Annotated in this window: 50 protein-coding genes, 1 tRNA gene and 3 rRNA genes (1 of these 54 cut by a window edge); 26 read left to right on the top strand and 28 right to left on the bottom strand. The window is 54.4% G+C overall.

All coding sequences use genetic code 11. The features are described from left to right. The first annotated feature begins 724 nt into the window (after positions 1–724). The 9 genes from rpmH to NWV12_RS22030 all read left to right on the top strand — a co-directional run bounded on the left by rpmH (position 725) and on the right by NWV12_RS22030 (position 8,244). On the top strand, positions 725–865 hold the full coding sequence (gene rpmH, locus NWV12_RS22070) for a 50S ribosomal protein L34 (RefSeq protein WP_000831330.1): 141 nt from the start codon (positions 725–727) through the stop codon (positions 863–865). Positions 866–881: 16 nt separating this feature from the next. After that, on the top strand, positions 882–1,241 hold the full coding sequence (gene rnpA / locus NWV12_RS22065; RefSeq protein ID WP_032640303.1) for a ribonuclease P protein component: 360 nt from the start codon (positions 882–884) through the stop codon (positions 1,239–1,241). Next, positions 1,205–1,462, top strand: a complete 258-nt coding sequence (yidD, locus tag NWV12_RS22060) for a membrane protein insertion efficiency factor YidD (protein ID WP_001307474.1) — start codon at positions 1,205–1,207, stop codon at positions 1,460–1,462. The genes rnpA and yidD overlap by 37 nt, the downstream gene beginning before the upstream one ends. A gap of 2 nt (positions 1,463–1,464) precedes the next feature. Next, on the top strand, positions 1,465–3,108 hold the full coding sequence (gene yidC, locus NWV12_RS22055; protein WP_033144356.1) for a membrane protein insertase YidC: 1,644 nt from the start codon (positions 1,465–1,467) through the stop codon (positions 3,106–3,108). A 72-nt stretch (positions 3,109–3,180) separates the two neighbouring features. Further along, entirely contained in the window at positions 3,181–4,545 is a 1,365-nt protein-coding gene (gene mnmE, locus NWV12_RS22050) for a tRNA uridine-5-carboxymethylaminomethyl(34) synthesis GTPase MnmE (protein WP_023333930.1), read from the top strand. Positions 4,546–4,656: 111 nt separating this feature from the next. After that, positions 4,657–5,832: an MFS transporter gene (locus tag NWV12_RS22045; RefSeq protein WP_048981399.1), complete on the top strand. Its 1,176-nt coding sequence runs from the start codon at positions 4,657–4,659 to the stop codon at positions 5,830–5,832. Continuing rightward, positions 5,801–6,772, top strand: a complete 972-nt coding sequence (gene yidZ, locus NWV12_RS22040; protein ID WP_047173131.1) for an HTH-type transcriptional regulator YidZ — start codon at positions 5,801–5,803, stop codon at positions 6,770–6,772. Before NWV12_RS22045 ends, yidZ begins: the two co-directional genes overlap by 32 nt. 122 nt (positions 6,773–6,894) lie before the next feature. Further along, positions 6,895–7,641 (top strand): 4'-phosphopantetheinyl transferase superfamily protein, encoded by a 747-nt coding sequence (locus NWV12_RS22035; RefSeq protein WP_048981398.1) that lies wholly within the window; start codon positions 6,895–6,897, stop codon positions 7,639–7,641. A gap of 36 nt (positions 7,642–7,677) precedes the next feature. Continuing rightward, positions 7,678–8,244 carry an NADPH-dependent FMN reductase gene (locus tag NWV12_RS22030; protein ID WP_023309798.1) on the top strand — a complete coding sequence of 189 codons (567 nt, stop codon included), beginning with the start codon at positions 7,678–7,680 and terminating at the stop codon, positions 8,242–8,244. Between the two features lie 92 nt (positions 8,245–8,336). Here NWV12_RS22030 and adeP read toward each other — a convergent pair whose 3' ends face one another. Continuing rightward, a complete protein-coding gene (adeP, locus tag NWV12_RS22025; RefSeq protein WP_023309797.1) occupies positions 8,337–9,674 on the bottom strand; it encodes an adenine permease AdeP in 1,338 nt (445 codons plus the stop codon). Positions 9,675–9,838: 164 nt separating this feature from the next. Here adeP and yieH point away from each other — a divergent pair, with 164 nt between their 5' ends. Next, positions 9,839–10,504 carry a 6-phosphogluconate phosphatase gene (gene yieH, locus NWV12_RS22020; RefSeq protein ID WP_045888256.1) on the top strand — a complete coding sequence of 222 codons (666 nt, stop codon included), beginning with the start codon at positions 9,839–9,841 and terminating at the stop codon, positions 10,502–10,504. A gap of 93 nt (positions 10,505–10,597) precedes the next feature. Here yieH and phoU read toward each other — a convergent pair whose 3' ends face one another. The 20 genes from phoU to asnC all read right to left on the bottom strand — a co-directional run bounded on the left by phoU (position 10,598) and on the right by asnC (position 30,705). Then, entirely contained in the window at positions 10,598–11,323 is a 726-nt protein-coding gene (gene phoU, locus NWV12_RS22015) for a phosphate signaling complex protein PhoU (RefSeq protein WP_008500182.1), read from the bottom strand. 26 nt (positions 11,324–11,349) lie between these two features. Continuing rightward, positions 11,350–12,123 (bottom strand): phosphate ABC transporter ATP-binding protein PstB, encoded by a 774-nt coding sequence (gene pstB, locus NWV12_RS22010; RefSeq protein ID WP_010426574.1) that lies wholly within the window; start codon positions 12,121–12,123, stop codon positions 11,350–11,352. A gap of 47 nt (positions 12,124–12,170) precedes the next feature. Then, a complete protein-coding gene (gene pstA, locus NWV12_RS22005; RefSeq protein ID WP_023309794.1) occupies positions 12,171–13,061 on the bottom strand; it encodes a phosphate ABC transporter permease PstA in 891 nt (296 codons plus the stop codon). Further along, positions 13,061–14,020: a phosphate ABC transporter permease PstC gene (gene pstC, locus NWV12_RS22000; RefSeq protein WP_024907883.1), complete on the bottom strand. Its 960-nt coding sequence runs from the start codon at positions 14,018–14,020 to the stop codon at positions 13,061–13,063. Before pstC ends, pstA begins: the two co-directional genes overlap by 1 nt. A 128-nt stretch (positions 14,021–14,148) precedes the next feature. After that, positions 14,149–15,189, bottom strand: coding sequence for a phosphate ABC transporter substrate-binding protein PstS (gene pstS, locus NWV12_RS21995; protein WP_008500186.1), 1,041 nt, complete (start codon positions 15,187–15,189; stop codon positions 14,149–14,151). A 321-nt stretch (positions 15,190–15,510) separates the two neighbouring features. Beyond that, entirely contained in the window at positions 15,511–17,340 is a 1,830-nt protein-coding gene (gene glmS, locus NWV12_RS21990) for a glutamine--fructose-6-phosphate transaminase (isomerizing) (protein ID WP_048981397.1), read from the bottom strand. Between the two features lie 362 nt (positions 17,341–17,702). After that, a complete protein-coding gene (gene glmU / locus NWV12_RS21985; protein WP_048981396.1) occupies positions 17,703–19,073 on the bottom strand; it encodes a bifunctional UDP-N-acetylglucosamine diphosphorylase/glucosamine-1-phosphate N-acetyltransferase GlmU in 1,371 nt (456 codons plus the stop codon). Positions 19,074–19,211: 138 nt separating this feature from the next. Beyond that, positions 19,212–19,631, bottom strand: a complete 420-nt coding sequence (locus tag NWV12_RS21980; RefSeq protein ID WP_006177560.1) for a F0F1 ATP synthase subunit epsilon — start codon at positions 19,629–19,631, stop codon at positions 19,212–19,214. 20 nt (positions 19,632–19,651) lie between these two features. Continuing rightward, positions 19,652–21,034 carry a F0F1 ATP synthase subunit beta gene (atpD, locus tag NWV12_RS21975; protein ID WP_006177559.1) on the bottom strand — a complete coding sequence of 461 codons (1,383 nt, stop codon included), beginning with the start codon at positions 21,032–21,034 and terminating at the stop codon, positions 19,652–19,654. 31 nt (positions 21,035–21,065) lie between these two features. Then, positions 21,066–21,929 carry a F0F1 ATP synthase subunit gamma gene (gene atpG, locus NWV12_RS21970; RefSeq protein ID WP_048981395.1) on the bottom strand — a complete coding sequence of 288 codons (864 nt, stop codon included), beginning with the start codon at positions 21,927–21,929 and terminating at the stop codon, positions 21,066–21,068. Between the two features lie 51 nt (positions 21,930–21,980). Continuing rightward, a complete protein-coding gene (atpA, locus tag NWV12_RS21965; RefSeq protein WP_006808751.1) occupies positions 21,981–23,522 on the bottom strand; it encodes a F0F1 ATP synthase subunit alpha in 1,542 nt (513 codons plus the stop codon). Between the two features lie 12 nt (positions 23,523–23,534). Next, the gene (atpH, locus tag NWV12_RS21960; protein WP_023309790.1) at positions 23,535–24,068 is read right to left on the bottom strand and encodes a F0F1 ATP synthase subunit delta; all 534 of its coding nucleotides are present in this window, start codon (positions 24,066–24,068) and stop codon (positions 23,535–23,537) included. A gap of 14 nt (positions 24,069–24,082) precedes the next feature. Then, complete coding sequence (gene atpF, locus NWV12_RS21955; protein WP_014072436.1) at positions 24,083–24,553, bottom strand: F0F1 ATP synthase subunit B; 471 nt, start codon at positions 24,551–24,553, stop codon at positions 24,083–24,085. A gap of 48 nt (positions 24,554–24,601) precedes the next feature. Further along, complete coding sequence (atpE, locus tag NWV12_RS21950) at positions 24,602–24,841, bottom strand: F0F1 ATP synthase subunit C (RefSeq protein ID WP_000429386.1); 240 nt, start codon at positions 24,839–24,841, stop codon at positions 24,602–24,604. A 49-nt stretch (positions 24,842–24,890) separates the two neighbouring features. Next, the gene (gene atpB, locus NWV12_RS21945; protein WP_023309789.1) at positions 24,891–25,706 is read right to left on the bottom strand and encodes a F0F1 ATP synthase subunit A; all 816 of its coding nucleotides are present in this window, start codon (positions 25,704–25,706) and stop codon (positions 24,891–24,893) included. Positions 25,707–25,714: 8 nt separating this feature from the next. Continuing rightward, entirely contained in the window at positions 25,715–26,095 is a 381-nt protein-coding gene (gene atpI, locus NWV12_RS21940; RefSeq protein WP_008500194.1) for a F0F1 ATP synthase subunit I, read from the bottom strand. Positions 26,096–26,711: 616 nt separating this feature from the next. Continuing rightward, complete coding sequence (rsmG, locus tag NWV12_RS21935; protein ID WP_048981394.1) at positions 26,712–27,335, bottom strand: 16S rRNA (guanine(527)-N(7))-methyltransferase RsmG; 624 nt, start codon at positions 27,333–27,335, stop codon at positions 26,712–26,714. Positions 27,336–27,442: 107 nt separating this feature from the next. Next, the gene (gene mnmG / locus NWV12_RS21930; protein ID WP_014072433.1) at positions 27,443–29,332 is read right to left on the bottom strand and encodes a tRNA uridine-5-carboxymethylaminomethyl(34) synthesis enzyme MnmG; all 1,890 of its coding nucleotides are present in this window, start codon (positions 29,330–29,332) and stop codon (positions 27,443–27,445) included. Positions 29,333–29,706: 374 nt separating this feature from the next. Continuing rightward, positions 29,707–30,156, bottom strand: a complete 450-nt coding sequence (mioC, locus tag NWV12_RS21925) for an FMN-binding protein MioC (RefSeq protein WP_023309786.1) — start codon at positions 30,154–30,156, stop codon at positions 29,707–29,709. A gap of 90 nt (positions 30,157–30,246) precedes the next feature. Beyond that, entirely contained in the window at positions 30,247–30,705 is a 459-nt protein-coding gene (gene asnC / locus NWV12_RS21920; RefSeq protein WP_023333916.1) for a transcriptional regulator AsnC, read from the bottom strand. A gap of 151 nt (positions 30,706–30,856) precedes the next feature. Here asnC and asnA point away from each other — a divergent pair, with 151 nt between their 5' ends. Further along, positions 30,857–31,849 carry an aspartate--ammonia ligase gene (asnA, locus tag NWV12_RS21915; protein WP_045888253.1) on the top strand — a complete coding sequence of 331 codons (993 nt, stop codon included), beginning with the start codon at positions 30,857–30,859 and terminating at the stop codon, positions 31,847–31,849. Here the strand turns inward: asnA and viaA are convergent, their stop codons facing one another. Together viaA and ravA are read right to left on the bottom strand one after the other, a co-directional pair. Next, a complete protein-coding gene (gene viaA, locus NWV12_RS21910; RefSeq protein WP_033144366.1) occupies positions 31,850–33,301 on the bottom strand; it encodes an ATPase RavA stimulator ViaA in 1,452 nt (483 codons plus the stop codon). Further along, positions 33,295–34,791, bottom strand: coding sequence for an ATPase RavA (gene ravA, locus NWV12_RS21905; protein ID WP_048981393.1), 1,497 nt, complete (start codon positions 34,789–34,791; stop codon positions 33,295–33,297). Before ravA ends, viaA begins: the two co-directional genes overlap by 7 nt. A gap of 222 nt (positions 34,792–35,013) precedes the next feature. Here ravA and kup point away from each other — a divergent pair, with 222 nt between their 5' ends. The 7 genes from kup to rbsR all read left to right on the top strand — a co-directional run bounded on the left by kup (position 35,014) and on the right by rbsR (position 42,932). After that, positions 35,014–36,882 carry a low affinity potassium transporter Kup gene (kup, locus tag NWV12_RS21900; protein ID WP_023309781.1) on the top strand — a complete coding sequence of 623 codons (1,869 nt, stop codon included), beginning with the start codon at positions 35,014–35,016 and terminating at the stop codon, positions 36,880–36,882. A gap of 197 nt (positions 36,883–37,079) precedes the next feature. Next, on the top strand, positions 37,080–37,499 hold the full coding sequence (rbsD, locus tag NWV12_RS21895) for a D-ribose pyranase (protein WP_003862392.1): 420 nt from the start codon (positions 37,080–37,082) through the stop codon (positions 37,497–37,499). Between the two features lie 7 nt (positions 37,500–37,506). Then, complete coding sequence (rbsA, locus tag NWV12_RS21890) at positions 37,507–39,012, top strand: ribose ABC transporter ATP-binding protein RbsA (protein WP_023309779.1); 1,506 nt, start codon at positions 37,507–37,509, stop codon at positions 39,010–39,012. 4 nt (positions 39,013–39,016) lie between these two features. After that, entirely contained in the window at positions 39,017–39,982 is a 966-nt protein-coding gene (gene rbsC, locus NWV12_RS21885; protein ID WP_006808742.1) for a ribose ABC transporter permease, read from the top strand. A gap of 27 nt (positions 39,983–40,009) precedes the next feature. Continuing rightward, positions 40,010–40,900, top strand: coding sequence for a ribose ABC transporter substrate-binding protein RbsB (rbsB, locus tag NWV12_RS21880; protein ID WP_010426610.1), 891 nt, complete (start codon positions 40,010–40,012; stop codon positions 40,898–40,900). A 106-nt stretch (positions 40,901–41,006) separates the two neighbouring features. Continuing rightward, entirely contained in the window at positions 41,007–41,936 is a 930-nt protein-coding gene (rbsK, locus tag NWV12_RS21875) for a ribokinase (protein ID WP_048981420.1), read from the top strand. Positions 41,937–41,939: 3 nt separating this feature from the next. Then, entirely contained in the window at positions 41,940–42,932 is a 993-nt protein-coding gene (gene rbsR, locus NWV12_RS21870) for a ribose operon transcriptional repressor RbsR (protein WP_072196604.1), read from the top strand. On the opposite strand, the gene mdtD is transcribed toward rbsR, so the two are convergent. Together mdtD and NWV12_RS21860 are read right to left on the bottom strand one after the other, a co-directional pair. Beyond that, positions 42,898–44,331, bottom strand: a complete 1,434-nt coding sequence (gene mdtD, locus NWV12_RS21865) for a multidrug transporter subunit MdtD (protein WP_033144368.1) — start codon at positions 44,329–44,331, stop codon at positions 42,898–42,900. The two genes, rbsR and mdtD, sit on opposite strands and share 35 nt — an antisense overlap. Continuing rightward, positions 44,328–45,035, bottom strand: coding sequence for a FadR/GntR family transcriptional regulator (locus NWV12_RS21860; RefSeq protein ID WP_033144369.1), 708 nt, complete (start codon positions 45,033–45,035; stop codon positions 44,328–44,330). The genes mdtD and NWV12_RS21860 overlap by 4 nt, the downstream gene beginning before the upstream one ends. 454 nt (positions 45,036–45,489) lie before the next feature. On the opposite strand from NWV12_RS21860, the gene NWV12_RS21855 reads away from it, so the two are divergent. From NWV12_RS21855 to rrf, 4 genes are all read left to right on the top strand, one after another. Beyond that, positions 45,490–47,031, top strand: a 16S ribosomal RNA gene (locus tag NWV12_RS21855). 85 nt (positions 47,032–47,116) lie between these two features. Beyond that, positions 47,117–47,192: transfer RNA gene (locus NWV12_RS21850), tRNA-Glu, on the top strand. A 183-nt stretch (positions 47,193–47,375) separates the two neighbouring features. Then, a 23S ribosomal RNA gene (locus tag NWV12_RS21845) occupies positions 47,376–50,281 on the top strand. A gap of 70 nt (positions 50,282–50,351) precedes the next feature. Continuing rightward, a 5S ribosomal RNA gene (rrf, locus tag NWV12_RS21840) occupies positions 50,352–50,467 on the top strand. The 16S, 23S and 5S rRNA genes sit together here with 1 tRNA gene alongside, the layout of an rRNA operon. 99 nt (positions 50,468–50,566) lie before the next feature. Here rrf and mobB read toward each other — a convergent pair. Next, on the bottom strand, positions 50,567–51,070 hold the full coding sequence (mobB, locus tag NWV12_RS21835) for a molybdopterin-guanine dinucleotide biosynthesis protein MobB (protein WP_048981042.1): 504 nt from the start codon (positions 51,068–51,070) through the stop codon (positions 50,567–50,569). Beyond that, entirely contained in the window at positions 51,067–51,651 is a 585-nt protein-coding gene (gene mobA, locus NWV12_RS21830; protein WP_048981040.1) for a molybdenum cofactor guanylyltransferase MobA, read from the bottom strand. Before mobA ends, mobB begins: the two co-directional genes overlap by 4 nt. 68 nt (positions 51,652–51,719) lie before the next feature. On the opposite strand from mobA, the gene NWV12_RS21825 reads away from it, so the two are divergent. The 3 genes from NWV12_RS21825 (at position 51,720) to dsbA (ending at position 53,702) form a co-directional block, all read left to right on the top strand. Next, positions 51,720–51,989, top strand: a complete 270-nt coding sequence (locus tag NWV12_RS21825) for a YihD family protein (protein WP_008501866.1) — start codon at positions 51,720–51,722, stop codon at positions 51,987–51,989. 75 nt (positions 51,990–52,064) lie between these two features. Then, positions 52,065–53,051 carry a serine/threonine protein kinase gene (locus tag NWV12_RS21820; protein WP_048975668.1) on the top strand — a complete coding sequence of 329 codons (987 nt, stop codon included), beginning with the start codon at positions 52,065–52,067 and terminating at the stop codon, positions 53,049–53,051. Between the two features lie 27 nt (positions 53,052–53,078). Next, entirely contained in the window at positions 53,079–53,702 is a 624-nt protein-coding gene (gene dsbA / locus NWV12_RS21815; RefSeq protein ID WP_033146975.1) for a thiol:disulfide interchange protein DsbA, read from the top strand. 23 nt (positions 53,703–53,725) lie between these two features. Here dsbA and NWV12_RS21810 read toward each other — a convergent pair whose 3' ends face one another. After that, positions 53,726–54,634: an acyltransferase gene (locus NWV12_RS21810; RefSeq protein WP_048981039.1), complete on the bottom strand. Its 909-nt coding sequence runs from the start codon at positions 54,632–54,634 to the stop codon at positions 53,726–53,728. Positions 54,635–55,074: 440 nt separating this feature from the next. Here NWV12_RS21810 and polA point away from each other — a divergent pair, with 440 nt between their 5' ends. Continuing rightward, positions 55,075–56,618 carry the 5' portion of a DNA polymerase I gene (gene polA / locus NWV12_RS21805; RefSeq protein WP_048981038.1) on the top strand. 1,249 nt of this gene lie beyond the right edge of the window, so the window shows 1,544 of its 2,793 coding nt (coding positions 1–1,544); it begins with the start codon at positions 55,075–55,077; its stop codon lies beyond the right edge, outside the window.

The raw sequence follows: 56,618 nt of genomic DNA, 5'->3' as shown, positions 1-56,618 counted from the left end.
GGCGGACTCCACTCGAACAATAAAAGAAAACTATTGAATATTCATGATTGTTGGCGCACATCGACATGACCCTGTGCAAAAGGGTGATGTGCGAACCGCTATCTGCGGTTATACACTTCATCGTTCAAGCCGTCTCTGCGTTGGCTGCACTTGCTCGCCCCAGTCACGTACTTGTGTACGCTCCAGAGGACTCGCTCCTTTGCCGCCTTGATACAGCGTGAACGATTTTGTGTCATACCCGGCCAGGATCGCTGGATCCCGATCGGGACCGCGGATCATAGCCTAAACTGAGCCAGAGATCTTCTGTTTCTCACAGATTCTTCCCGATTTATCCACAGGAAGATCCGGAACCGGATAAGTGTAAACGATCCTGGCGCCAGTGCCCCACGATTTAGTCCGCATATTGGAAAAATTAATGAGCACAGACAATTTATTGCTTAAATGATCTAACGAAGATCCGGGACGATCCTTGCGCTTTGTTGGCGAGGCCGTATAATCCTCGACCCGGCGCGTGATGCTCATCTTCCTGCGTCGTCCGTTGCTCATTTTCCACGCGAAAACGTGCGGAAATACGCGGGAAATAAGGAAAGAGAATTGACTCCGGAGTGTACAATTATTACAATCCGGCCTCTTTAATCACCCACGCTGAGGCGTTAGTCGTTCGAAACTCGTTCGGGTATACGCAAAAGTCAGTGAATTTATTCAAGTTTAGGTAGAAATCGCCATGAAACGCACTTTTCAACCGTCTGTACTGAAGCGCAACCGTTCTCACGGCTTCCGTGCTCGTATGGCTACTAAAAATGGTCGTCAGGTTCTGGCACGTCGTCGTGCTAAAGGCCGCGCTCGTCTGACCGTTTCCAAGTAATAAAGCTAACCCCTGAGTGGTTAAGCTAGCATTTCCCAGGGAGTTACGTTTGTTAACTCCCGCTCATTTCACTTTCGTCTTCCAGCAGCCACTACGGGCTGGCACGCCGCAAATCACCATCCTCGGCCGCCAAAATTCGCTGGGGCATCCCCGCATCGGTCTCACAGTCGCCAAGAAAAATGTTAAGCGTGCGCATGAACGCAATCGGATTAAACGTCTGACGCGTGAAAGCTTCCGTTTACGTCAGCACGAACTGCCTTCAATGGATTTCGTGGTGGTGGCGAAGAAAGGGGTTGCCGACCTCGATAACCGTGCTCTCTCGGAAGCGTTGGAAAAATTATGGCGCCGCCACTGTCGCCTGGCTCACGGGTCCTGATAGCCCTCATTCGGGTCTATCAACGCCTGATTAGTCCGCTACTCGGGCCGCACTGCCGTTTCACACCAACATGCTCAAGCTACGGAATTGAGGCATTGCGCAGGTTTGGAGTGATAAAAGGCAGTTGGTTGACGGTGAAACGCGTATTAAAATGCCACCCTTTACACCCCGGTGGAGACGACCCCGTCCCCCCAGGACCCTTTGATACCAGAGAACACTAACGATGGATTCGCAACGCAATCTTCTTATCATCGCTTTGTTGTTCGTGTCTTTCATGATCTGGCAGGCATGGGAGCAGGATAAAAATCCTCAACCCCAGCAGCAGACCACGCAGACTACGACCACCGCAGCGGGTAGCGCCGCCGACCAGGGCGTACCGGCCAGTGGCCAGGGGAAACAGATTACGGTTAAGACCGATGTGCTTGAGCTGACAATCAACACCCGTGGTGGTGATGTTGAGCAGGCGCTGCTGTTGACCTACCCGAAAGAGCTGAAGTCTAACGAACCGTTCCAGTTACTGGAAACCACGCCTGAGTTTATCTACCAGGCGCAGAGCGGCCTGACCGGTCGTGATGGCCCGGATAACCCGGCTAACGGTGCGCGTCCACTGTATAACGTCGAGAGCGACACCTTTGTACTGGCTGATGGTCAGAACGAACTCGCGATCCCGATGACGTACACCGACGCCGCAGGCAACACCTTCACTAAAACCTTCACCCTGAAACGCGGTGAATATGCGGTGAACGTGGGCTACAGCGTACAGAACGCCAGTGCGAAACCACTGGAGCTGTCGACCTTTGGCCAGCTGAAGCAGTCCATCAATCTGCCGTCTCACCGTGACACCGGAAGCAGCAACTTTGCGCTGCATACCTTCCGTGGCGCGGCGTACTCCACGCCAGACGCGAAGTATGAGAAATACAAATTCGACACCATTGCCGATAACGAAAACCTGAACGTTAGTTCCAAAGGCGGTTGGGTTGCGATGCTGCAACAGTATTTCGCAACGGCCTGGATCCCAAACAACGACGGTACGAATAACTTCTATACCGCGAATCTGGGTAACGGTCTTGCAGCCATCGGCTACAAATCCCAGCCGGTTCTGGTTCAGCCGGGTCAAACCGGTAAGATGGCAAGCACCCTGTGGGTCGGCCCGGAAATTCAGGACAAAATGGCCGCTGTTGCGCCGCACCTGGATCTGACCGTCGATTACGGCTGGTTGTGGTTCATCTCTCAGCCGCTGTTTAAGCTGCTGAAGTTCATCCACAGCTTCCTGGGTAACTGGGGCTTCTCCATCATCGTTATCACCTTCATCGTTCGTGGCATCATGTACCCGCTGACTAAAGCGCAGTACACCTCCATGGCGAAGATGCGTATGCTGCAGCCGAAGATTGCGGCGATGCGTGAGCGTCTGGGCGATGACAAACAGCGTCAGAGCCAGGAAATGATGGCCCTGTATAAAGCAGAGAAAGTAAACCCACTGGGTGGTTGCTTCCCGCTGCTGATTCAGATGCCAATCTTCCTTGCGCTGTACTACATGCTGATGGGTTCCGTTGAGCTGCGCCATGCGCCGTTCGCACTGTGGATCCATGACCTGTCCGCACAGGACCCGTACTACATCCTGCCGATCCTGATGGGCGTGACGATGTTCTTCATCCAGAAGATGTCGCCGACCACCGTGACCGACCCGATGCAGCAGAAGATCATGACCTTTATGCCGGTCATCTTCACCGTGTTCTTCCTGTGGTTCCCGTCAGGTCTGGTGCTGTACTATATCGTCAGCAACCTGGTGACCATCATCCAGCAGCAGCTGATTTACCGTGGTCTGGAAAAACGTGGCCTGCATAGCCGCGAAAAGAAAAAGTCCTGATTCGGTAAGTTAACGCTAAAATAAGGGCGGTCGATTGACCGCCTTTTTTATTTGTATTGAACGAGACCAACCATGAGCCATAACGACACTATCGTCGCCCAGGCAACCCCACCGGGACGCGGTGGTGTAGGCATTCTGCGTATCTCCGGCCTGAAGGCGCGCGAGGTGGCCGAAGCGGTGCTGGGTAAACTGCCAAAGCCGCGCTACGCTGATTACCTGCCGTTTAAAGATACCGACGGCACGCCGCTGGACCAGGGCATTGCGCTGTGGTTCCCCGGCCCGAACTCCTTTACCGGCGAAGACGTGCTGGAGCTGCAGGGCCACGGCGGCCCGGTTATCCTCGACCTGCTGTTAAAACGTATCCTGACCCTGCCGGGCCTGCGCATTGCGAAGCCGGGCGAGTTCTCCGAGCGTGCCTTCCTCAACGACAAGCTCGACCTGGCGCAGGCAGAAGCGATTGCAGACCTGATCGACGCCAGTTCTGAACAGGCGGCCCGCTCCGCCCTGAACTCGCTGCAGGGGGCATTCTCCGCCCGCGTAAATCACCTTGTGGAAGCACTTACTCACCTGCGGATCTACGTGGAAGCGGCTATCGACTTCCCGGACGAGGAGATCGACTTCCTCTCTGACGGCAAAATCGAAGCGCAGCTCAACCAGGTGATGAACGATCTCGACGCCGTTCGTGCCGAAGCGCGCCAGGGCAGCCTGCTGCGTGAAGGGATGAAGGTCGTTATCGCCGGACGTCCTAACGCCGGGAAATCGAGCCTGCTGAACGCCCTGGCGGGCCGTGAAGCGGCAATCGTCACCGACATTGCCGGCACCACCCGCGACGTGCTCCGCGAGCATATCCACATTGACGGGATGCCGCTGCACATCATTGATACCGCCGGCCTGCGCGATGCCAGCGATGAAGTTGAGCGCATCGGTATCGAACGCGCCTGGCAGGAGATCGAGCAGGCAGACCGCGTGCTGTTTATGGTGGACGGCACCACGACCGACGCCGTTGACCCGGCAGAAATCTGGCCAGACTTTATCGCCCGTCTGCCGGCGAAACTGCCCATCACCGTGGTGCGTAACAAAGCGGACGTCACCGGCGAAACGTTGGGCATCAGCGATGTGAATGGTCACTCACTGATTCGCCTGTCGGCGCGTACCGGTGAAGGCGTTGACGACCTGCGCAACCATCTCAAGCAGAGCATGGGCTTTGACACCAGCATGGAAGGCGGCTTCCTGGCGCGTCGTCGTCACCTGCAGGCGCTGGAAGAGGCGGCGAACCACCTTGTTCAGGGTAAAGCGCAGCTGATCGGCGCGTGGGCGGGCGAACTGCTGGCGGAAGAGCTGCGTCTGGCGCAGCAGAATCTGAGCGAAATCACCGGGGAGTTTACGTCGGACGATCTGCTGGGACGGATCTTCTCGAGCTTCTGTATCGGTAAGTAAGGCCCGCTCACTGATGGTGATTTCCTCCCGGGAAATCACCATTGTCCAAATGGCAACTCGCCTAATCCCTTTTCACCCCCTATCCTGCATGCCTGCATCTATGGGGGGTTTATGGCGCGTTTTCTGTTTTGTAGTTTCGCATTAGTTCTGCTTTATCCGTCCGGCATTGATATGTATCTGGTGGGATTGCCGCACATCGCCCGCGATCTGGACGCCAGCGAGGCGCAGCTGCACATCGCGTTTTCGGCCTATCTTGCGGGGATGGCGTCGTCGATGGTCTTTGCCGGGAAGATCGCGGATAAGGCAGGCCGTCAGCCCGTCGCCATAACCGGCGCCATCATTTTTGCCCTGGCCTCTCTTCTCTGCTCACAGGCGCAAAACAGCACCTTGTTCCTGGCCGGACGGTTTATTCAGGGCATTGGAGCCGGTGGCTGCTACGTCGTCGCGTTTGCCATTTTGCGCGACACCTTAAGCGCCCAGCGTCGCGCCAAAGTGCTTTCGATGCTGAACGGTATTACCTGCATCATCCCGGTGCTGGCCCCGGTCGTGGGATATCTGATCATGCTGAAATTCCCGTGGCAGAGCCTGTTCTGGACCATGGCGGCGATGGGCGCGCTGGTGTTTGTCCTGTCCATCGCCGTGCTGAAAGAGACCCACCCGGGCTCGCAGAATACCAGTCATACCGCAGCCATTCACCCAGCCGAGAAGCTGCTTAACCGCTTTTTTCTCAGTCGTCTGGCCGTGACCACGTTAAGCGTGGCGGTGATCCTGACCTATGTAAACGTTTCCCCGGTTTTACTGATGGAAACCATGGGCTTCGATCGGGGTGAGTATTCAACGGTGATGGCATTAACCGCCATGGTCAGTATGGCAGTGTCGTTTTCTACCCCGTTTGCGCTAAATGTTTTTAGCCAGCGTACGTTGATGCTGACCTCACAGGTTTTATTCCTCACGGCAGGCGCGATCCTGGCAACCGCCAGCTCGCATGCGGTAATGCTGGCCGGCATTACCCTCATTTGCGCCGGGTTCTCGGTTGGCTTTGGCGTGGCGATGAGTCAGGCGCTTGGTCCCTTCTCGCTGCGGGCAGGCGTAGCAAGCTCGGTGCTGGGAATTGCGCAGGTCTGCGGCTCGTCGCTGTGGATTTGGCTGGCGGCGGTCATCGGGCTTAACGCGCTGAATATGCTGATCGGGGTTCTGATTGGCTGTAGCATACTGTGCATCACCTTACTTATGGTCATCCAGCCCGCGGCGCATTATGAAGAAGCCCATCAGCAGTCTCGATCTTAACCTGTTGCTGTGCCTGCAGCTTTTGCTGCAGGAGCGCAGCGTCACCAAAGCGGCGAAACGGATGAACGTGACGCCGTCTGCGGTGAGTAAATCGCTGGCCAAGCTGCGTGACTGGTTTGACGACCCGCTGTTTGTCAAAACGCCGTTGGGGCTGCTGCCGACCCCGCTGACGGTAAGCCTGGAGCAGGATCTGGCTGACTGGATGCAAATCGGCAACCAGATCCTCGATAAATTCCACCATGATTCCCCGGGCGGGCTAACGTTCGTGCTGGCCGCCGAAACGCCGTTGATGCTGATCCGCTTTAACGCCCTGCTGGAGCAGGTGAACCAGCGCTATCCGCAGGCTACGGTGAAGATGCGTCACTGGGATTACGACTCGCTGGACGCCATTACGCGTGGAGAGGTGGATCTGGGATTCACCGGACGCGAAACGCACCCGCGCTCGCGTGAATTGCTGAAGCTAATGCCGTGGTTCATCGACTATGAGATCCTGTTCAGCGACCGTCCGTGCGTGTATCTGCGTGAGGATCACCCCGCGCTACAGGACGAATGGAACCTAGAGACCTTCCTGCGCTACCCGCACATCAGCATCTTCTGGGAACGCAGCGACACCTGGGCACTGGACGAAGTGCTAAAGGAGATGGGGCGAGAGAGAAATATTGCCATGTGCGTGCCGGGCTTTGAGCAGTCGATGTTTATGGCGGCGCAGCCCGGCCATAACTATATCGCCACGGCTCCGCACTACTGCCATCACTACAATCAACTCCACCAGCGGAAGCTGATCGCGCTGCCCATTCCCATTGACGAAGCACAGGCTGAAAAGCTTACCGTTCCCTTCACGCTGATCTGGCATAAACGGAACAGCCATAATCCGAAAATCCTCTGGCTGCGGGAAACCATCAAGGCGCTGTACGGTGCCAGCGATCCAATTTTTGCCTAAGAAAATGTAAAGTTCGGTCCTGAGGCTTCTCTTACTCCCATTTACTGATTAAAACAGGAGTCAAGTTAAGCGATAATCATGTAACCGTTTAACCGATTACGACCATTATCAAGGAGCGAAAAATGGCTACGCACTTTGCAAGAGGGATACTTACGGAAGGACGTCTCGTATCGGCAAGAATTTCTTCAGCCTGTCACAATGAAGCACTCACTCTCCCGGAACACCGCAGAACGCGGTTTTTAGCTTCCCGGGCGCTTCTCGCAGAACTGCTGTTTATGCTGTACGGCACCAGCGAGCTGCCGGACATCATTACCCAACCCGAAGGTCGCCCGGTCTTTGCCGACCCGGATCTCCCTCGTTTTTCGATTGCCTACGCGGGCAATATCATTGGCGTCGCGCTGACCACCGAAGGGGATTGTGGGCTGGATATGGAACTTCAGCGCGCGACGCGTAGCTTCCATGGCGGTAATGCGCATGAAGACTATCCGCTCTCCAGCAATGAGAAGCTGTGGGTACGCAACCAGAACGATCCTGTCGAAGCCCGAGCCCAGCTCATTACCCTGCGCCAGAGCATCCGCAAGCTCTGTGGATGCGCCTCAGACGACGCCAGCCTGCTGCAGCTGCTGCCAGGCTCCGGACGTCTGCGTGCCACTCAGGCCACGCTGGTAGAGGCGCTCAGTGACGCAGAGGATGTGCTCATTTGGTCCATTGCGGTTACCCCCGCCATCGAACGCATGAAAATCTGGGAATTTGACAGCCAACAGGGATGGCGTAGCCTTCCTGATGTGCCCGAGCGCGCCAACGAGCCCGCCGCACGCCTGATGCGTTTAACCAGTTTACCGGCAGAAAAAGCATTCACCCTTAGCTGATCCAATCAGGGTCATCATGATGAAACAGGAGTAATCATGTCTGATACGTTGAAAGTAGTTACGTTACTGGGAAGCCTGCGCAAAGGTTCATTTAACGGGATGGTTGCCCGCACGCTGCCACAGCTGGCACCGGCAGGAATGGAAATTAGCGCCCTGCCGTCTATTGGCGATATTCCGCTGTATGACGCTGACGTACAGCAAGAAGAGGGTTTTCCGCAGAGCGTTGAGGCGCTGGCAGAGCAGATCCGCCAGGCCGACGGCGTGGTCATCGTCACGCCGGAGTACAACTATTCGGTTCCGGGTGGCCTGAAGAATGCCATCGACTGGCTGTCCCGCTTACCTGAGCAGCCGCTGGCAGGCAAGCCGGTGCTGATCCAGACCAGCTCAATGGGCGCGATTGGCGGCGCGCGCTGCCAGTATCATCTGCGCCAGATCCTGGTGTTCCTGGATGCGATGGTCATGAACAAGCCGGAATTTATGGGTGGTGTGATTCAGAACAAGGTCGACCCACAAACGGGTGAAGTGGTGGATCAGAGCACGCGCGATCATCTGTCTGGCCAGCTGACGGCGTTTGGGGATTATATTAAGCGGGTGAAGGCGTAAGCTTATTGCAGCCTGATGCCCTTACCCTGGCCCTCTCCCACAGGGAGAGGGAACAAACATTAAAGCCCTTTTCGAAGAAAAGGGCTTGCTGTTTATTTGGCGTCAATAAACACAATCTTCAGCACAAACAGCAGCGCCACAACGATGACGCAAGGGCTGAGGTCGCGGAAGCGGCCGGTACCGATCTTCATTACGCAGTAAGAGATAAAGCCCAGCGCGATACCTTCGGTAATCGAGAAGCTGAACGGCATCATCACGGCGGTAATAAACGCCGGCACCGCTTCGGTTAAATCATCCCACTTCACGCGTGACAGGCTGGAGGTCATCAGCACCCCCACATAGATCAGCGCGCCGGCTGCCGCATACGGAGGAACCATACCCGCCAGCGGAGAGAGGAAGATCACCAGCAGGAACAGAATACCCACAACCACCGCCGTCAGGCCGGTACGGCCGCCCACGGACACGCCGGAAGACGATTCAATGTACGCGGTAACGGACGAGGTTCCGATAAAAGCACCGGTCACAGAGGAGACGCTGTCCACAAACAGCGCCTGCTTCATGCGCGGGAATTTCCCTTTTTCATCCGCCAGGCCCGCTTTATCGGTCACGCCAATCAGCGTGCCGGAGGAGTCAAACAGGTTGACCAGCATGAAGGAGAAAATCACGCCCGCCAGGCCCAGGTTCAGGGAACCCGCCAGATCGACGTGACCAATCACGGTAGAGACGCTCGGTGGCGCGGAGACGATACCGTTATAGTGAACATCGCCCAGCATCCAGCCCAGCAGGGTGGTGACCACGATGGACACCAGCACCGCCGCGTGAATATTACGGGAAGCCAGGATAGCGATGATAAAGAAGCCCAGCACGCCCAGCAGCACGTTATGAGAGGTCAGGTGACCGATGCTCACCAGCGTGTCCGGGTTCGCCACGATAACGCCGGCGTTTTTCAGCCCCATCATACCGATGAACAGACCGATACCGCTGGTGATGCCCACGCGCAGGCTCACGGGAATGTTCGCAATCATCCAGTAACGTACGCGGAAAATGGTCAGCAGCAGCAGGCCAACCGCGCCCCAGAAGATGGCGCCCATGCCAACCTGCCACGGCAGCCCCATCGCCTGAACAACCACGAACGCGAAGAACGCATTCAGGCCCATCGCCGGTGCCAGCGCAACCGGCAGGTTAGCGAATACACCCATCAGGATGCTGCCAAGGGCCGCGATCAGACAGGTTGTAACGAAGACGGCGCTGGTATCCATGCCAGCAACGCCCAGAATTTGAGGGTTCACAAAAACGATATAGACCATCGTCAGGAAGGTGGTGAAACCAGCGATCACTTCGGTGCGTGCCGTTGTGCCGTGCTCGCGCAGTTTAAAAACGCGCTCAAGCAGACCCTGACCAGATGTCTGGGTAGTGTGTTGTTGACTCATCATCAATTCCGAACAAGGAGGGAAAATTCGTCGCTATCCTATACCAAAATGCGACAATAGTGGCGGTTACGTGATACTTTTTTCATTGATTTTGCTTATACGGCAACGATTGCGTGCCGGCGAACTGCCGTACGTAAACGTTAAACTTGTTAAAAGGGAAAGGCATGTCCGGAATTGAAGCGGTATTTTTCGACTGCGACGGTACGCTGGTCGACAGTGAGGTCATTTGTTCCCGCGCATATGTCACCATGTTCCAGGAATTTGGCATTACGCTGGAACTCGAAGAGGTGTTTAAACGCTTTAAGGGCGTGAAGCTCTACGAGATCATCGACATCATTAACGAAGAACACGGCGTGGATCTGGCGAAAGCGGATCTGGAACCGGTATACCGCGCCGAGGTCGCACGACTGTTCGACTCCGAGCTGGAGGTTATCTCCGGGGCTAACGCGTTGCTGGATGCGATGACGGTGCCAGTCTGCGTCGTTTCTAACGGCCCGGTCAGCAAAATGCAGCACTCGCTGGGCAAGCTTGAGATGTTGCACCATTTCCCGGAAAAACTGTTCAGCGGCTACGATATCCAGCGCTGGAAGCCAGACCCGGCGCTGATGTTCCATGCGGCAAAAGCGATGAACGTCAACGTAGAGAACTGTATTCTGGTGGATGACTCGTCTGCGGGCGCGCAGTCGGGGATTGATGCGGGGATGGAGGTGTTTTACTTCTGCGCCGACCCGCACAACAAGCCGATCGATCATCCCAACGTCACGACCTTTACCGATCTGGCGCAGCTGCCAGCGCTGTGGAAGGCGCGCGGGTGGGATATTACTCGCTGAGTTTTCCCCTCACCCCGACCCTCTCCCCTGGGGAGAGGGAGAAAACCGAATTGTCCCCTCTCCCTGTGGGAGAGGGTTAGGGTGAGGGTAAAATCACTCTTTCGGATCTTTACCCGCCAGCAGCTTGTCCAGCTCGTCGCCGCCCACGTGACGGAAGTCCTGACCTTTCACGAAGTAGAAGATGTATTCGCAAATGTTCTGGCAGCGGTCGCCGATACGCTCAATAGAGCGCGCGCAGAACAGGGCGGTCAGTACGCTTGGGATCGTACGTGAATCTTCCATCATGTAGGTCATCAGCTGACGCACGATGCCTTCATACTCCTGGTCGACCTTCTTGTCTTCACGGTAGATACGCACCGCTTCGTCCAGGTCCATACGCGCAAAAGCATCCAGCACATCGTGCAGCATCTGCACGGTGTGGCGGCCCAGCGACTCCAGGCTCACCAGCAGCGGCTGGTGCTGTTGAGAGAACTTCTCCAGCGCGGTGCGGCAGATTTTATCCGCAACGTCACCAATACGCTCCAGCTCGGCGATGGTTTTGATGATCGCCATTACCAGACGCAGATCGCTCGCCGTCGGCTGGCGTTTCGCGATAATGCGCACGCAGGCCTCGTCGATAGCGACTTCCATCATGTTGACGTTTTTGTCGCCTTCAATAACGCGCTTCGCCAGCTCGCTGTCCTGGTTGTGCATTGCCGTAATCGCATCAGAAAGCTGCTGCTCGACCATGCCGCCCATGGTCATTACCTGGGTGCGAATGCTTTCCAGCTCTGCGTTGAACTGGCCGGAAATGTGTTTATTAAGATTGAGGTTGTCCATGGTTTCTCCACATGCACTAAGGCAAATCAACCGTAGCGGCCAGTAATATAATCTTCGGTTTGTTTCTTCGCGGGCCTGGTGAACAGCGCGTCCGTATCGCTGAACTCAATCAACTCGCCCAGGTACATAAACGCCGTGTGATCGGAACAACGTGCAGCCTGCTGCATGTTATGGGTCACGATAACCACGGTGTAATCCTGCTTCAGCTCGGTGATCAGCTCTTCAATACGGCCGGTTGAGATCGGGTCCAGCGCTGAACACGGCTCATCCAGCAGCAACACTTCCGGGCGAATAGCAATACCGCGCGCAATGCACAGACGCTGCTGCTGACCACCGGAGAGAGAGTAACCGCTCTGGTGCAACTTATCTTTGGTTTCGTTCCATAATGCGGCCTTGGTCAAAGCCCACTGCACGCGCTCGTCCATATCGGCACGGGAGAGTTTTTCAAACAGACGCACGCCAAACGCGATGTTGTCATAAATCGACATCGGGAAAGGCGTTGGTTTCTGGAACACCATCCCCACTTTGGCGCGCAGCAGGGCGATATCCTGCGCCTGGGTCAGAATGTTTTCACCGTCCAGGATGATTTCACCCTCAGCGCGCTGCTCCGGATAGAGCGAATACATTTTGTTAAAGGTGCGCAGCAGCGTGGATTTCCCACAGCCGGACGGACCGATAAATGCCGTGACCTGGTTCTTCGCGATATCCAGGTTGATGTTCTTCAGGGCATGGAATTTGCCGTAGTAGAAGTTCAAATCACGAACCTGAATCTTACCCGGGGCAGTATCAACCATACTCATTGACTCATTTCCTCATTCGGCGCCGCGAGCTGCCGCGCCGTAAAAAATTAACCGTGTTTCTTCTTCGCGAAAATGACGCGCGCCAGAATGTTCAGCAACAGTACGCAAAGGGTAATGATCAGCACTCCGGCCCAGGCCAGCTGCTGCCATTCCGCGAATGGGCTCATCGCAAATTTAAAGATCGTCACCGGCAGGTTGGCGATCGGCTGCATCATGTCCGTGCTCCAGAACTGGTTGGAGAGAGACGTAAACAGCAGCGGCGCCGTTTCACCCGCGATACGCGCAACCGCCAGCAGGATACCGGTCATGATCCCGGAAACAGACGCCTTCAGCGTAATTGCAGAGATCATCTTCCATTTCGGCGTACCCAGCGCATAAGCCGCTTCGCGCAGGCTGTCCGGCACCAGTTTCAGCATGTTCTCGGTGGTACGAATAACAATCGGCACCTGCAGCAGCGCCAGGGCAATCACACCCGCCCAGCCCGAGAAGTGTTCCATCTGCGCCACCACCACGGTGTAAACAAACAGACCCACGACGATAGAAGGTGCAGACAGCAGAATGTCGTTGATGAAGCGAATGACTTCCGCCAGCCAGGATTTACGACCGTATTCAGCCAGGTAGATACCCGCCATGATGCCCAGCGGCGTGCCGAAGACCGTCGCCCAGAGGATCAACAAGCCGCTGCCCGCCAGGGCATTCGCCAGGCCACCACCCGCAGTGTTCGGCGGCGGCGTCATTTCGGTGAACAGCGACAGTGACATCCCGTCAATCCCGCGAACGACCGTCGAGAAGAGGATCCAGACCAGCCAGAACAGGCCGAACGCCATTGTCGCCATAGAGAGCGACAGGGCAATACGGTTTTTCATGCGGCGTCTGGCCTGCATTTTGCGGCGGGATTCCGCCAGTTCAGCGGTAGCTTGCATTTCGAGAGTTGCCATTAGCGTGCCCCCTCATTTTTAGCGAGGCGCATAATCATCAGCTTGGAAATCGCCAGAACAATGAAGGTGATAACGAACAGAATCAGACCCAGCTCCATCAGCGCCGCCACGTGCAGCCCGGATTCCGCTTCCGCAAATTCATTCGCCAGCGCCGAGGTAATACTGTTACCCGGCATGTAGAGCGACGCGCTGTCGAGCTGGTAGGTGTTACCGATGATAAAGGTGACCGCCATGGTTTCACCCAGCGCACGACCCAGACCCAGCATCACGCCCCCGATCACCCCATTTTTGGTGAACGGAAGGACAATGCGCCAGATAACTTCCCAGGTGGTGCAACCGATACCGTAGGCCGACTCTTTCATCATCACCGGCGTTTGTTCGAAGACATCGCGCATAACCGCCGCAATGTACGGAATAATCATGATGGCGAGGATCACACCTGCCGCCAGAATGCCGATACCGAAAGCCGGGCCAGAGAAAAGGGCACCCACAAACGGAATGGCGGAAAGCACGTTACCGACCGGTTCCTGGAAATACGTGGCGAACAGCGGAGCAAAGATGAACAGACCCCACATGCCGTAAACGATACTTGGAATAGCCGCCAGCAGTTCGATGGCAATACCCAGCGGGCGTCGCAGCCAGCCCGGTGCCAGCTCCGTCAGGAACAGGGCAATACCAAAGCTCACCGGAACCGCAATCAGCAGGGCGATGAACGAGGTCATCAGCGTGCCGTAAATCGGCACCAGGGCACCGTAGATGTCGTTCGGCGCGTCCCACTCTTTGGTCCACAGGAAGGAAAAACCGAATTTCTGGATGCTCGGCCATGAGGAGAAAATCAGAGACACGATAATGCCGCCCAGCAGCAATAGCACAATCAGCGCAGCCAGTTTCACCAGCGCGCTGAAAATCATGTCACCTTTTTTACCCGGAGGGTTAAATGCAGGCTTGGTTGCAGCCATAAATTACTCTTCTGTTTGAGACGTTTTTACGAATATGCCCGGTGGCGCTGACGCTTACCGGGCCTACAGCTTAAACCGTAGGGCGGGTAAGCATAGCGCCACCCGCCATCTTCGTTAAATATATCCTGTTAGTACAGCGCTTTACCGCTGCTGTCTTTCACGTTGGTTTTCCATGCAGCGCGAATCTGCTCAACCACGTTGTCCGGCAGGGTGGCGTAATCCAGGGCGTTAGCCTGTTTGCCGCCGTTTTTGTACGCCCAGTCGAAGAACTTCAGCACTTCGGCGCCCTGCTCAGGTTTCTTCTGCTCTTTGTGAACCAGAATGAAGGTGGTAGAGGTGATTGGCCACGCACCTTCGCCTTTCTGGTTAGTCAGATCCTGCGCGAAGGATTTGCTCCAGTCAGCGCCTTTCGCCGCGTTAGCAAAGTTCTCTTCGGTCGGGCTAACCGGTTTGCCGTCGGCTGAAACCAGTTTGGTGTAGGACAGGTTGTTCTGCTTAGCGTACGCATACTCTACGTAACCAATTGAGCCAGGCAGACGCTGTACGAACGCGGCGATACCGTCGTTACCCTTACCGCCCAGACCGGTTGGCCAGTTAACGGTAGAGCCGGAGCCGACTTTAGATTTCCACTCTTCGTTCACTTTTGCCAGGTAGCTGGTGAACACGAAAGAGGTACCGGAACCATCCGCGCGGCGAACCACGGCGATGTTCTGAGAAGGCAGCTTCAGGCCTGGGTTGAGTTTAGCGATCGCTTCGTCATCCCATTTTTTGATTTTGCCCAGGTAGATGTCACCCAGCGTTTTGCCATCCAGCACCAGCTCACCCGACTTCACGCCCGGCAGGTTGATGGCCAGAACCACACCGCCGATCACGGTAGGGAACTGGAACAGGCCTTCCTGAGCCAGCTTGTCATCAGACAGCGGAGCGTCTGATGCGCCGAAATCAACAGTGTTCGCGGTAATTTGTTTAACGCCACCGGAGGAGCCGATACCCTGATAGTTAACCTTGTTACCGGTTTCTTTCTGGTAGGTATCCGCCCATTTGGCATACACCGGCGCAGGGAAGGTTGCACCAGCGCCAGTCAGGCTTGCTTCTGCAAATACAGAGAACGCGCTCAGAGATAAGGTCGCGGCGACAACAGTTGCGACAGTGGTACGCATAACTTTCATAATGTCTCCTGCAAGATTTTCGTAAATCGTTGTTTAGTGGCTACGATGAGCAAAATAGGACAAACAGGTGACAGATAAATGTACGAATTATGACAGTTTTATGACAACGTAAATTTCACTTAAAAACAAGCAAAAGAAAGCTTATTTTTCATCGCGTTAGCCGCTTTTATGACAAGACGTTTTCTGAAATGTTTTCTTTATGTGACACTGAAAAAAGTAGCTGAAGATGACAAAATGTCATTATTAAAAACGAGAAAGGATTGATTAAAAACAAGCCGGGCAGGATAAAAAGGCTCCACCCGAAGGTGGAGCCTGAAGGGATTATTCTACGGTAACCGATTTCGCCAGGTTACGCGGCTGGTCAACGTCGGTGCCTTTGATCAGCGCAACGTGATAAGCCAGCAGCTGCAGCGGAACGGTGTAGAAGATTGGTGCAATCACCTCTTCCACATGCGGCATCTCGATAATGTGCATGTTGTCGTTGCTGACGAAACCGGCATCTTTGTCGGCGAAGACGTATAGAACGCCGCCGCGGGCACGCACTTCTTCGATGTTAGACTTCAGTTTTTCCAGCAGTTCGTTGTTTGGTGCCACAACGATGACCGGCATATCCGCGTCAATCAGCGCCAGCGGGCCGTGCTTCAGCTCGCCAGCCGCATAGGCTTCAGCGTGAATGTAGGAGATCTCTTTCAGCTTCAGCGCGCCTTCCAGCGCAATCGGATACTGATCGCCACGACCCAGGAACAGGGCGTGATGTTTGTCGGAGAAATCTTCCGCCAGCGCTTCAATGCGTTTGTCCTGAGACAGCATCTGCTCAATACGGCTCGGCAGCGCCTGCAGGCCGTGAACGATGTCGTGCTCAATGGACGCATCTTCACCTTTCAGACGCGCCAGCTTCGCCACCAGCATCAGCAGAACGGTCAGCTGAGTGGTAAACGCTTTGGTGGAGGCCACACCGATTTCTGTGCCCGCTTTGGTCATTAGCGCCAGATCGGATTCACGCACCAGCGAGGAGCCAGGAACGTTACAGATGGCCAGAGAGCCCAGGTAACCCAGCTCTTTAGACAGACGCAGAGCTGCCAGCGTATCCGCCGTTTCGCCGGACTGGGAAAGGGTGATCATCAGGCTGTTACGACGCACCGCGGATTTGCGATAGCGGAATTCAGACGCGATTTCCACATCGCACGGCACGCCCGCCAGGGATTCAAACCAGTAGCGAGAAACCATACCGGAGTTGTAAGAGGTGCCGCAGGCCACGATCTGAATATGCTCGACCTTGCCGAGCAGTTCGTTCGCGTTTGCGCCCAGCTCGCTCAGGTCAACCTCACCGTGGCTGATACGCCCGGTCAGCGTGTTTTTGATGGCGTTTGGCTGCTCGTAAATCTCTTTCTGCATGTAGTGACGGTAAGCGCCTTTGTCGCCCGCGTCGTACTGCAGATTCGATTCGATCTCCTGACGTTTCACCTGCTCGCCTTTGGTATCGAAGACGGTCACGCTGCGACGGGTCACTTCCGCGATATCACCCTCTTCGAGGAAGATAAAGCGACGGGTGACCGGCAGGAGCGCCAGCTGGTCAGAAGCGATGAAGTTTTCGCCCATGCCCAGACCGATAACCATCGGGCTACCGGAACGCGCGGCCAGCAATGTGGACGGATCGCGGGAATCCATGATCACCGTACCGTACGCACCGCGCAGCTGAGGGATAGCACGCAGCACCGCATCACGCAGTGTACCGCCCTGCTCCAGCTCCCAGTGCACCAGGTGAGCAATCACTTCGGTGTCAGTTTCAGAGACGAAGGTGTAGCCGCGCGCTTTCAGTTCTTCGCGCAGCGGTTCGTGGTTTTCGATAATGCCGTTGTGCACGACCACGATGTGTTCAGACACATGCGGGTGCGCGTTACCTTCAGACGGTTCGCCGTGCGTCGCCCAGCGGGTGTGCGCAATACCGGTACCACCGTGCAGCGGATGTTCTTCCGCGGCCTGGGCCAGCATCTGCACTTTACCGAGACGACGCAGACGGGTCATATGGCCTTCTGCATCGACGACAGCCAGACCGGCTGAGTCGTAACCACGGTATTCCAGACGACGTAAACCTTCGAGAAGGATTTCAGCAATATCACGCTGCGCAACTGCGCCAACAATTCCACACATAATTTTAGATTCCGAATTTAGGCATTATGCCTGCGTTGTCGCTGACCTGTATTTTCCCTGCGTCTTTCACGCTGCGGCTGCGTTGGCTTCTCGTACTCGCCACGGTCACTTACTTAAGTAAGCTCCCATGGACTCATACGCTTGCCGCCTTGCCACAACGCGAAATCCTTTGGGTAACGCCCTTTCCGGGCACCCCGAGCCTTGTAGAGAGTGGGGTTATTTTTATGGGTACTGCTTGTGGGGGGAGGATTATATTATCCCCTCACCCCGGCCCTCTCCCCAAAGGGGCGAGGGAGAAAAACACCGCACCGAACGATCCCCTCTCCCCTGTGGGGAGAGGGTTAGGGTGAGGGGTAAATCCGTTACTTTTTCTTCACCGGGCGTTTCCAGCCCTGCTTGCTGACCTGCGGCACGCGGCTTAACACCAGCTCGTTCTCGGCCACATCGCGCGTAACGGTTGTTCCGGCGGCGATAGTCACCCCGTTACCCACGGTAACAGGCGCCACCAGCTGCGTATCGGAGCCAACGAACACGTCGTCACCGATGATGGTTTTAAACTTATTCGCACCGTCATAGTTACAGGTAATAGTCCCTGCACCAATATTCACGTTATTGCCAATTTCCGCGTCGCCCAGATAGGTCAGATGACCGGCTTTCGAGCCTTTACCCAGACGCGCTTTTTTCATTTCCACGAAGTTACCCACGTGAGCGCCTTCCAGCAGCTCAGCGCCCGGGCGCAGACGCGCAAACGGGCCGATGGTACAGGCCGCATCCAGACGAGCATCTTCTACCACGCTGTACGGGCTGATTTCGCAGTCGTCGCCGATGACGCTGTTTTTAATCACGCAGCCGGCGCCAATTTTGACGCGATTGCCCAGCGTGACGTGACCTTCGAGGATAACGTTCGTATCAATTTCAACGTCACGACCATGAGATAACGAACCACGCAGATCGAAACGCGCCGGATCGCGCAGCATCACGCCCGCCAGCAGCAGTTTTTCGGCCTGCTCGGACTGATAAACGCGCTCCAGGCGGGAAAGCTGAAGACGGTTATTCACCCCTTCGGTTTCGCTGATGCGCGCCGGATGAACCGCCGCAATCTCACGTCCTTCCTGGTACGCCATCGCAATGATGTCGGTGATGTAGAATTCACCCTGCACGTTGTTGTTGTTGAGCTGAGACAGCCAGCGCTTCATGTCCGCGCCATTGGCAATCAGAATACCGGTGTTGGTCTCCTGAATCTGGCGCTGTTCGTCGCTGGCATCTTTATGCTCAACAATACCCGTGACGTTGCCGTTTTCACGGGTGATGCGGCCATAACCGCTTGGATCGTCCAGCACGACGGTCAACAAACCGATACCGCCCTGCGGTTTGGCTTCACGAAGGCGAGTCAGGGTTTCAACGGAGATCAGCGGGACATCGCCGTAGAGCATCAAAATGTCTTCGTCATCCGCAAAGAAAGGCGCAGCCTGCTGCATCGCATGGCCTGTGCCCAGCTGTTCGGCCTGAAGCACCCAGTTGAGCTTGTCATCGCTCAGCGTCTTTTTAAGCAGATCGCCGCCGTGGCCGTAGACCAGGTGGACCTGACCGGCACCCAGTTCGTTCGCTGCATCAATGACATGCTGCACCATTGGCTTTCCTGCAAGCGTGTGGAGCACCTTAGGCAGATCGGAATACATGCGGGTCCCTTTGCCAGCGGCAAGGATCACCACGCTCATCGCACTGTTTGACATACGCATCCTGACGGTAGTTTGAGTGTGAAGTAAAAACGTTTGATGCTTAAAATTCTACATCTTTTTCATCATGAATTAAGGCCGAAAAAAAAAGCCAGCCTGGTATCCAGACTGGCTTTTGTGCTTTTCAAGCCGGTGTTACATCGCTTTTTTGGTCAACTCGATAACGCGCAGTTTCGCGATCGCTTTGGCCAGCTCCGCAGACGCCTGAGCGTAATCCACGTCACCATGAGAGCTGCTAATGTGCTCTTCAGCCTTACGCTTCGATTCCAGGGCTCGCGCTTCGTCGAGATCCTGTCCACGGATAGCGGTATCGGCCAGAACGGTCACACTGCCAGGCTGCACTTCAAGAATGCCGCCGGAGAGATAGATAAACTCTTCGTGACCGAACTGTTTAACGATGCGGATCATACCAGGCTTAATGGCGGTGAGCAGCGGTGCGTGACCCGGGAAAATACCCAGTTCACCTTCACTACCCGTTACCTGGATTTTCTCGACCAGACCAGAGAACATTTGTTGCTCTGCGCTGACGACGTCCAGGTGGTAAGTCATTGCCATATCACCCTCCGATTAAGGCGTTAAAGTTTTTTGGCTTTTTCCACGGCTTCGTCGATGGAACCAACCATGTAGAACGCCTGCTCCGGCAGGTGATCGTATTCGCCTTCCATGATGCCTTTAAAGCCACGGATGGTGTCTTTCAGGGAAACGTATTTACCCGGAGAACCGGTGAATACTTCCGCAACGAAGAACGGCTGGGACAGGAAGCGCTGGATCTTACGCGCACGTGCTACCACCAGTTTGTCTTCTTCAGACAGTTCATCCATACCCAGGATGGCGATGATGTCTTTCAGTTCCTGGTAACGCTGCAGCAGGGACTGTACGCCACGCGCGGTGTCGTAGTGTTCCTGACCAACAACCAGTGGATCCAGCTGACGGCTGGTGGAGTCCAGCGGGTCAACGGCCGGGTAGATACCCAGAGACGCGATCTGACGGCTCAGTACCACGGTTGCATCTAAGTGCGCAAAGGTGGTTGCTGGAGATGGGTCAGTCAAGTCATCCGCAGGTACGTATACCGCCTGAACGGAGGTGATAGAACCGGTTTTGGTAGAGGTGATACGTTCCTGAAGAACACCCATCTCTTCCGCCAGCGTAGGCTGATAACCTACCGCTGAAGGCATACGACCCAGCAGTGCAGATACTTCCGTACCGGCCAGGGTGTAACGGTAGATGTTATCAACGAACAGCAGAACGTCACGGCCTTCATCACGGAACTTCTCAGCCATCGTCAGACCGGTCAGCGCAACGCGCAGACGGTTTCCAGGTGGCTCGTTCATCTGGCCGTAAACCAGGGATACTTTGTCCAGAACGTTGGAGTCGGTCATTTCGTGGTAGAAGTCGTTACCCTCACGAGTACGTTCACCTACGCCCGCAAACACGGAATAACCGGAGTGCTCGATCGCGATGTTACGGATCAGCTCCATCATGTTTACGGTTTTACCAACACCCGCACCACCGAACAGACCGACTTTACCGCCCTTCGCGAACGGACACATCAGGTCGATAACTTTGATACCGGTTTCCAGCAGTTCCTGAGAGCTGGACAGCTCTTCGTAGGAAGGTGCCGCGCGGTGGATAGCCCAACGCTCTTCTTCACCGATGTCGCCTTTCATGTCGATTGGCTGACCCAATACGTTCATGATACGACCCAGTGTTGCTTTACCTACCGGGACTTCAATCGGGTGCTCAAGGTCTTTTACTTCCAGACCACGACGCAGACCGTCGGAAGAACCCATCGCGATGGTACGCACGATACCGCCGCCGAGCTGCTGCTGAACTTCCAGCACCAGGCTCTCGTTACCATTCTGTACCTCAAGCGCGTCGTACACGCGTGGTACGGCGTCCTGAGGGAACTCGACGTCCACCACGGCGCCGATTACCTGGACAATCTTTCCAGTAGCCATCTTGAATCCTCTACGTAATTCGTAAACCTGGTTAAACCGCGGCGGCCCCCGAGACGATCTCGGTGAGTTCCTGAGTAATGCTGGCCTGACGAGCTTTGTTGTAAACCAACTGCAGCTCTTTAATCAGGCTGCCGCCATTATCGGTCGCGGCTTTCATCGCCACCATTCGTGCGGCCTGCTCGCTGGCCAGGTTTTCTACAACGCCCTGATAAACCTGAGATTCAACGTAACGACGCAGCAGGGTATCCAGCAGCGGTTTCGGATCGGGTTCATACAGGTAATCCCAGGCTTTTTGCTTCAGCTCGTCATCTTCTGATGCCGGTAACGGCAGCATCTGAGTGAGCGTTGGAACCTGAGACATGGTGTTAATGAATTTGTTGCTGACAACGTACAGTCTGTCCAGACGGCCTTCATCATAGGCCTGCAACATCACTTTAACCGGGCCGATCAGTTCGGACAGGGACGGGTTATCACCCATACCGGTCACCTGAGCGACAATGTTGCCACCAACGGAGTTAAAGAAAGAGACGCCTTTAGAGCCGATCATTGCGATATCGCACTGAACGCCTTTTCCAGACCATGCTTTCATATCCGCCAGCAGTTTTTTGAACAGGTTAATGTTCAAGCCGCCACACAGACCACGGTCGGTCGACACCACCAGGTAGCCCACGCGCTTAACGTCGCGTTCTTCCAGGTAAGGGTGCTTATATTCCAGATTACCGTTCGCAAGGTGACCAATCACTTTGCGCATGGTTTCTGCATAAGGACGGCTGGCCGCCATGCGATCCTGCGATTTACGCATTTTGGAAGCGGCGACCATCTCCATCGCTTTAGTGATCTTTTGCGTGTTCTGGACGCTTGCGATCTTACTACGTATCTCTTTTGCGCCGGCCATGAGCTTCTCCTCAATGCCAGGCGGCTTGTCCTGAGACAAGCCGCCGGACGATTACCAGGATTGGGTTGCTTTGAAGGAATCGAGGATAGCTTTCAGCTTGCCTTCGATTTCGTCGTTATAGCCACCGGTCTGGTTGATCTCTTGCATCAGCGGAGCGTGATCACGGTCGACGTAAGCCAGCAGAGCGGCTTCGAAGCTACCGATTTTCGCCAGTTCCACATCTTCGAGGTAACCGCGTTCAGCCGCGAACAGTACCAGGCCCTGCTGAGCAACAGACATTGGTGCGTACTGTTTCTGCTTCAGCAGCTCGGTCACTTTCTGACCGTGGCTCAGCTGTTTACGGGTTGCTTCGTCCAGATCGGATGCGAACTGAGAGAACGCAGCCAGTTCACGATACTGTGCCAGCGCGGTACGGATACCACCGGACAGTTTCTTGATGATCTTGGTCTGAGCAGCACCACCAACACGGGATACGGAGATACCCGGGTTAACCGCCGGACGAATACCGGAGTTAAACAGGTTGGTTTCCAGGAAGATCTGACCATCGGTAATGGAGATTACGTTAGTCGGAACGAACGCAGAAACGTCACCCGCCTGGGTTTCAATGATCGGCAGAGCGGTCAGAGAGCCCGTTTTACCCTTCACTTCACCTTTGGTGAAGTTCTCGACGTATTCCGCGTTAACGCGGGAAGCACGCTCCAGCAGACGAGAGTGGAGGTAGAATACGTCGCCTGGGAACGCTTCACGTCCAGGTGGACGACGGAGCAGCAGGGAAACCTGACGATAAGCAACAGCCTGTTTAGACAGGTCATCGTATACGATCAGCGCATCTTCACCGCGGTCACGGAAGTATTCGCCCATTGCGCAACCGGCATATGGCGCCAGGTATTGCAGTGCAGCAGATTCAGACGCAGTTGCTACCACAACGATGGTGTTAGACAGTGCGCCGTGCTCTTCCAGTTTACGAACCACGTTGGAAATGGTGGACGCTTTCTGGCCGATAGCCACGTACACACATTTGATGCCGGAGTCACGCTGGTTGATGATGGCGTCGATAGCCATCGCGGTTTTACCGGTCTGACGGTCACCGATGATCAGTTCACGCTGACCACGACCGATTGGGATCATGGCATCAACGGACTTATAACCTGTCTGAACAGGCTGATCTACGGACTGACGATCGATAACGCCTGGTGCGATAACTTCGATTGGGGAGAAGCCATCGTGCTCAACCGGACCTTTACCGTCGATTGGCGCACCCAGGGTGTTAACAACGCGACCCAGCAGGCCACGGCCAACCGGCACTTCCAGAATACGGCCAGTACACTTAACCTTCATGCCTTCGGCGAGGTCAGCGTATGGACCCATCACAACTGCACCTACGGAGTCGCGCTCCAGGTTCAGTGCGATAGCGTAACGGTTACCCGGCAGGGAAATCATCTCACCCTGCATACAATCGGCCAGGCCGTGGATGCGGATAACACCGTCACTTACAGAAACAATAGTACCTTCGTTGTGAGCTTCACTCACAACACTGAACTGAGCAATGCGCTGCTTGATCAGTTCGCTGATTTCGGTGGAATTCAGTTGCATGCTCCAGTCCCCTTAAGACTGCAAGACGTCTGCAAGGCGTTCAAGACGGCCGCGTACGCTGCCATCAATGACCATATCACCCGAACGGATGATTACGCCTGCCATTACAGACTTATCGATTTTGCAATTCAGCTTAACTTTGCGTGACAGACGTTTTTCCATCGCGGCGGTGATTTTCGCAAGCTGTTCATTACTCAGTTCAGTCGCAGAAGTCACTTCGACTTCAGCGGTTGCTTCACTAAGGGCACGTAAGTGCTCAAACTGCTCGAGAACATCCGGGAGCACACGGAGACGACCATTTTCTGCCATCACCTTAATCAGGTTCTGGCCGTTGGCATCCAGTTGCTCTCCGCACACGGCGATAAACGACGCGGCGAGAGTTTCAGGTGCTAACGCACCGGAAAGCAACTCAGCCATTTGTTCGTTTTTCGTCACCTCAGCGGCAAACGCCAGCATATCCTGCCAGCGATCGACATTTTGGTGTTCGACAGCAAAGTCAAAAGCTGCTTTGGCGTAGGGGCGAGCTACCGTAACAAATTCAGACATCAGCCCCTCCCTCCTTACAGTTCAGCGACAAGTTTGTCCACGATGTCGCTGTTAGCAGCTTCATCCACGGAACGTTCGATGATCTTCTCGGCGCCAGCAACAGCCAGAATCGCAACCTGCTTACGCAGTTCTTCACGAGCACGTTTACGCTCAGCATCAATTTCTGCCTGAGCCTGTGTCACGATCTTAGTACGTTCCTGTTCTGCTTCAGCTTTGGCTTCGTCCAGGATCTGAGAACGGCGTTTGTTAGCCTGTTCAATGATTACCTGAGCTTCAGCTTTCGCTTTTTTCAGCTGGTCTGTCGCGTTGGCCTGTGCAAGGTCCAAATCTTTCTTAGCGCGTTCTGCGGAAGCCAGACCGTCAGCAATTTCTTTCTGACGTTTTTCGATGGCAGCCATTAAAGGCGGCCATACATACTTCATGCAGAACCAGACAAAGAGAATAAACGCGATGGCCTGGCCGAGGATTGTTGCGTTCATGTTCACAGCACAATACCTCTTTAATTTCTGTGGCTTAGGGTTTTAAAACTACTACTACGCGACAGCAAACATCACGTACAGACCCAGACCTACAGCGATCATTGGGATAGCATCCACCAGACCCATAACGATAAAGAACTGAGTACGCAGCAGAGGAATCAGATCAGGTTGACGCGCTGCGCCTTCCAGGAATTTGCCCCCGAGGATGCCGATACCGATCGCAGCACCGATAGCCGCCAGACCCATCATCACAGCGGCAGCCATGTACAGCAGATCCATATTCAGGTTTTCCATGACAGTCTCCAGTTTGTTTCAATTAAAACGTAGTAGTGTTGGTAAAAAATCAGTGCTCTTCAGACGCCATCGACAGATAGACGATCGTCAGAACCATGAAGATAAAGGCTTGCAGCGTAATGATCAGGATGTGGAAAATGGCCCATGGCACATTCAGAATCCACTGTGACCACCACGGCAGAAGACCCGCGATCAGAATGAAAATCAGCTCACCCGCATACATGTTGCCGAACAGTCGCAGACCCAGAGAAACAGGTTTGGACAGCAGGCTAACGCCTTCCAGGATCAGGTTGACCGGAATAAACGCCCAGTGGTTGAACGGCTGCAAGGTAAGCTCTTTCACAAAGCCGCTTACGCCTTTCATTTTGATGCTGTAGAAAAGAATCAGGATAAATACGCCCAGCGCCATCGACAGGGTGATGTTCACGTCCGCAGACGGTACAACACGCAGCGCTGGCAGGCCGAAGATGTGCTCGCCGATAAACGGCAGCAGATCGATTGGCAGCAGATCCATCAGGTTCATCAGGAAGACCCAAACGAACACGGTCAGGGCCAGCGGAGCAATCAGCTTGCTCTTACCATGGTACATGTCTTTGACGCTGCCATGGACGAAGCCGATGATCATTTCAATGAATGTCTGGAATTTCCCTGGTACACCGCTGGTCGCTCGTTTAGCAACACCGCGGAACATGGCCAGGAACAGAAGACCCAAAACCACCGAGAAGAACATGGAGTCGATGTTGATCGTCCAGAAGGTGGCCGGGGGGTTATGTGGATCCACCAGCGAGAATGTACGCAGGTCCAGCTGAAGGTTATTCAGATGGTGACCTATGTAATCCTGCGGCGTCATATTTTCTGAAGCCATGATGCCTTTTACCCTTTGTTATTGATTACAGCTGGAGCCAGAACTTGTACCACCAGCACCAAAACCCACGTAGCTATCAGCGGCATGAAGACCACTTTCAAAACCGCCAGCGCCATCACCAGTAGAGCAAAGGTCAGCAACACCTTACACACTTCGCCGAGGGCGAAGGACCAGGCCACGCGGCCTTTGGCGGGTGTATGCGCCTGATGACGCCAGGCAAAAATCATAAACAACACGTTTGGCAGCACAACCGCCAAACCCCCGCACACGGCGGAGATGCCCCAGAAGGGGTCTTTGAGGCTAAACAGCAGTCCACTTGCTATCACAGCCAGAAACTGAATGAACAGAAGCTTACGAGCAACGTTTCTACTCAAGAGCGACACAGACATCACGTTTTTACTCCTGCTCCCTTCGAGGTATGCCGCGTGTCGTATAAAACGTCCTTTAAGGCTCAGAGTCAAGCATCAAAAAGCGGTCAAATTATACGGTGCGCACCCGTGATTTCAAACATTAAGTAGCGAAAAGGTGAATAAATGTTTAAATATTTTTCCCCACCGCTATTTTTTAACTTTCGCTGAAAGCGTCAACCTTCGACCAAAACTGCAAACAGCGCGAAAACGTTGGCGATAAAGCGTGCACGAGATCACAAAACACACATTTGCGATAAGGTTGTATTTATCAAAGGCGCAAATCGCGCAAATTTATCTTTATGAAATTAAACGCAAAATGTCGTAACTATTTTCAAAACAGCCCAGTACACAATAAAAACGTTTTATTGACATTCTTAATAAATAATTAACATTGCGTTCTGGTTACTGCCTTCCACTTTTAGCAGACTTATATTTTCACAGATGACTATCTTCTCGGTGAATAAAAGTCACCAGGTTAACCATAAGAAAAACCTTAGTGAAAAAGAGGTTAAAAGCCCGCCGGTAAATCCTCTGTATTTGTGCTGTTTTTTAACATGCGAAGAACAGCACAAATTCCACATTTTTTATTAATTTTTTAAAAATTGTTTGGCTTAATTATCACCAGATGACGCTCCCCATCGAGCTGAGGAATGTGTAATTTTTCGATGGATTCAACAGCAAAACCGTCCGGAAGCTGTTCAATCTCATCGCCTGGCAAATGCCCTTTCAGCGCATAAAAGCGGCCGTTCTCTGCAGGCAAGTGCTTGCACCAGCTCACCATGTCATTGAGTGAAGCAAACGCGCGGCTGATAACCCCGTCAAACGGCGGCTCTGCCGGGAACTCCTCTACCCTGCTCTGCACGGGAGTGATGTTCTCAAGCTTCAGCTCATGCTGTACCTGACGTAAAAAGCGCACGCGCTTGCCAAGGCTGTCCAGCAGCGTGAAATGACTCTCAGGGCGAACAATCGACAGCGGAACGCCCGGTAAACCTGGTCCCGTACCCACGTCGATAAAACGCTCACCTTTCAGCCACGGGGCAACCACGATGCTATCGAGAATATGGCGTACCAGCATCTCGTTGGGGTCACGTACTGAGGTCAGGTTGTACGCTTTGTTCCATTTGTTCAGCATATCGACATAGGCCACCAGCTGATTTTTCTGGTGATCGGTGAGCGAAATACCTGCCTGATCCAGCAGACGAGAGAGTTTGTTGAGCACGGTGAATACCTGTTGGAAAACTTAGATGGCGGGTGGCGCTTCGCTTACCCGCCCTACGGGTTCATCTGGCCCGGTAAGCGCAGCGCCACCGGGCAATGTTCTGGGCATTACGCGCTGCGGCGCAGCATGCCCTGCTTTTTCAGCCAGACCAGCAGGATCGAAATCGCCGCAGGCGTGACGCCGGAGATACGGGATGCCTGGCCGATCGATACCGGTTTGTGATCGTTCAGCTTGGCGATCACTTCGTTGGAAAGGCCCGTCACCTGGCGGTAGTCCAGCATTTCCGGCAGCAGCGTGTTTTCGTTACGCTGCTGTTTTTCGATCTCATCCTGCTGACGCGCGATGTAACCTTCGTACTTCACCTGGATCTCAACCTGCTCTGCCGCTTCAGCGTCTTCCAGGCCCGGCGCGAACGCGGTCAGTTTGACCAGGTTCTCGTAGGTGACTTCAGGACGACGCAGCAGATCTTCCCCGCTGGCTTCGCGCGACAGCGGCGCTGTTAAGTGAGCGTTTACTTCGGCAGCGGTTTCCGCCTGCGGATTCACCCAGGTGGTTTTCAGGCGCTGACGTTCCTGTTCAATGCGCTCCAGCTTCTCGTTAAACCGCGCCCAGCGCTCGTCATCGACAAGACCCAGCTCGCGGCCCATTTCGGTCAGACGCAGGTCGGCGTTATCTTCGCGCAGCATCAGGCGATATTCCGCGCGAGAGGTAAACATACGGTACGGCTCTTTGGTACCCAGCGTGCAGAGATCGTCAACCAGCACGCCCAGATACGCCTGAGAACGGCCTGGTGCCCAGCCCTCTTTCTCAGCAGAGAAGCGCGCGGCGTTCAGACCGGCAAGCAGGCCCTGTGCAGCCGCTTCTTCGTAGCCGGTGGTGCCGTTAATCTGCCCCGCGAAGAACAGACCGTGGATGAATTTGCTTTCCAGGGTTGGCTTCAGGTCGCGCGGATCGAAGAAATCGTACTCAATAGCGTAGCCGGGACGAACGATTTTCGCATTCTCCATCCCCTGCATTGAGCGAACAATTTGCATCTGCACATCGAACGGCAGGCTGGTGGAGATGCCGTTCGGATAAATTTCATTTGAGGTCAGTCCTTCCGGCTCCAGGAAGATCTGGTGCTGGTTACGATCGGCAAAGCGCATCACTTTGTCTTCGATCGACGGACAGTAGCGTGGGCCGATCCCTTCGATCACGCCGGCATACATGGGGCTGCGATCGAGGTTGTTGCGGATCACGTCATGGGTTTTCTCGTTGGTATGCGTGATGTAGCACGGTACCTGCTGAGGATGCTGTGCCGCATTGCCCATGAACGAGAAGACCGGCATGGGGTTATCACCGTGCTGTTGCGCCAGCACGCTGAAATCAATGGTCCGCGCATCAATACGCGGCGGCGTACCGGTTTTCAGGCGGCTGACGCGCAGCGGCAGTTCACGCAGACGGCGAGACAGTGGAATAGACGGCGGATCGCCAGCGCGGCCACCGCTGTAGTTATCCAGACCGATATGAATTTTACCGTCCAGGAAGGTGCCCACGGTCAGCACTACGGCTTTCGCGCGGAATTTGAGGCCCATCTGGGTCACGGCGCCCACAACGCGATCGTTCTCAACGATAAGATCTTCAACCGCCTGCTGGAAGATCATCAGGTTCGGCTGGTTCTCCAGCGCGGTGCGCACAGCCTGACGGTAAAGCACGCGGTCTGCCTGGGCACGGGTCGCACGCACAGCGGGACCTTTACTCGCGTTTAGTATCCTAAACTGGATGCCAGCATGATCGATCGCTTTCGCCATCAGGCCGCCAAGTGCATCCACTTCTTTTACCAGGTGTCCTTTCCCAATGCCGCCAATCGCCGGATTACAGGACATTTGTCCCAGCGTGTCGATATTGTGTGTCAAAAGCAGGGTCTGCTGACCCATACGCGCTGCGGCCATTGCGGCCTCAGTGCCTGCATGACCCCCGCCAATGATGATGACGTCAAAAGGATCCTGATAAAACATGGTGGTCTGCCTCGCGTAAAGCGGTATGAAAATGGATTGAAGCCCGGGCCGTGGATTCTACTCAACTTTAGTCTTTCGAGAAAGCATTGGGATCCTGGGCTATTAAAAAGAAGATCTTTTTATTTAGAGATCTGTTCTATTGTGATCTCTTATTAGGATCGCGAACCTGTGTGGATAAGTCCGATCTCATAAAGAAGATCATGCAGTTAGAAAGGATCGTTTGCTGTGAATGATCGGTGATCCTGGACAGTATAAGCTGGGATCAGATCGCGACTTTATGCACAGGTCAAAAACGATACAACAGTTGTTCTTTGGATAACTACGGGTTAATACGAGCTTTTAACCAGAGTTATCCACATCTGTTCGCGCGATCTTTAATCGTTTTTGAGTAAATTTTTCCATTCCGCGAGCCAGATCTCGGCTGGATCCTCCGGAATGTCATGATCGAGGATGTTGATCTTGAGCGTTTCACCCAGCTGTTTTGCTCCACAAGAGGTAACAGCGGCTTCAACTTTCTCTATTGCCCCGCAAAAGGTGTCATATTCACGACTGCCGATCCCCACCGCGCCAAAACGGACGTTTGACAGGTCGGGCTGCTGTTCCAGCAGTTCGTCATATAAAGGTTGCAGGTTATCCGGCAGATCGCCCGCGCCGTGCGTGGAGGTGATCAGCAGCCAGACCCCGTCAGTCGGGAGATCTTCAAGCAACGGACCGTGCAGGGTTTCAGTAGAAAAGCCCGCATCTTCCAGCTTTTCAGCCAGGTGTTCCGCTACGTATTCCGCACCACCAAGGGTGCTGCCGCTGATAAGGGTAATGTCCGCCATTGATCGCTCGCCCAGATAAAGAGACGGCCATTGTACGCTGTGAACGAGCTGGGATCTACCTGTGGAAAATGTGGGAATGAATTTGCCCGATCACGGGCGGATGGTACGCATGATCGGGTTTTGCAGGGAGATCAGCGTCTCGGTGGACTGAATTTCATCGATTGTTTGGATCTTGTTGATAAGTACCTGCTGGAGGGCGTCGATGGATCGGCACATGACTTTAATAAAGATGCTGTAATGCCCGGTGGTGTAATACGCCTCGGTGACTTCATCCAGCGCGTTCAGCTTCGCCAGGGCTGAAGGGTAGTCTTTGGCGCTTTTAAGAATGATGCCGATGAAGCAGCAGACGTCGTAACCCAGATGTTTAGGACTGACGTCAATGCGTGCGCCGGTAATGATCCCCGCCTGTTTCATCTTCTCTACGCGAACGTGAATGGTCCCCGGGCTGACGCCAAACTGTTTCGCCAGCTCGGCGTAGGCGGTACGGGCATTGGCCATTAACGCCTCCAGAATGCCGCGGTCGAGATTGTCGATCTGATAATTTTCCATAGCTTTTTCTTATGAAGATTAATGAATCATTCTATTCTAGCGTTTAATTTTATCGAATCAAAAGTGAAGGTGGCTTTTTGTTGATGAGTTATTGAATATGATGCCATTTCTGTTGCTTAATCAATATCAACAGGACGCAGGAGTATAAATAATGAAAACCGCTTACATCGCAAAACAACGCCAGATCAGTTTCGTAAAATCCCATTTTTCCCGCCAGCTGGAAGAGAAGCTTGGCCTTATTGAAGTTCAGGCGCCGATTCTGAGCCGCGTGGGTGACGGGACGCAGGATAACCTCTCTGGATGCGAAAAAGCGGTACAGGTGAAAGTGAAAACACTGCCAGACGCCCAGTTCGAAGTGGTTCATTCCCTGGCGAAGTGGAAGCGTCAAACCCTGGGACAACACGACTTCAGCGCGGGCGAAGGGCTTTACACGCACATGAAAGCCCTTCGTCCCGATGAAGATCGCCTTTCACCGATTCATTCCGTTTACGTTGACCAGTGGGACTGGGAGCGCGTAATGGGTGATGGTGAACGTCACGTCGGCACGCTGAAATCCACCGTTGAGGCGATCTACGCCGGGATCAAAGCAACCGAAGCGGCCGTGAGCAAAGAGTTTGGTCTGGCGCCGTTCCTGCCGGATACGATCCACTTTGTTCACAGCCAGGCGCTGCTGAGCCGCTTCCCGGATCTCGATGCTAAAGGCCGCGAGCGTGCGATCGCCAAAGAATTAGGTGCTGTGTTCCTGATCGGTATCGGCGGCAAACTGTCTGATGGCAAACGCCACGACGTTCGCGCGCCGGATTATGATGACTGGAGTACGGCGGGTGAGGGCGAATTTGCCGGGCTGAACGGCGATATTCTGGTGTGGAACCCGGTACTGGAAGACGCCTTCGAGCTCTCTTCTATGGGGATCCGCGTGGATGCTGACGCGCTGAAGCGCCAGCTGGCGGTCACCGGCGATGAAGATCGTCTCAAACTCGAGTGGCACCAGGCGCTGCTGCGCGGTGAAATGCCTCAGACTATCGGCGGCGGTATCGGCCAGTCCCGTCTGACCATGCTGCTGCTGCAATTACCCCATATCGGTCAGGTTCAGTGTGGCGTCTGGCCGCAGCAGGTACGTGAAAGCGTCGGTTCTCTTCTGTAATTAACGCTGCCAGCGTCTGAGCAGGCGGCTACGCAGCCCGGTATCAAAGCGCCAGATATGATCGAAGATGCGCATGATGCCGGGTTTTCCATGGGCTGACATCGCCACCGCATGAAATCGGTGCTGGTGCACCCGCTGTAACTCCTTCACCTTATTCACCACGTCATCCGGCAGCCGCTGGGCAATAAAATCGGAAATGACCACCGCGTCAGCGTCGTACCAGTCGCCTCCCTGCATACGCTCCACAATGCTGCGAAAGCAGCTGGCCAGATCCGTGCCGCCGCGAAAGCGCTGGCTCAGGAAGCGGATTGCCTGCTCGATACCCTGCTGGTTCGTCAGCTCATAGCCCACCACCTCGCTGGAGAAGAGCATGATGAAGCAGCGGCGGCGATCGGCCAGCGCCACGCGCATCAGTGCCAGACAGAATGCCTTAGCGCACTGCTCGTTAAACCCGCCCATCGAACCGGACGTATCCACGCAAACAATGAATGGCCCGCGCGGCTGTTCATCAAAATCCTGATGGACGACCGGCCGTTGGCTGACTTTCTCGCGCCAGGCTTCGCCGTGCAGTCGGTAGGTGAGAAGCTGTTTTTCCACCAGCCGACGATAGAACTCATACTCCAGCTCGGTCATCCCCAGCGTGCTCAGCTCCGTGGGCAGCAGGCGTAAAATGTCATCGCTCTGCTGGAGCCCGTCGACCTGCTCCGGCACGGTAGCCGGTTCGCGCACCAGGGTGCGGAAGGTTTCCATCGGGGCATCTTTCTTTGGGACCGACTTTGCCTCCCTTGAGCGGCCCAGCTGTTCTGCAAGCTTCATCAGCTCGGGCTGCTGCGCCAGAAAATCGCCGTATTTGACGATCAGCTGATAATCCCCGCGCCGGAGCTGGCCGGCGCTCATATCCCACAGACGCCCTGCGGCGTTTTCATTCTCCACCAGCACCTGTTCTAGCTGGCCGCTCAGCGTCATCCGTTCCTGAACTTCACTGAGCAGCTGTTCACGCTCTTCGTCCAGCAGCTGCTGGTTCAGCGTTGTGGCCTGAACCACCAGGCTGAGCCGCCAGCGCTGTAGGAAGAGGGTATGCAGTGCGGGGGTAAAGGTGGCGTTATCCGTGACCAGCGCCCGGGCCTGGCTTGCAAACGGAGAGTGGACGTTATCGAGCAACGTCAGGGTTTGCGGGAGCTGGACGATAAACTGCGACGTGGAGAGCCGCTGGCACTGCTGATAGCAGGCCACCTCTTCCGTTAACTCAGGCGGAACTTCGGTCTCCCTGAACCGCTGACGCAAATTTTCCCGCCAGCGGGGCAGATCGTCCGTCATCGCCTTTTTAAGCTTTGGAAATTTTTCAAAAAACGCCGCCAGCTGCGGCGACGCCAGAAGGGTAATGACTACTTCTTCGATCAACCCCTCCTCGCTGACGGCCAGCATGACGTTAAGCGTATCCAGCGTTAGCATTGACGCGCCTGTTTGATCTGCGCGCTGACGTCCTGCAGGCTGGCTTCGATGCGACCTAGCCAGTCGCTATGAATAAAGAGGCATTTTTGCTGCTCGCTAAAGCGGGTGTGCTGCTGATGCCATTCGGTATCCAGCGCTTCCAGCTGCTGCTTAATCTCTTCGGGGACGCTGTCAGAGGCGGTGCCCGGCAGCGCAAGACGCGATCCCTGGAGGCTGACGTCGCGGATCACCAGGTGCTGGCTGCTGTCCACTTCCATATTCAGCGGCTGCGCGAAACCAATGCCGTTGAGTTTTCCTCGGATCTCTCCGCCCTTATCCAGCCACTGCCCCAGCGCCTCGCGCTCAATCGTAATGTGCACCACCTGCATATCATGCAGTTTAAGCGGCTGCTGGAGCAGCAACGTTAGCGTTGCGCTGGTCAGAGCCGCGGGAAGCTCGTAGTGCGGTTTGCGGGCGAACATGCCCCCAAGGCGATTCACTTTCAGCGCGGTTTTATCACTTTGCTGCTGCTGGAGCTGGATGCGCCGCTGGGCAATCGCCCCCAGCTGGTTGAGCATTGCCTGCTGCCCCCAGGCGTGTCCGGTCATCAAAACGTCAAGCTGCTGCTGCATCAGGTTCATGCCTTCTGCATCGTGCCAGAGGCAGTCTTTCAGCAGGATCAGATCGATTGGCGCAACGGCATCACGCCCGCTGAACAGGGCGCTCGCCTGCAGCAGGCGGATCGCTTTTTTCCACCGGCGATCGGAGACATAGGGCGCTGAAGGGATGAGATCAAGCTGCTGGCGCAGCAGATAGATCAGCTCGAAGACGGCGTCTGGCAGTTTGATTTTGCCGATATCCTGCTGCCACTGGTGATACTCCTCATCCGTCACCTGCAGCGAAGCGGATACCGGGTTTTCACTTTCATCCTGCTGGCTGACCAGCATGGAGCGGAAGTTGGACTTATCCTGCACTTTGTCCAGCCACAGGCGGATAAGCATACGGTCATACAGCGCTTCCAGACTGCTGTCGGCTTCAGGCAGTTCGTTAGAGGCGGCCACCAGCAGGCGCATCGGGATTTTCTCTTCACTGGCGCCGTTACGGAACCGACGTTCGTTTATCGCCGTGAGCAGGGTGTTCAGAATAGCCGGCCCCGCTTTCCAGATCTCATCGAGAAAAACAATCTCAGCCTCCGGAAGATACCCTTCTGTCAGACGCTGATAGCGCCCCTCATCTTTCAATGCCTGAATGGAGAGCGGACCAAAAACTTCTTCTGGGGTGGAAAACCGGGTCATGAGATATTCGAAGGCGCGGGCGTTCTGAAAAGCAAATTTCAGCCTGCGGGCAATCAGGCTTTTGGCAATGCCCGGCGGTCCCAGCAAAAACACGCTTTCACCGCTCAACGCCGCCAGTAAGCAGAGGCGGATGGCGTGGCTACGCTCGAAAAGGCCTTTTTCCAGCGCGCTGCTGAGGCGGGAAATTCTTTCTGCTAATAAATGTGAGTGAGCCATAATAGTTTTGCATCCTTTCGCCGTCGTGGCGGCCAATTGAAGCGAGTATAGACGTTTCAGTCAGGGCTGGTAATAGACTGAAGTGCGGCGCAATTTTCTTTGCGCTACATTAATGCGGTTGCATTTAGGGGTACGATTTTGCAATGAATCGTGCATACTGTGCGCTTTTTGTGGGCCAAGGGACCGGGAACACATTTGTTATTTAAACGAAAAGACTAGTCTATGAGCACTGATAATAAGCAATCATTACCCGCAATAACGCTTGCGGCGATCGGGGTTGTCTACGGTGATATCGGCACCAGCCCGCTTTATACGCTTCGTGAATGTCTGTCCGGCCAGTTTGGTTTTGGTGTTGAACGCGATGCCGTGTTTGGCTTCCTGTCCCTCATTTTCTGGCTGCTGATCCTGGTGGTTTCCGTTAAATATCTCTCCTTCGTTATGCGTGCTGATAACGCAGGTGAAGGTGGGATCCTGACCCTGATGTCTCTTGCCGGGCGTAATACCTCGGCCAGGATGACCTCTGTGCTGGTCATTATCGGCCTGATTGGCGGCAGTTTCTTCTACGGGGAAGTGGTGATAACGCCAGCTATCTCGGTGCTGTCGGCGATAGAGGGGCTGGAGATTATCGCTCCGCAGCTCGATTCATGGGTGGTTCCGCTGGCCATTATTGTCCTGACGCTGCTATTCATGATCCAGAAGCACGGTACAGGGCTGGTGGGCAAACTGTTCGCGCCGATTATGTTGGCCTGGTTCCTGATCCTGGCGGCGCTTGGTTTACGCAGCATTATCGCGAACCCCGAAGTGCTGCATGCGCTGAACCCTTACTGGGCGGTGCATTTCTTCCTCGAATACAAAGTGGTTTCCTTCGTGGCGCTGGGGGCCGTCGTGCTCTCCATCACCGGTGTGGAAGCGCTGTATGCTGACATGGGCCACTTCGGGAAACTGCCTATCCGCGTGGCATGGTTTATTGTGGTGCTGCCGTCGCTGGTGCTGAACTATTTCGGTCAGGGCGCGCTGTTGCTTAAAAACCCGGAAGCGATCAAGAACCCGTTCTTCCTGCTGGCGCCCGACTGGGCTCTGGTGCCGATGCTGATCCTGGCGACGCTGGCGACCGTCATTGCCTCCCAGGCGGTGATTTCCGGCGTGTTTTCTCTGACGCGCCAGGCCGTGCGTCTGGGGTATCTGTCACCGATGCGCATCATCCATACCTCAGAGATGGAGTCAGGCCAAATCTACATCCCGTTCGTTAACTGGCTCCTCTATTTCGCTGTTGTTATTGTTATCGTCAGCTTCGAGCACTCCAGTAACCTGGCGGCGGCGTACGGTATTGCGGTAACCGGTACGATGGTGCTGACATCGCTTCTCTCCACCACGGTGGCGTACCGAAACTGGCACTGGAATAAATTCCTCGTGGCGATGATTCTGGTGGGCTTCCTGTGTATCGACGTACCGCTGTTCTCAGCGAACCTCGATAAAATTGTCTCCGGTGGCTGGCTGCCGCTGACGCTGGGTCTGGTGATGTTCATCGTCATGACCACCTGGAAAAGCGAGCGTTTCCGCCTGCTGCGCCGCATGCACGAGCACGGGAACTCTCTTGAGGCGATGATCGCTTCTCTGGAGAAATCCCCGCCGGTCCGCGTGCCGGGTACTGCGGTATATATGTCACGCGCGCTGAACGTCATTCCGTTCGCGCTGATGCATAACCTCAAGCACAACAAGGTGCTGCACGAGCGGGTGATCCTGCTGACGCTGCGCACGGAAGATGCGCCGTATGTTCATAACGTCCGTCGCGTGCAGATTGAGCAGCTGTCGCCGACCTTCTGGCGCGTGGTGGCAAGCTACGGCTGGCGCGAAACGCCAAACGTGGAAGAGGTGTTCCACCGCTGCGGCCTGGAAGGGCTGAGCTGCCGGATGATGGAGACGTCGTTCTTTATGTCGCACGAGTCGCTAATCATCGGCAAGCGTCCGTGGTATCTGCGCCTGCGCGGCAAGCTGTACCTCATCCTGCAGCGTAACGCCCTGCGCGCGCCTGACCAGTTTGAGATCCCGCCTAACCGCGTGATTGAGCTGGGGACGCAGGTCGAGATCTAATCCCTTCTGAAAATGCCGGGTGGCGCTTCGCTTACCCGGCCTACCAACCCCCCCGCCAACCCACAATAATTGTCTCTGCATTTCACTTAGCGAAACGTTTCGACGTCGATCACAAATCTGTTACGTCATGATGGTTTTCTGAACATTCTTGAGATTAAACTGATGTCAGCGAAACGTTTCGCTAGTGGAGCAAGAAAATGAAGAAAGGCACGGTACTCAACTCAGAAATCTCATCGGTTATTTCCCGTCTTGGGCATACCGATACGCTGGTGGTTTGCGATGCAGGCTTACCGGTTCCGCGCAGCACAACCCGTATCGATATGGCGTTAACGCAGGGTGTACCCTCGTTTATGCAGGTACTGGAAGTTGTGACGGCGGAGATGCAGGTTGAGGCGGCCATTCTCGCGGCGGAAATCAAACAACATAATCCGCAACTCCACGAAACGTTGCTCAGCCATATTGAGCAACTGCAACAACACCAGGGAAACACCATAGAAATTCGTTACACGACGCACGAACAGTTCAAACAACAAACCGCAGACAGTCAGGCGGTGATTCGCAGCGGGGAGTGTTCCCCGTATGCGAATATCATTCTCTGTGCTGGCGTCACATTCTGAGGCCATCATGGACGCATTACTGCAACTCAAAGGGATCGATAAGTCGTTCCCGGGCGTAAAAGCCCTCTCCGGCGCGGCGCTGAACGTCTACCCCGGGCGCGTGATGGCGCTGGTGGGCGAAAACGGTGCCGGCAAATCCACCATGATGAAAGTGCTGACCGGTATCTATCAACGCGATGCCGGTTCACTCGTCTGGCTGGGTAAAGAGACTACCTTCAATGGCCCAAAATCTTCTCAGGAAGCGGGTATCGGTATTATTCACCAGGAGCTGAACCTCATTCCTCAGCTTACCATTGCGGAAAACATCTTCCTCGGCCGCGAGTTTGTTAACCGGTTCGGCAAAATCGACTGGAAAACCATGTACGCCGAAGCGGACAAGCTGCTGGCGAAGCTGAACCTGCGCTTTAAGAGCGACCGCCTGGTAGGCGATCTGTCCATTGGCGATCAGCAGATGGTGGAAATCGCGAAGGTGCTGAGCTTTGAGTCGAAGGTCATCATTATGGATGAACCGACCGACGCCCTGACCGATACCGAAACCGAATCCCTGTTCCGCGTGATCCGCGAGCTGAAGTCGCAGGGGCGCGGGATTGTCTATATCTCTCACCGCATGAAAGAGATCTTCGAAATCTGCGATGACGTTACCGTCTTCCGCGACGGGCAGTTTATTGCCGAGCGCGAAGTCGCCACGCTGACCGAAGATACCCTCATCGAAATGATGGTGGGACGCAAGCTCGAAGATCAGTATCCGCATCTGGAGAAAGCGCCGGGTGAGATCCGCCTGAAGGTGGACAACCTCTGCGGTCCGGGTGTGAACGACGTGACCTTTACCCTGCGCCAGGGCGAGATCCTGGGCGTGGCGGGACTGATGGGTGCCGGACGTACCGAGCTGATGAAAGTGTTGTACGGCGCACTGCCGCGCACCAGCGGTTATGTCACCCTCGACGGTCATGAAGTGGTCACCCGTTCTCCGCAGGATGGTCTGGCGAACGGCATCGTTTATATATCCGAAGACCGCAAACGCGACGGCCTGGTGCTGGGGATGTCGGTTAAAGAGAACATGTCCCTGACCGCGCTGCGCTATTTCAGCCATAGCGGCGGTAGCCTGAAGCATAAAGATGAGCAGCAGGCGGTCAGCGATTTTATCCGCCTCTTTAACGTCAAAACCCCGTCGATGGAGCAGGCGATTGGCCTGTTGTCCGGCGGTAATCAGCAGAAAGTGGCGATTGCGCGCGGGCTGATGACGCGCCCGAAAGTGTTAATCCTCGACGAGCCAACCCGCGGCGTAGACGTGGGCGCGAAGAAAGAGATCTACCAACTGATTAACCAGTTCAAGGCCGACGGTCTGAGCATCATTCTGGTCTCTTCCGAGATGCCAGAAGTATTAGGCATGAGCGATCGCATTATCGTCATGCATGAAGGGCATCTCGGCGGTGAATTCACTCGCGAGCAGGCCACCCAGGAAGTTCTGATGGCTGCCGCTGTGGGCAAGCTTAATCGCGTGAATCAGGAGTAAGAAGATGACTACCCAGGCTGTTTCTGGTCGCCGCTATTTCACAAAGGCATGGCTGATGGAACAAAAATCGCTGATTGCCCTGCTGGTGCTGATCGCGATTGTGTCGACCATGAGCCCGAACTTTTTCACCGTTAATAACCTGTTCAACATTCTGCAGCAAACATCGGTGAACGCAATTATGGCGGTCGGCATGACGCTGGTGATTTTGACCTCAGGTATCGATCTATCCGTCGGTTCCCTGCTGGCGCTCACCGGCGCGATCGCCGCTTCGATTGTCGGCATTGAAGTCAACGCGCTGGTGGCCGTGGCCGCTGCCCTGGCGGCAGGCGCGGCGATTGGTGCCGTAACCGGCGTGATTGTGGCAAAGGGCCGCGTTCAGGCGTTTATCGCCACGCTGGTGATGATGCTGCTGCTGCGCGGTGTGACCATGGTATACACCAACGGTAGCCCGGTTAATACCGGCTTTACCGATAACGCGGATCTGTTTGGCTGGTTCGGTATCGGTCGCCCGCTGGGTGTTCCGACCCCGGTCTGGATCATGGCTATCGTCTTCCTGGCGGCGTGGTACATGCTGCACCACACCCGTCTGGGCCGTTATATTTACGCGCTGGGCGGTAACGAAGCGGCAACGCGCCTGTCCGGGATCAGCGTTAATAAAGTCAAAATTATCGTTTACTCCCTGTGCGGTCTGCTGGCGTCACTGGCAGGCATCATCGAAGTGGCGCGCCTCTCCTCCGCGCAGCCGACGGCGGGTACGGGATATGAGCTGGATGCTATCGCGGCCGTGGTTCTGGGCGGTACGAGTCTTGCGGGCGGTAAAGGTCGCATTGTTGGGACATTGATCGGCGCACTGATTCTCGGTTTCCTGAATAATGGCTTGAATTTGTTAGGTGTTTCCTCCTATTACCAGATGATCGTTAAGGCAGTGGTGATTTTGCTGGCGGTACTGGTAGACAACAAAAAACAGTAACTGACGACACTACAGGACATCTTAGATATGAACATGAAAAAACTGGCTACCCTGGTTTCCGCTGTCGCGCTGAGCGCAACCGTAAGTGCTAACGCCATGGCGAAAGATACCATCGCGCTGGTTGTCTCTACCCTGAACAACCCGTTCTTCGTCTCCCTGAAGGACGGTGCGCAGAAAGAAGCGGACAAACTGGGCTACAACCTGGTGGTACTGGATTCACAGAACAACCCGGCGAAAGAGCTGGCTAACGTTCAGGACTTAACCGTTCGCGGCACTAAAATTCTGCTGATCAACCCAACCGATTCTGACGCCGTAGGTAACGCAGTTAAAATGGCAAACCAGGCGAAAATTCCGGTGATTACTCTGGACCGCCAGGCAACGAAAGGCGAAGTTGTTAGCCACATTGCGTCTGATAACGTGCTGGGCGGCAAAATCGCGGGTGATTACATCGCGAAGAAAGCCGGCGAAGGCGCGAAAGTTATCGAACTGCAGGGGATTGCCGGTACGTCCGCAGCCCGCGAGCGTGGTGAAGGCTTCCAGCAGGCTGTGGCTGCACACAAATTCAACGTGCTGGCCAGCCAGCCGGCAGACTTCGACCGTACTAAAGGTCTGAACGTTATGCAGAACCTGCTGACCGCACACCCTGACGTGCAGGCGGTATTCGCGCAGAACGACGAAATGGCGCTGGGCGCGCTGCGTGCCCTGCAGACCGCAGGTAAATCTGATGTGATGGTTGTCGGATTTGACGGCACGCCGGATGGTGAAAAAGCAGTAAACGATGGCAAACTGGCTGCGACCATCGCTCAGCTGCCTGAGCAGATTGGCGCCACTGGCGTTGAAACTGCCGACAAAGTGCTGAAGGGCGAAAAAGTTCAGGCTAAATACCCAGTTGACCTGAAGCTGGTCATCAAGCAGTAAAAGGCGAATCAGGCAGTCGCTGGCTGCCTGAGGGACACCAATAAAGAAAAGTGTGGCATACGCCACCGGGTAACACCGGTGGCGCTCTCAGATGGACAACCCAACCATGAAAACCGCAGGCAACCTCGTCGTCCTTGGCAGTATTAATGCCGATCACATTCTTAACCTTGAATCGTTCCCTGCACCGGGCGAAACCGTCACGGGTAACCAGTATCAGGTGGCATTTGGCGGTAAAGGTGCCAACCAGGCCGTCGCTGCCGGTCGCAGCGGGGCGAATATTGCGTTTATCGCCTGCACGGGGGATGACGATACCGGTGAGCGCGTACGCAAACAGCTGGCGAGCGACAACATTGATGTCGCACCGGTCAGCGTGGTTGCAGGGGAATCGACCGGCGTGGCGCTGATTTTCGTCAACGCTGAAGGTGAGAATGTCATCGGTATTCATGCGGGTGCTAACGCTGCGCTGACGACGGAGCGCGTAGAAGCGCAACGTGCCATCATCGCCGGAGCGGAAGCCCTGCTCATGCAACTGGAGTCACCGGTTGAAAGCGTGCTGGCCGCCGCGAAAATTGCGCATGAAAATCATACCAGTGTCGTACTTAACCCGGCCCCGGCCCGTGTATTATCAGACGAGCTGCTGGCGCTGGTGGACATCATTACGCCGAACGAAACCGAAGCCGAAAAGCTGACGGGCATTCGCGTAGAAAATGATGACGATGCCGCGCGAGCCGCGCGTGCACTGCATGATAAGGGCATCGGTACCGTGATTATCACCCTTGGTAGCCGTGGGGTGTGGGCAAGCGTCAATGGCGAAGGCCGTCGCGTGCCGGGCTTTAAGGTCAAAGCGATTGATACCATCGCAGCGGGAGATACCTTCAACGGTGCACTGGTCACCGCGCTGCTGGAAGGCAAGAGAATGGATGACGCTATTCGCTTCGCACACGCTGCTGCCGCGATTGCGGTGACGCGCAAAGGCGCCCAGCCTTCCGTTCCGTGGCGTAAAGAGATCGATGAATTCTTAAGTCAGCAGGGGTAACGCTTGGCCACAATGAAAGATGTCGCCCGCATGGCGGGCGTTTCTACCTCGACGGTCTCCCACGTTATAAACAACGATCGCTTCGTCAGCGAGGCGATTCGTGAGAAAGTCGAAGCTGCGGTAAAAGAACTCAACTATGCGCCGTCTGCGCTGGCGCGCAGCCTTAAGCTCAACCAGACGCGCACCATCGGTATGCTGATCACCGCCAGTACCAACCCCTTTTATTCAGAACTGGTTCGCGGCGTGGAGCGCAGCTGCTTCGAGCGTGGCTACAGCCTGGTGCTGTGCAATACCGAGGGTGACGAGCAGCGCATGAATCGTAACCTGGAAACGCTGATGCAAAAACGCGTCGACGGGCTATTACTGCTCTGCACCGAAACGCACCAGCCCTCGAAAGAGATCATCCAGCGCTATCCTTCGATTCCCACCGTGATGATGGACTGGGCGCCGTTCGACGGAACCAGCGATCTTATTCAGGATAACTCCCTGCTGGGCGGCGATATGGCGACTCAGTACCTGATTGATAAAGGACACACTCGCATTGCCTGTATTACGGGGCCGCTGGATAAAACCCCGGCGCGTTTGCGTCTGGAAGGGTATATCTCCGCCATGGAACGAGCGGGGCTTGCCATTCCTGATGGTTACCGGATCACCGGCGACTTTGAATTTAACGGCGGCTTCGAGGCGATGCAGAAACTGCTGGCGCAAAAGCCGCGTCCGCAGGCGGTCTTTATTGGTAACGACGCGATGGCGTTTGGTGCCTATCAGGCGTTGTATCAGGCGGGGCTACGCGTGCCGGACGATATGGCTGTGATTGGCTATGACGATATCGAACTGGCCAGCTACATGACGCCGCCGCTGACCACTATTCATCAGCCGAAGGATGAACTGGGCGAGCTGGCCATCGATGTGTTGATCCACCGTATGGCGCAGCCCACGCTGCAGCAGCAACGGCTGCAGCTTACTCCTGTTCTGATGGAACGCGGTTCGGTTTAGCTTTCTCTTTGTGACGCTCTTTAATCAGGTTTCGGCCGTCTTTTGGTTTTAACAGCATAAAGACCAGCGCCGATACCACGGTAAGTGCGCCCATGGTGATAAAGGTATAGTGGAACTGCTCAACGGTATTCGCGCTGTCAAAACCCTCATAAAACCTCAGCACCGCTGCACTCACGGCAACCCCTAAACTGATCGACAGCTGTTGCGTTACCGCCAGCACGCTGTTGCCGCTGCTGGCGTTCTCGTCAGTCAGGTCGGCGAGGGTGATGGTGTTCATCGACGTGAACTGCGTCGACATCGCCATGCCCAACACAAACAGCGGCAGGATCAGCATCCAGACGGGTAACGCGGCGGATTGTAGCGAGAACTGCGCAATCATCAGACCGATAAAGACCGTCACGCCGACCAGCGTCTTACGATAGCCAAACCAGCGCAGCACCTGTGTCACGGTTGATTTTGCCAGAATCGAGCCCATTGCCGTGGGCGCCATCATGCAGCCAGCAATCAGGGCCGGGTAGCCGAAACCCACCTGCAGCATCAATGGCATCAGGAACGGTACGCAACCCGTCCCCAGACGAGACGCAATGTTCCCAGCAATCCCTACGGAAAACGTTCGGGTGTTAAAGAGCCCCAGGGAGATTAACGGCGTCGGGTGACGGCGCGCGTGACGTATATAAAGAAGGAATAACAGAATACCGCCGAGGATAACGGAGAGTGCTAACCACGTCGCGACGATCTTCTCGCCAAACAGCTCCATCCCGCTGGAGAATAACACCAGGCTCAGGCCAAACAGGAAAAAGCCGCCCATATCGAAGCTGCGCCTTGGCGTGGTGAAGTTCGGCATATATTTGCGGGCATACAGCAGCCCCGCAACGCCAATTGGAATATTAATCAGGAAGATCCAGTGCCAGCTTGCCCAGGTGACAAACACGCCTCCGAGTACCGGGCCAAGAATCGGGCCAACCAGGCCCGGCATGGTGACGAAGTTGAGTACGGGAAGCAGTTCGCTCCTGGGGTAGGCCCGCAGCAAAGCAAGGCGCGCCACCGGCATCATCATCGCGCCGCCAATGCCCTGCAATACGCGGAAGATAACCAGCTCCGTTAAGGATGAGGAGAGCGCACAGGCCAGCGAACCGAGCGTAAAGAGCGTTACGGCCAGCATGAAAACTCTGCGGGTGCCAAAGCGGTCGGCCAGCCAGCCGCTGACCGGAATTAACATTGCGACCGTCAGGGTGTAGCTGATGATGGCGGACTGCATCGCCAGCGGGGAGCGGTTAAGGCTTTGCGCTATAGCGGGAAGCGCTGTGTTGAGGATGGTGGCATCCAGTGCCTGCATAAAAAACGCCATGGCTGCAATCCACGGCAATCCGGCCATGCTGCGCGCTTTTTTCGTTGTCATTTATTTACCTGCTGGTGGGTTGGCGCGGCCAGCAATGCCTGGCACGCACTCAGGGCTCGCTGCCCGTCGCTTTCCTGGATGGCATCAACTATCGCCTGGTGCAAATCCAGTTTTACCACTTCGTTTTGTGTAATAGAGGTAAAGTAGGTGTGATACACCGAATGAAATAAAGAGGCAAAAGAGGTGAGGAACGGATTGGCGCTCATCATATAGATGTGTTCATGCCAGGCCATATCGACCTCAACCCAGCGTTCGCGGTTGAAGTGTTTTTTCAGGAACACCATCTCTTCCATCAATGCGTTAAGCTGCGCTTTCTGCTCTGCTGTTCCTAGCGTGGCGGCAAGCAGGCATGCCTGAGGTTCAAGGCTGCTGCGCATCACCAGAAAGTGATCGACGACCTGATGAAAGTTATCTTCCGTCATCCACCAGGAGAGCAGCTCCTGATCGAGAAAATTCCAGTTACTCTGTGGCATCACGCGCGTGCCAATGCGAGGGCGTGGAAGCACCATACCTTTTGCCGTTAGGGTTTTCACCGCTTCGCGCACGGCGGTACGGCTCACCCCAAACTGCTCACCCAGCTCCATTTCACCCGGCAGGATGCTACCCGGGGGATATTTACCCGCTAAAATCCGCTGAGCCAGCTTTTCTGCCAGCACGTACGACAGGTTTTTTTGGGCGGCCAGCTGTTGTGCGCTTAATGGCATCGCTTTTATTCCTTAAAGATTCATGCTGATAATTATGCCACCTCGAATGTGATTGTGGTTGCAGATACATCAAATAGAACAATTTGTAGCTTGATTTCACCTCTGTTGGTGAAAAAAAACGCGGATGGAAACTTTTTTTAAATTTCCTCTTGTCACGTCGGAATAACTCCCTATAATGCGCCTCCACTGACACGGAACAACGGCACACACGCCGCCGGGTCAGCAGAGAAAAGCGAAATTAATCACTTGACTCTGAAGCGGGAAAGCGTAATATGCACACCCCGCGCCGCTGCGAAAAGCGAAGCGGCACTGCTCTTTAACAATTTATCAGACAATCTGTGTGGGCACTCAAAGTGACATGGATTCTTAACGTCGCAAGACGAAAAATGAATACCAAGTCTCTGAGTGAACATACGTAATTCATTACGAAGTTTAATTCACGAGCATCAAACTTAAATTGAAGAGTTTGATCATGGCTCAGATTGAACGCTGGCGGCAGGCCTAACACATGCAAGTCGAGCGGCAGCGGAAAGTAGCTTGCTACTTTGCCGGCGAGCGGCGGACGGGTGAGTAATGTCTGGGAAACTGCCTGATGGAGGGGGATAACTACTGGAAACGGTAGCTAATACCGCATAACGTCGCAAGACCAAAGAGGGGGACCTTCGGGCCTCTTGCCATCAGATGTGCCCAGATGGGATTAGCTAGTAGGTGGGGTAAAGGCTCACCTAGGCGACGATCCCTAGCTGGTCTGAGAGGATGACCAGCCACACTGGAACTGAGACACGGTCCAGACTCCTACGGGAGGCAGCAGTGGGGAATATTGCACAATGGGCGCAAGCCTGATGCAGCCATGCCGCGTGTATGAAGAAGGCCTTCGGGTTGTAAAGTACTTTCAGCGGGGAGGAAGGCGATAAGGTTAATAACCTTGTCGATTGACGTTACCCGCAGAAGAAGCACCGGCTAACTCCGTGCCAGCAGCCGCGGTAATACGGAGGGTGCAAGCGTTAATCGGAATTACTGGGCGTAAAGCGCACGCAGGCGGTCTGTCAAGTCGGATGTGAAATCCCCGGGCTCAACCTGGGAACTGCATTCGAAACTGGCAGGCTAGAGTCTTGTAGAGGGGGGTAGAATTCCAGGTGTAGCGGTGAAATGCGTAGAGATCTGGAGGAATACCGGTGGCGAAGGCGGCCCCCTGGACAAAGACTGACGCTCAGGTGCGAAAGCGTGGGGAGCAAACAGGATTAGATACCCTGGTAGTCCACGCCGTAAACGATGTCGACTTGGAGGTTGTGCCCTTGAGGCGTGGCTTCCGGAGCTAACGCGTTAAGTCGACCGCCTGGGGAGTACGGCCGCAAGGTTAAAACTCAAATGAATTGACGGGGGCCCGCACAAGCGGTGGAGCATGTGGTTTAATTCGATGCAACGCGAAGAACCTTACCTACTCTTGACATCCAGAGAACTTTCCAGAGATGGATTGGTGCCTTCGGGAACTCTGAGACAGGTGCTGCATGGCTGTCGTCAGCTCGTGTTGTGAAATGTTGGGTTAAGTCCCGCAACGAGCGCAACCCTTATCCTTTGTTGCCAGCGGTTAGGCCGGGAACTCAAAGGAGACTGCCAGTGATAAACTGGAGGAAGGTGGGGATGACGTCAAGTCATCATGGCCCTTACGAGTAGGGCTACACACGTGCTACAATGGCGCATACAAAGAGAAGCGACCTCGCGAGAGCAAGCGGACCTCATAAAGTGCGTCGTAGTCCGGATTGGAGTCTGCAACTCGACTCCATGAAGTCGGAATCGCTAGTAATCGTAGATCAGAATGCTACGGTGAATACGTTCCCGGGCCTTGTACACACCGCCCGTCACACCATGGGAGTGGGTTGCAAAAGAAGTAGGTAGCTTAACCTTCGGGAGGGCGCTTACCACTTTGTGATTCATGACTGGGGTGAAGTCGTAACAAGGTAACCGTAGGGGAACCTGCGGTTGGATCACCTCCTTACCTTAAAGAACCTGCCTTTGTAGTGCTCACACAGATTGTCTGATGAAAAGTAAATAGCAAGGCGTCTTGCGATTGAGACTTACACGTCCCCTTCGTCTAGAGGCCCAGGACACCGCCCTTTCACGGCGGTAACAGGGGTTCGAATCCCCTAGGGGACGCCACTTGCTGGTTCGTGAGTGAAAGTCACCTGCCTCAGTATCTCAAAACTCATCTTCGGGTGACGTTTGAGATATTTGCTCTTTAAAAATCTGGATCAAGCTGAAAATTGAAACGACACATCTTTAATGGTGTGTTCGAGTCTCTCAAATTTTCGCAATCAGAAGTGAAACATCTTCGGGTTGTGAGGTTAAGCGACTAAGCGTACACGGTGGATGCCCTGGCAGTCAGAGGCGATGAAGGACGTGCTAATCTGCGAAAAGCGCCGGCGAGGTGATATGAACCTTTGACCCGGCGATGTCCGAATGGGGAAACCCAGTGCAATTCGTTGCACTATCGTTAACTGAATACATAGGTTAACGAGGCGAACCGGGGGAACTGAAACATCTAAGTACCCCGAGGAAAAGAAATCAACCGAGATTCCCCCAGTAGCGGCGAGCGAACGGGGAGCAGCCCAGAGTCTGAATCAGCTTGTGTGTTAGTGGAACGGTCTGGAAAGTCCGGCGATACAGGGTGACAGCCCCGTACACGAAAGCACACAGGCTGTGAACTCGAAGAGTAGGGCGGGACACGTGGTATCCTGTCTGAATATGGGGGGACCATCCTCCAAGGCTAAATACTCCTGACTGACCGATAGTGAACCAGTACCGTGAGGGAAAGGCGAAAAGAACCCCGGCGAGGGGAGTGAAAAAGAACCTGAAACCGTGTACGTACAAGCAGTGGGAGCACCTTCGTGGTGTGACTGCGTACCTTTTGTATAATGGGTCAGCGACTTATATTCTGTAGCAAGGTTAACCGTATAGGGGAGCCGAAGGGAAACCGAGTCTTAACTGGGCGTTAAGTTGCAGGGTATAGACCCGAAACCCGGTGATCTAGCCATGGGCAGGTTGAAGGTTGGGTAACACTAACTGGAGGACCGAACCGACTAATGTTGAAAAATTAGCGGATGACTTGTGGCTGGGGGTGAAAGGCCAATCAAACCGGGAGATAGCTGGTTCTCCCCGAAAGCTATTTAGGTAGCGCCTCGTGAACTCATCTTCGGGGGTAGAGCACTGTTTCGGCTAGGGGGCCATCCCGGCTTACCAACCCGATGCAAACTACGAATACCGAAGAATGTTATCACGGGAGACACACGGCGGGTGCTAACGTCCGTCGTGAAGAGGGAAACAACCCAGACCGCCAGCTAAGGTCCCAAAGTCATGGTTAAGTGGGAAACGATGTGGGAAGGCACAGACAGCCAGGATGTTGGCTTAGAAGCAGCCATCATTTAAAGAAAGCGTAATAGCTCACTGGTCGAGTCGGCCTGCGCGGAAGATGTAACGGGGCTAAACCATGCACCGAAGCTGCGGCAGCGACGCTTATGCGTTGTTGGGTAGGGGAGCGTTCTGTAAGCCGTTGAAGGTGTGCTGTGAGGCATGCTGGAGGTATCAGAAGTGCGAATGCTGACATAAGTAACGATAAAGCGGGTGAAAAGCCCGCTCGCCGGAAGACCAAGGGTTCCTGTCCAACGTTAATCGGGGCAGGGTGAGTCGACCCCTAAGGCGAGGCCGAAAGGCGTAGTCGATGGGAAACAGGTTAATATTCCTGTACTTGGTGTTACTGCGAAGGGGGGACGGAGAAGGCTATGTTAGCCGGGCGACGGTTGTCCCGGTTTAAGCATGTAGGCGGAGGTTCCAGGTAAATCCGGTACCTTATTAACGCTGAGGTGTGATGACGAGGCACTACGGTGCTGAAGTAACAAATGCCCTGCTTCCAGGAAAAGCCTCTAAGCATCAGGTAACACGAAATCGTACCCCAAACCGACACAGGTGGTCAGGTAGAGAATACCAAGGCGCTTGAGAGAACTCGGGTGAAGGAACTAGGCAAAATGGTGCCGTAACTTCGGGAGAAGGCACGCTGATATGTAGGTGAAGCCCCTGCGGGTGGAGCTGAAATCAGTCGAAGATACCAGCTGGCTGCAACTGTTTATTAAAAACACAGCACTGTGCAAACACGAAAGTGGACGTATACGGTGTGACGCCTGCCCGGTGCCGGAAGGTTAATTGATGGGGTTAGCGGCAACGCGAAGCTCTTGATCGAAGCCCCGGTAAACGGCGGCCGTAACTATAACGGTCCTAAGGTAGCGAAATTCCTTGTCGGGTAAGTTCCGACCTGCACGAATGGCGTAATGATGGCCAGGCTGTCTCCACCCGAGACTCAGTGAAATTGAACTCGCTGTGAAGATGCAGTGTACCCGCGGCAAGACGGAAAGACCCCGTGAACCTTTACTATAGCTTGACACTGAACACTGGTCCTTGATGTGTAGGATAGGTGGGAGGCTTTGAAGCGTGGACGCCAGTCTGCGTGGAGCCGACCTTGAAATACCACCCTTTAATGGCTGGTGTTCTAACGTAGACCCGTGATCCGGGTTGCGGACAGTGTCTGGTGGGTAGTTTGACTGGGGCGGTCTCCTCCCAAAGAGTAACGGAGGAGCACGAAGGTTAGCTAATCCTGGTCGGACATCAGGAGGTTAGTGCAATGGCATAAGCTAGCTTGACTGCGAGAGTGACGGCTCGAGCAGGTGCGAAAGCAGGTCATAGTGATCCGGTGGTTCTGAATGGAAGGGCCATCGCTCAACGGATAAAAGGTACTCCGGGGATAACAGGCTGATACCGCCCAAGAGTTCATATCGACGGCGGTGTTTGGCACCTCGATGTCGGCTCATCACATCCTGGGGCTGAAGTAGGTCCCAAGGGTATGGCTGTTCGCCATTTAAAGTGGTACGCGAGCTGGGTTTAGAACGTCGTGAGACAGTTCGGTCCCTATCTGCCGTGGGCGCTGGAGAATTGAGGGGGGCTGCTCCTAGTACGAGAGGACCGGAGTGGACGCATCACTGGTGTTCGGGTTGTCATGCCAATGGCACTGCCCGGTAGCTAAATGCGGAAAAGATAAGTGCTGAAAGCATCTAAGCACGAAACTTGCCCCGAGATGAGTTCTCCCTGACCCTTTAAGGGTCCTGAAGGAACGTTGAAGACTACGACGTTGATAGGTCGGGTGTGTAAGCGCAGCGATGCGTTGAGCTAACCGATACTAATGAACCGTGAGGCTTAACCTTACAACGCCGAAGCTGTTTCGGCGGATGAGACAGACACGATTTTCAGCCTGATACAGATTAACAGAATTTGCCTGGCGGCTTTAGCGCGGTGGTCCCACCTGACCCCATGCCGAACTCAGAAGTGAAACGCCGTAGCGCCGATGGTAGTGTGGGGTCTCCCCATGTGAGAGTAGGGAACTGCCAGGCATCAAATAAGTAGAGAGGCCATCCGAAAGGATGGCCTTTTTGCGTTTAAGCATCACAGAGATTTGTAGGCCGGATAAGGCAAAGCTGCCACCCGGCAAGTCAGATCGCACTCCACTCCACAATAAACTCCGCAATCCCATCCACATCATTTAAATCCAGCATCGGAACTTCAAGCGGCAATACAACATCACTGGCCACCGCAATCACATGCTCATCCAGCGTTAATTCGCTGAAATCATGCCCGGCATCGCTTCTGAACAGTAGGATCTTAGGCACGGCCTCATGCTTAAATCCCTCAACCAGCACCAGATCCAGCGTGGCGTGATCCATCCGGCTGACCAGATAAGCGAGATCCAGCGGTGCCTCATCCGGCGTTTCTGTCATCAGCGCCCAGCGTAGAGTACTTGCCACCATCGTTTGCGCTGCACCCGCTTTACGCAACGCATAGCTATCTTTGCCCGGTTTATCGACATCCATATTATGGTGGGTATGTTTAATCAATCCTGGACGGATACCTCTGGCACAAAGCGCAGGAATGAGCTTTTTCAGCAGAGTGGTTTTTCCGGTCCCACTCCAGGCAGAAATGGCGACAACAGGTATCATCTTTTCTCCTGCATCATCTGCAAATCTTCAGGCGTATTCACATTCACAAAAGCTGATTTTAAATCGCTAAAATCAACGGGATGACCACCAGACTCGCGCATAAAAGCCATCACCCTGCGCTCTCCCGCAGCCAGATAGGACTGCAGGGCTGGCGCCAGGGATCGGTGCATCAATGCGATAGCAGGATGATCACGCTCGCCGTCATGTACCCAAACCACAGGAGCCGTACCCCGAAGCAGCAACAAACGTTCGACAAGACAGGACGGAATAAACGGGGTATCGCAGGGACAGAAGATGAACCACTCTCCGTGAGACTGTTGCATGACCGAAAGCATCCCGGCCAGCGGTCCCGGGTAATACTCAAGGATATCCTGGTAAACGGCATACCCGCTGAGCTGGTAAGTGTCGATATGCCGGTTAGCACTGATGACCATTGTCGACACCTGGCCTGCGAGCGTATCAGCGACACATTGCCACAAGGGTTTGCCGTTCAGGCGTTGAAGCCCCTTATCTTTTCCCCCCATTCGCGTCGCTCTGCCACCTGCCAGAACGACCCCAATGATTTCCTGGCTAAGATTCACGAATATCGCCTCTTTTATTGTGGGATTGACCCTGCTAACGTGTCACTCTAAATGAAAGGAGCACCACCATGAAATGTAAACGTCTGAATGAAGTTATTGAACTCCTCCAGCCCGCCTGGCAAAAAGAGCCAGAGCTAAATCTGATGCAATTTTTACAGAAACTGGCGAAAGAGTCAGGTTTTGACGGCGATCTGGCAGACCTTTCTGACGACATCCTGATCTATCACCTTAAAATGCGTGACTCTGCCAAAGATGCTGTTATTCCTGGTATTCAGAAAGATTATGAGGAAGATTTTAAGACCGCATTACTGCGCGCCCGAGGCGTAATTAAAGAGTAAAAGCTTGTAAGCGGCGGCACCGAAATCGCCACAAGATGATATCCTGAATCATTCGTATAATTTCCGGATGATCGGATGAACGACCAGGCTTTTACTTTCCAGACATTACACCCGGACACCATTATGGATGCCCTGTTTGAACAGGGTATTCGGGTGGATTCCGGGCTAACACCGTTAAACAGCTACGAAAACCGCGTCTATCAGTTTCAGGATGAGGATCGTCAGCGCTTCGTCGTAAAATTCTATCGTCCTGAACGCTGGTCCGCAGAACAAATTCAGGAAGAGCATCAGTTTGCTCACGATCTGCTGGATGACGATGTTCCCGTTGCCGCGCCGCTAAAATTCAATAACCAAACGCTCCTCACGCACGAAGGGTTTTACTACGCTGTATTCCCGAGCCTGGGTGGCCGCCAGTTTGAAGCGGATAATATCGATCAGATGGAGTGGGTTGCCCGCTATCTTGGGCGCATACACCAGACGGGACGCAAAAAAGCCTTTACTGCCCGCCCGACTATCGGGATTCAGGAATACCTTCTTGAGCCGCGCGGAATATTCGAAACGTCTGCCATGATCCCCACTGCGTTAAAGGATGATTTCCTCAACGCCACCGATAAGCTCATTGCTGCTGTTAAAACCTGCTGGCGCGACGATATTTCTGTCCTGCGCCTGCATGGCGATTGTCATGCCGGAAATATCCTCTGGCGTGATGGCCCGCTTTTTGTCGATCTCGATGATGCGCGTATGGGGCCAGCGGTTCAGGACCTGTGGATGCTGCTCAATGGCGACAAAGCCGAGCAACGCATGCAGCTTGAAACCATTATTGAAGCTTATGAAGAATTTAGCCCGTTTAATTCAGACGAAATTGCCCTGATTGAGCCTTTACGTGCGATGCGTTTTGTTTATTATCTCGCATGGTTAATCAGGCGTTGGGACGATCCCGCATTTCCCCGGAATTTCCCGTGGCTTACCGGAGAGGATTACTGGCGTAGCCAGATATCTACATTTACTGAGCAGGTCAAGGTTCTTCAGGAACCCCCTCTGCAATTAACGCCGATGTATTAATTGGACACACCCAGGAGAGAGTTAATCATGAAAAAAATTTGGCTGGCGCTGGCAGGTATGATTCTGGCATTTAGCGCTTCTGCTGCGCAGTTTACCGACGGCAAACAGTTCATCACGCTGGACAAACCGGTCGCTGGCGAGCCACAGGTTCTGGAGTTCTTCTCGTTCTACTGCCCGCACTGCTATCAGTTCGAGCAGGTTCTGCATGTTTCTGACAACGTGAAGAAAAAGCTGCCAGAAGGCACCAAAATGACCAAGTACCACGTCGAGTTCCTGGGCCCATTGGGTAAAGACCTGACCCAGGCGTGGGCGGTTGCGATGGCACTGGGCGTGGAAGATAAGATCACTGCGCCAATGTTTGAAGCCGTACAGAAAACCCAGACCGTTCAGACCACTGCGGATATCCGTAAAGTGTTCGTTGATGCCGGCGTGAAAGGTGAAGAGTATGACGCAGCATGGAACAGCTTTGTGGTGAAATCTCTGGTTGCTCAGCAGGAAAAAGCGGCTGCTGACCTCCAGCTTCAGGGCGTTCCGGCGATGTTTGTTAACGGCAAATACCAGCTGAACATGCAGGGCATGGACACCAGCAGCATGGATATCTTCGTACAGCAGTATGCTGATACCGTGAAATACCTGGTTGAGAAGAAGTAATTTCGCGGATGTAAAAACGCCGGTCACTGACCGGCGTTTTTGTATGAAGATTTAATATTGTCTATCTGTTCGTCTTTCTCTTTCCAGAGCGTATTAAGCCACTGCTGGAAACGACGCTTGAAATTCTTATCGTTAACGTAATCACCGTGCAGCCCGGCATCTATCGGAACCAGATCGACACGCACAACAATGCGCGTCAGTTTGCCGCTGAGCATATCGTAGAACGGCGTCTTATTGTTTTCCGGATAGCAGAGTGTGACGTTCAGGAGTTTATCGAACTGTGATCCCAGCACGTTAAGCGCCATCGCAATACCCGCAGCCTTTGGCGGCAGCAAGTGCTGGTAAGGGGAGCGAGTTTGTTGATGCTTCTCTTCCGTAAACCGGGAGCCTTCAACAAAGTTCACGATGGTCGTAGGATGCGCGCGAAACTTTTCGCAGGAACGGCGCGTGGTATCCACATCTTTGCCGCGACGCTCGGGATGACGAATCAAATAGCTGCGCGAATAGCGTTTCATAAACGGCATATCAAGTGCCCAGCAGGCCAGCCCGATAAAAGGCACCCAGGCGAGCTGCTGTTTCAGAAAATATTTGTTCATCGGGATGTGTTTGCGAAAAAGTACGCATAACACCACGATGTCCGCCCAGCTGTGGTGATTGCAGATCAGCAGATACCAGTTCTTCTTGTTAAGACTCTCCAGCCCTTTGATATCCCACTTCAGATGCGAGTTCAGGCACAGCAGTATCGCCAGTCCTTCGCACCAGCAGTACATCATGAAGTTACAAAATGCGGACACGGCTCGCCACACCATGGGAACAGGCAGCAGCAGTTTAACGATCCCGGCGATGATGATCGGCACAGAGCAGGCGACAGTCACCAGGATAGTTAAAATGATGCTTAACAGTAATGTTATTGCTGCGAGCAATCTCGGCATGATGAGCTTTTTCAGGTAGTTAGCTGTAAGTGAGCGGTCGGCTATGCAACGCCGGGCGCTGATTTTACCAGAAAACAGACAAATTAATGGCGCTTTGACGTGATGATTTGGCCGCTTTTACCCTGTCGCAGACGATTTCTCTGTGATTGCGCGCTTAACAAGGCTTATATCCACATAGACTAAATTGCCATCAGTTGACCATATAGATAAGATCTAATGCTATAACAGCATGATAATTAAGATCTAAAAATTAACGCATATGTATTTTTTACGTCTGTTATTCATATGAAGTGAAAATATACACAAACTTATCCACAGTTTGATTTTTGCGAGTGATCATCACGATCGCAAAATCTTTTCCTGTATCTGGCGCTAATACCTGATGTTTTCATCCTTCTGTGGCATCCTTTACCCATAAATTGATTAAAGGCACGGACATTATGGTTCAGATCCCAGAAAACCCTCTTATTCTCGTCGATGGCTCTTCTTACCTGTATCGGGCATATCATGCGTTTCCTCCTCTGACCAATAGCGCAGGGGAACCCACCGGCGCAATGTACGGCGTGCTGAACATGCTGCGCAGCCTGATCCTTCAGTATCAGCCAACCCATGCGGCTGTGGTCTTTGATGCGAAAGGTAAAACTTTCCGCGACGAACTGTTTGAGCATTACAAATCTCACCGTCCGCCAATGCCTGACGATCTGCGCGCGCAGATTGAGCCGCTGCACACCATGGTAAAAGCGATGGGGCTGCCGCTGCTGGCCGTCTCTGGCGTTGAAGCTGATGACGTCATCGGCACGCTGGCGCGTGAAGCAGAAAAGATGGGGCGTCCTGTGCTGATCAGCACCGGTGATAAAGATATGGCGCAGCTGGTGACGCCAGGCATCACCCTGATTAACACCATGACCAACACCATTCTCGGGCCAGAAGAAGTGGTCGCAAAGTATGGCGTGCCGCCTGAGCTGATTATCGACTTCCTCGCGTTGATGGGCGACTCCTCGGATAACATCCCGGGTGTCCCTGGCGTCGGTGAAAAAACCGCGCAGGCGCTGCTTCAGGGGCTGGGTGGTCTGGATACGCTCTACGCGGAGTCAGACAAAATCGCCGGGCTCTCCTTCCGTGGCGCAAAAACCATGGCCGGAAAACTGGAAGAGAACAAAGAGGTGGCTTATCTCTCCTATAAGCTGGCCACAATCAAAACCGATGTCGAACTGGAGCTGGGCTGTGAGCAGCTTGAAGTGCAACAGCCTTCCGCTGACGATCTGCTGAGCCTGTTTAAGAAATACGAATTCAAGCGCTGGACCGCTGACGTGGAAGCCGGTAAATGGCTGCAGGCGAAAGGGGCCAAACCTGCTGCAAAGCCGAAGGAGACGATCGTCGTTGACGCAGAAGAGCAGGCGGAAGAAGAAGCCGTGGCGCTTTCCTTCGACAACTACGAAACCATTCTTGAAGAGTCACGGCTGATCGCCTGGATCGATAAGCTGAAAAAGGCGCCGGTCTTCGCCTTTGATACCGAAACCGACAGCCTCGATAACATCTCTGCCAATATGGTTGGCCTGTCATTTGCGACAGAGCCGGGTATTGCCGCCTACGTCCCTGTGGCGCACGATTACCTGGATGCGCCGGAGCAGATCTCCCGTGAACGCGTGCTTGAGCTGCTGAAGCCGATCCTGGAAGACGAAAAGGCGCTCAAGGTTGGACAAAACCTCAAGTACGACCGCGGTATTTTGCAAAACTACGGCATTGAACTGCGCGGGATTGCCTTCGACACCATGCTTGAATCCTACATTCTGGACAGCGTCGCGGGCCGCCATGATATGGATTCCTTATCTGACCGCTGGCTCAAGCACAAAACGATCACCTTTGAAGAGATTGCCGGTAAAGGGAAAAATCAGCTCACCTTTAACCAGATTGCTCTGGAAGAAGCGGGGCGCTACGCGGCGGAAGACGCAGATGTCACGCTACAGCTGCACCTGAAGATGTG

Origin of the sequence: Enterobacter sp. Crenshaw (assembly GCF_024734705.1) — a bacterium.
Taxonomy (GTDB): Bacteria; Pseudomonadota; Gammaproteobacteria; order Enterobacterales; family Enterobacteriaceae; genus Enterobacter; species Enterobacter asburiae_B.
Note: the sequence above shows the minus strand (reverse complement) of the source record. Positions and strands in the feature narration are given on the sequence as shown.

Bases quoted from the DNA above. Each gene is read 5' to 3' on its own strand.
- rpmH (WP_000831330.1), top strand. From the start codon at position 725: ATGAAACGCACTTTTCAACCGTCTGTACTGAAGCGCAACCGTTCTCAC.
- yidD (WP_001307474.1), top strand. From the start codon at position 1,205: ATGGCGCCGCCACTGTCGCCTGGCTCACGGGTCCTGATAGCCCTCATT.
- yidC (WP_033144356.1), top strand. From the start codon at position 1,465: ATGGATTCGCAACGCAATCTTCTTATCATCGCTTTGTTGTTCGTGTCT.
- mnmE (WP_023333930.1), top strand. From the start codon at position 3,181: ATGAGCCATAACGACACTATCGTCGCCCAGGCAACCCCACCGGGACGC.
- NWV12_RS22045 (WP_048981399.1), top strand. From the start codon at position 4,657: ATGGCGCGTTTTCTGTTTTGTAGTTTCGCATTAGTTCTGCTTTATCCG.
- yidZ (WP_047173131.1), top strand. From the start codon at position 5,801: ATGAAGAAGCCCATCAGCAGTCTCGATCTTAACCTGTTGCTGTGCCTG.
- NWV12_RS22035 (WP_048981398.1), top strand. From the start codon at position 6,895: ATGGCTACGCACTTTGCAAGAGGGATACTTACGGAAGGACGTCTCGTA.
- NWV12_RS22030 (WP_023309798.1), top strand. From the start codon at position 7,678: ATGTCTGATACGTTGAAAGTAGTTACGTTACTGGGAAGCCTGCGCAAA.
- adeP (WP_023309797.1), bottom strand. From the start codon at position 9,674: ATGAGTCAACAACACACTACCCAGACATCTGGTCAGGGTCTGCTTGAG.
- yieH (WP_045888256.1), top strand. From the start codon at position 9,839: ATGTCCGGAATTGAAGCGGTATTTTTCGACTGCGACGGTACGCTGGTC.
- phoU (WP_008500182.1), bottom strand. From the start codon at position 11,323: ATGGACAACCTCAATCTTAATAAACACATTTCCGGCCAGTTCAACGCA.
- pstB (WP_010426574.1), bottom strand. From the start codon at position 12,123: ATGAGTATGGTTGATACTGCCCCGGGTAAGATTCAGGTTCGTGATTTG.
- pstA (WP_023309794.1), bottom strand. From the start codon at position 13,061: ATGGCAACTCTCGAAATGCAAGCTACCGCTGAACTGGCGGAATCCCGC.
- pstC (WP_024907883.1), bottom strand. From the start codon at position 14,020: ATGGCTGCAACCAAGCCTGCATTTAACCCTCCGGGTAAAAAAGGTGAC.
- pstS (WP_008500186.1), bottom strand. From the start codon at position 15,189: ATGAAAGTTATGCGTACCACTGTCGCAACTGTTGTCGCCGCGACCTTA.
- glmS (WP_048981397.1), bottom strand. From the start codon at position 17,340: ATGTGTGGAATTGTTGGCGCAGTTGCGCAGCGTGATATTGCTGAAATC.
- glmU (WP_048981396.1), bottom strand. From the start codon at position 19,073: ATGTCAAACAGTGCGATGAGCGTGGTGATCCTTGCCGCTGGCAAAGGG.
- NWV12_RS21980 (WP_006177560.1), bottom strand. From the start codon at position 19,631: ATGGCAATGACTTACCACCTGGACGTCGTCAGCGCAGAGCAACAAATG.
- atpD (WP_006177559.1), bottom strand. From the start codon at position 21,034: ATGGCTACTGGAAAGATTGTCCAGGTAATCGGCGCCGTGGTGGACGTC.
- atpG (WP_048981395.1), bottom strand. From the start codon at position 21,929: ATGGCCGGCGCAAAAGAGATACGTAGTAAGATCGCAAGCGTCCAGAAC.
- atpA (WP_006808751.1), bottom strand. From the start codon at position 23,522: ATGCAACTGAATTCCACCGAAATCAGCGAACTGATCAAGCAGCGCATT.
- atpH (WP_023309790.1), bottom strand. From the start codon at position 24,068: ATGTCTGAATTTGTTACGGTAGCTCGCCCCTACGCCAAAGCAGCTTTT.
- atpE (WP_000429386.1), bottom strand. From the start codon at position 24,841: ATGGAAAACCTGAATATGGATCTGCTGTACATGGCTGCCGCTGTGATG.
- atpB (WP_023309789.1), bottom strand. From the start codon at position 25,706: ATGGCTTCAGAAAATATGACGCCGCAGGATTACATAGGTCACCATCTG.
- atpI (WP_008500194.1), bottom strand. From the start codon at position 26,095: ATGTCTGTGTCGCTCTTGAGTAGAAACGTTGCTCGTAAGCTTCTGTTC.
- mnmG (WP_014072433.1), bottom strand. From the start codon at position 29,332: ATGTTTTATCAGGATCCTTTTGACGTCATCATCATTGGCGGGGGTCAT.
- mioC (WP_023309786.1), bottom strand. From the start codon at position 30,156: ATGGCGGACATTACCCTTATCAGCGGCAGCACCCTTGGTGGTGCGGAA.
- asnC (WP_023333916.1), bottom strand. From the start codon at position 30,705: ATGGAAAATTATCAGATCGACAATCTCGACCGCGGCATTCTGGAGGCG.
- asnA (WP_045888253.1), top strand. From the start codon at position 30,857: ATGAAAACCGCTTACATCGCAAAACAACGCCAGATCAGTTTCGTAAAA.
- viaA (WP_033144366.1), bottom strand. From the start codon at position 33,301: ATGCTAACGCTGGATACGCTTAACGTCATGCTGGCCGTCAGCGAGGAG.
- ravA (WP_048981393.1), bottom strand. From the start codon at position 34,791: ATGGCTCACTCACATTTATTAGCAGAAAGAATTTCCCGCCTCAGCAGC.
- kup (WP_023309781.1), top strand. From the start codon at position 35,014: ATGAGCACTGATAATAAGCAATCATTACCCGCAATAACGCTTGCGGCG.
- rbsD (WP_003862392.1), top strand. From the start codon at position 37,080: ATGAAGAAAGGCACGGTACTCAACTCAGAAATCTCATCGGTTATTTCC.
- rbsA (WP_023309779.1), top strand. From the start codon at position 37,507: ATGGACGCATTACTGCAACTCAAAGGGATCGATAAGTCGTTCCCGGGC.
- rbsC (WP_006808742.1), top strand. From the start codon at position 39,017: ATGACTACCCAGGCTGTTTCTGGTCGCCGCTATTTCACAAAGGCATGG.
- rbsB (WP_010426610.1), top strand. From the start codon at position 40,010: ATGAACATGAAAAAACTGGCTACCCTGGTTTCCGCTGTCGCGCTGAGC.
- rbsK (WP_048981420.1), top strand. From the start codon at position 41,007: ATGAAAACCGCAGGCAACCTCGTCGTCCTTGGCAGTATTAATGCCGAT.
- mdtD (WP_033144368.1), bottom strand. From the start codon at position 44,331: ATGACAACGAAAAAAGCGCGCAGCATGGCCGGATTGCCGTGGATTGCA.
- NWV12_RS21860 (WP_033144369.1), bottom strand. From the start codon at position 45,035: ATGCCATTAAGCGCACAACAGCTGGCCGCCCAAAAAAACCTGTCGTAC.
- mobB (WP_048981042.1), bottom strand. From the start codon at position 51,070: ATGATACCTGTTGTCGCCATTTCTGCCTGGAGTGGGACCGGAAAAACC.
- NWV12_RS21825 (WP_008501866.1), top strand. From the start codon at position 51,720: ATGAAATGTAAACGTCTGAATGAAGTTATTGAACTCCTCCAGCCCGCC.
- NWV12_RS21820 (WP_048975668.1), top strand. From the start codon at position 52,065: ATGAACGACCAGGCTTTTACTTTCCAGACATTACACCCGGACACCATT.
- dsbA (WP_033146975.1), top strand. From the start codon at position 53,079: ATGAAAAAAATTTGGCTGGCGCTGGCAGGTATGATTCTGGCATTTAGC.
- NWV12_RS21810 (WP_048981039.1), bottom strand. From the start codon at position 54,634: ATGCCGAGATTGCTCGCAGCAATAACATTACTGTTAAGCATCATTTTA.